This window comes from Pseudomonas sp. PDM02 (genome assembly GCF_014852285.1).
GTDB lineage: Bacteria > Pseudomonadota > Gammaproteobacteria > Pseudomonadales > Pseudomonadaceae > Aquipseudomonas > Aquipseudomonas migulae.
This window is the reverse complement of record NZ_JACVBL010000003.1, coordinates 343,113-400,783: the sequence shown is the minus strand read 5'-3', so window position 1 is coordinate 400,783 and position 57,671 is coordinate 343,113. Positions and strand designations below refer to the sequence as shown.

The following is a 57,671-nucleotide window of genomic DNA, read 5'->3' as shown; positions in this document are numbered from 1 at the left end:
CGGTGCTGGTTGTGGCCAACTTTACGCCGGTACCGCGCCAGGCCTATCGCATTGGCGTGCCGTTTGCGGGACGCTGGACAGAGGTGATCAACAGCGATGCGGCGACGTATGCCGGGTCGAATTACGGGAACAGCGGCGGGGCGTCTACCGAGGAAGAGGCGAGCCATGGGCAGGCGCTTTCGCTGGTGCTGAATTTGCCGCCGTTGGCGGTGTTGATGTTGCGGCCGGAGGGGTGATCAGGGAACGTTGATAGTGGGCAGGGTGAGGCCGCCGGAGGTGGTTTTGGCCTCACAACCTGTGGCTTCGATCAACTGATAAAGCGTGTCGTAGCAGTAGGTCTTGACCGGCTCGATACGCTGTTTGGCTAAGTAGCGGATCGGTTGGCCACACAGGTTGCGCGCCGCAGACTCCATGCTGGCATCGGCATAGGTAAAGCGCTCCAGCGCGGGTTCGGCCACTTCCAGACCGCATTCGCGCACGGCCACCGGGCGCAGCAGTTCATCGTGCTGCGTCAGCGAATGGCCGCCGCGGCCGTCCTATCAGGTGACCTTCTTCGTGTTCGAATTCCATTGATATCGTCTGAGGTGGTATGCGGGTTGCGCTCATCAGCCTCGTGAGTAGTGAAACGATTTTGTTGCCTTGTACTCTCCATGCCAGTTGGGGGATAAGGATCATGGGCGCCAGTTTGAATTGGATGATCACCCTCAATTCTCAACAGGTTTTGATGAGTTCGAAAGGTTGAGTCGTTCCCTCGAAGCGTCGCTACAGGGTTTTCAGTATATGCATTTGGAACTGTCGATCTTTGAAAGCCTGGATATCCGATAGTGTGATTTATTGTATTCCTGCTTGAAGTGTCAGATCGCTGCGGACCTGGATGCGTGCCTTGAGCGCTACTCGGCCTGCTAGCTCTCGAAGAGTGGGAGGCGCTCGATCTATTGTTTTCCCAGAAGTTGTATACAGGTGCCTCCCAGGGTTTGTAATCTCCATCGGTAGTAGGCTTAAAGGTTAATGAAGACCTAAAAAGCTTATCTGCCATTTTAAAAGCATCAGGGCCAATCCTGTCTTTTTCGGTCTTTATTTCTGCGAGCAGTTTCAGGATTCGAGTCTTGAATTTTGTATAGTGTTTGGATTTTACTATTGAGTCTGTTTTCTTTATTTTCTCAAGAATTTTTTGAATCTGCTCATTGTTCTTAATAGAATCCAATACAAACTCTGACTCCTTGAAAAGTTCATTTTTGAACGCGGCTAGATCGTTGTCGTTAAATTTTTCCCCCTTATTTCCTAATACATCAATGTAAGCAATCGGGTTGTTGCTGAGCATTCGATAGAAATTGAGACCATCAATTGCCCACGCCGGGTCCGGGTTGATCCACCGTTGCAACCACGGCGCGTAATAGCGCAATCCATAGTAATAGAGCCCTGTCGCATCCCGTTCCTTGCCGGAATAACGCACGGTTTTGTACTTGGCCTCGGTCGCGTTTCGACCTGCCCAACACGCCGTGCCGCCATACGAGTAATACCATTCCTGGCTGATCAGGTTGGCATGCTGGTCCAGTTCCAATGCGCTGGATTTCAGTTGGTCGTTGAGGCTGTAACGCACCTGATCCTGAGTCATTTGATCGGGTGGTTCCGACACCCAGTGCAGCACCTGCACGCTGTTGCTGCCAGCGTTGGCGGTGATGACATGGAGGATTTCACCGGTGCCGCTGTGGCGGCGAATTTCCACGCCGGGCAGGTAATGTACTTCACGAAGTACAGTGCGCGCGCTGGTCCGGCTGGAATGCACTTTACGCACCCGTTGGCCGCCACCGTCGTAGAGGTAGCATTCGCAGTCGTCTTCTTTGTCCTCGCGCACGACCGGCCGCACTTCCCGCAACTGGTTACGCAAGTCCCAGGTCAGTGACTGGCCGACTAGAAGCTCTCGCAGATTGCCGTTGGCATCGAAGCCGTTGGCCAGTTCTTCCTCGGTCGGTGGCCGGTTATCGCGTTCGGGCAGGCAGCGGTTACTGTAACGTGCTCGGGTCAAGGTGCGGCCATGGGCTTGCGCTCCGACGTGTACCAGGTCCAGCAGGTTGCCGCCTGCGTCGTAATAAAAAGTTTGTGTGTAGTTGGCGATCTGGCTCGGGTCGGGCGGCAGGGCTTGAAAGTCGGGCAGGGCGGGGCCGCCGGATCCGGTTTTGGCCTCACAGCCCGTGGCTTCGATCAACTGATCAAGCGTGTCGTAGCGGTAGGTCTTGAGCGGCGCGATGCGCTGGTTGGCGAAGTAGCGGATTGGTTGCGCGGCATCCTCGATGCTCAGCACATTGCCCGCGGCGTCGTAGTGATATTTCAGGTCTTGCAGCGGTGTGCCATCGGCTTTGTGGGCGCTCAGTTCGGTCAGTCGGTCGTTGGCTTCGTCGTAACGGTGGCGAGTGATGACGCCGTTGCCGGCGGTTTCCGCTTCGATCTGGCCAGTGACGCTGTAGCGAATATCGTGGACCAGCAACTTCTCGACCTGTCCGTCGCCCGCCAGGGTCAGGCGGGTATCTTTCAGTTGGCCGGCGAGGGTGTAAGCAAAGGCTTGAACATTGCCGAAGGCGTCAATCTGGCTGAGCGGTTCGCCGCCGGGGGCAAAGGTGTAAGCCGTGGTCGCGCCGTCTCCCGGTTCGAGCAATGCATCCCGCCCGGCAACGTCGGCCGGCCAATCGGGCGCATCGGTGCCGGTCAAAAACTTCCGCGTGTGACTCAGCACATTGCCGGTGATATTCAGGTGACGAACATGCACGGTGCCGGCCGGGTCATCTTGACGGATCGGTTGGCCACACAGGTTGCGTGCCGCAGACTCCGCGCTGGCATCGGCATAGGTAAAGCGCTCCAGCGTGTGTTCGGCCACTTCCCGACCATATTCATGCACGGCCACCGGGCGCAGCAGTTCATCGTATTCAGTCAGCGAATGGCTGCCGCGGCCGTCCCAGTGTTCCAAAGGTTGCCCGGCGGCACCCTGCAAAAAAACGCGCCATCCGGCATCCACGCTGTCGGTCATCAATGCGCCACCTGACAGGCTCGCCACTTGGCTCAGGTTAAAAGGAGCCGATGCATCGGTGTGAGCCAGATCGAACAGATACGGATCACGACCGGCCGTCAATCGACCCACCGCATCGAAACCTTGTTGGGTCACCCGTGTGTCAACAGGATCGACCGCCTCTCGCCGATGAAACTGCACCGTTCTGAGCAACAGCCCACGCGCATCCGACACCACCATGGTCGGTGTGCCGGTATGCGCGTATGACGAAGCTCCGGTTGGCATCCCTGCTGGCCTTGATCAAAGTGAACTGCCCATCACAATGCACGACCATCATTCGCCTGCCTACTGTAAGAAGTAACAGGTGAATCAAGTATTTTCACCAACGCATCCGCACACCCAAACTGCCAATCAGCCCGTTCAAATCATTTTCATCCACGCTGCTGCTGTAATCCGCGCTGACATACAGGCTAACGGCGGGTGTCACTCTGGCCACCAGGCCCAAACCCACTTCGACCGTCGATGAATAGCGGCTGGTGCTGATCTTGTCGACTTGATCCAGGGTCACGGTATTGCCGGTGTACACCGTGTGCCACAAGTTGGTCCGCACATACGGTTCGACCCCGAGGCCGTTGATGTCGTAGCTACCTTTCAACCGAGCACCGACCCGGCCACTCCAGGATGTCAGGTCGCTGGAGGAAGCATTGCCGGAACCGGCGTACGGGGTGTCCAGGGTGATGCGCTGATTGATCAACTGCGCCTGGGGTTCGACCACCCAGTTGTCGCCCAGACCAATCGGAAAGCCGCCTTCCACCGAGAAGGTGACTGCGCTGCCTTCGGTGGCTTGTCGGGCTCCCTGTTCATTACGACTGAAGCCGTTGACCCGACCGCCACTGGCCGTCAAGTCGACGTGCCAGCCCTGTGGGCCGGTCAGGCTCCAGTAGGCGCCGAGGCTCTGGCCTTGCAGGTTGAGGGTGTCGGTGTTGGGGTCGGCAAGGGCGCGACTGGTCAGCAGGCCGTTGCTGTTGCCTTGAAACTGGCTCATCCCGCCGATCAGCCCGACCTGCTGGGTATGGCCGCTACCGCTTTGCAGGGTGAGGATCGCCGGGCCTTTGAATTCGTTGGCACCAGGAATGCTGAATCCCTGGGACAGATAATCGGTTTGTGCCTGACGCGACGCCTGTCCATAGAGCTGATCCCAGGCCGAGGGCGCAGCGTCTTCGATGGTCAGGTGTGAACTTCGCAGATCAAGGTTGGCGCTGAAGCGGCCGGGGTAGTTGGTAGCGAGCGAGGGCAAGGTGAGCACCGGGACCTCCTGGTCATACCAGGGGGTTGTTTCTTCCTCGGCAGGCGAGGCCTGCACTTCCATGGATGAACACAGCAAGAGTGAACTCGACACTGTGCAAAAAGTAACTTTGATCTCTTGTGGGGTGAATGAAGTTTTCATGGAGGTCTACCTTGCAGTCGCATGTGGTATCTCGCTCTGGCGTCTCTCCTACCCCTGATTGAGGGGCGACCGAATGGACTGGGGCAAGCCGCTGGCGGCCCGTTTTGACGGGTGTCTGGGGGTTGCTCCGGGTGATACTTCCGGGGGTAGTAACGTCAAGTCAAGAAGACCGATGGCGTCGCGTCAAGAAAATGAACGATAAGCGGTATGTCTAATTTAGCCGTTGCAACTGATTGTTTTTTGGCGCTTATCTAAGTTCTTGTTTGTACGAAAAATCATCGTGAAAGTATTGTTCCAGAGGCGTTTGAGCAGCCGACGGTCGGTAAGAAAGTCGATGTGAACGGCGAGATTCACGGGCGCATCCCTTAGAACATTACTGTCAATATCAATGATGCCTGACGGATCATGCCTGAAACACTAAAGACGCACTTCCACCGCCAACGGCAAATGATCCGACAGATGCGTCCACGGCTTGCTGCCCAATATCCGCGGCTCATGGCTGCTGGCATTGCGCAGATAGATCCGGTCCAGGCGCAGTAACGGAAACCGTGCGGGATAGGTTTTTGCCGGGCGACCATGGTGGCGCTCGAAGGCTTCGTGCAGGTAGTCGTGGCGGGCGAGGGCGGCGTTACCCTGTAGCTGCCAGTCGTTGAAGTCGCCGGCGATTATCACCGGTGCATCGTCGGGTAAAGACTCAAGCAGTTGGCAGAGTAACTGGAGCTGCAACTGACGATGACTTTCCAGCAGGCTCAGGTGTACGCAAATCGCGTGGACTTCGGCGTGGCCCGGTACGTCGAGCAGGCAATGCAACAGACCGCGGCGCTCGGGACCGGTGATCGAGACGTCGAGGTTGCGGTATTCGCGGATCGGGTATTTTGACAGCAGCGCGTTACCGTGGTGACCGTTGGGGTAGACCGCATTGCGGCCGTAGGCGAAATCGCTCCACATGCTGTCGGCCAGGAACTCGTATTGCGAGGTCTGCGGCCAGTTGTTGAGGCGGGAAGAATGGCGTTCGTGTTCACCGACGACTTCCTGCAGGAACACCAGATCGGCGGACGTACTGCGTACCGCTTCACGCAGTTCCGGGAGGATGAAGCGTCGGTTTAGCGCGGTGAAGCCCTTGTGGGTGTTGACCGTCAGCACTCTGAGTCGATTAATCGCCGGCGGCGTGTTCAATGGCGTCGATTCGACGGTCTGGCGCTTGGAATCACTGGTCACTTTGACTCCTCTGAATCAGGCTGGCTTATGTATGCGACTGATGCGGGGGCGGGCAGTTCAGTTTGAGCATTTGCAGGGGGCCGACTTGCCAGTGATGGCGTCTTCAAGATTAGCGCAAGGTTCGAGGGCCTCATCGCCAGCAAGCCGGCTCCTACAGGGGTGGGGTCAACTTCAAACCTGTGATCGACACAACCTTGTAGGAGCTGGCTTGCCGGCGATGGCGTCTTCAAGATTAGCGCAAGGTTCAAGTGCCTCATCGCCAGCAAGCCGGCTCCTACAGGGGCGGGGGCAAATTCAAACCTGCGATCGACACAACTTTGTAGGAACTGGCTTGCCGGCGATGGCGTCCGCAAGAATAGCGCAAGGTTCAAGGGCCTCATCGCCAGCAAGCTGGCTCCTACAGGGGCGGGGGCAAATTCAAACCTGTGATCGACACAACCTTGTAGGAGCCGGCTTGCTGGCGATGGGGCCCGCAATATTAGCGCAAGGTTCAAGGACCTCATCGCCGGCAAGCCGGCTCCTGCAGGGGGTGTTGGTTTAGACGAAGACGATTTCATAGGGCAACCGCATGCGTTCCAGCAGCACCCGGGGCAGCAGTGGGGCGATGCCGATGGCGGGTTCGCCGTCGAGCTGGCTGGCGTAGGCGTGGGTGGCGTGGCTTTTGCGCGCAACGGTCCAGGTGTCGAGGCGAACCTTGCGGGCGCGGTGCCACGGGATCAGTCCTCGATCACGCGAGGGCCAATGCCACGCCCAGACGGGTACTTCGTTGAACGCTGCACCGACCGAGGCGGCGGCTTTGGCACTGGCGCGGCCGACGACGTCGTGGTCGACATTGCCGTCCTCGCTCCAGGTGCTGAACACCACATCACCAGGCCGCAAGTACCGCGCGATGAATTGAGTCAACTGAAGTTCGCGCTCGGCCAGGGCGTTGTCGGTGAACCCTCCGCGAATCCACTTCAGGCTGTGCATCGGCAAACCGAGGCGGCGCAAGGCTTCGACGCTTTCCTGGGGACGAAACACGCTGAGGCGTTTCTCCGACCATTGCTGTGACCCCGGATGGCTGGCGCTGCCGTCGGTGATCGAGATCAATTGCAGGGGATGGCCCAGAGCGCTGAGTAATTGCAGCAGTCCGCCGCAGGTCACGACTTCATCGCCGGGATGCGGCGCGATCACCACGGCGCGGGCGCCGGGCGGGACCAGGGTCTGGGTGTTGATGACGGGAATGTTGTCGAGCTGAGGCGCGTTGTTCCAGATCTGTGCAGTAAGGCTGCTGTCGCTGATGGAAACGGATTTCATCGGGCTACGTCCTTGTTCTAATTAATAGCAATGTGCCGCTCTCCGAACCCTGGATTGCCGCGAGCAGAGTATTGCTCAAGTCACGCTATTCGTCGCGTCGATGTTCCCACTGGTGCATATTTTTCTCCGGGCTGTGCCAGGTCGCGCAATTTTCGCTGGAGTCGCTCCCGTATCCGGCCGCTGCATGGCCATGTAGAAACCCCCGTAGTTTCATTTCACTCTTCTTCCTCACGCTGCAATTCGAACAGCAGCAGCGAACGGCCGGTGACCGAATATTCGTGGCCGAACTCAAAGCGCTCCTGTCCGCGGATCGATGGCTGATTGGTGTCGACCATGCAGGTCCAGAACCTGCCATCCGGCACTTGCGGCAAGGTGAAGTTGACGATGTCGTGGTGCGCGTTGACCACCAGTAGCAAGGTGGCATCACCGCCCTTGCGGCGAATCCCGGTTTCCTGGGCTCGGCCATCGAGCAACATGCCGAGGCATTTTCCGTGGGATTCCTCCCATTGTTCGGTGCTCATCTCGCTGCCATCCGGCGCCAGCCAGGTGACGTCCTTGACACCGATGTCCTCGTTGTAATTGCCCACCAGAAAGCGACCGCGTCGCAGGATCGGGTAGGCCAGGCGCAACTTGATCAGGCGTTTGACGAACTTCAGCAACGCCTTGCCATCTTCGCTCAGGTCCCAATTGACCCAGCCGATTTCACTGTCCTGGCAATAGGCATTGTTGTTGCCGTCCTGGGTGCGGGCGAACTCGTCACCGGCCACCAGCATCGGCGTGCCCTGGGACAGCAGCAGGGTGGCGAAGAAGTTGCGCATCTGCCGCTGGCGGAGCGCGTTGATCTCCGGGTCGTCAGTCGGGCCTTCGACGCCGTGGTTCCAGGACAGGTTGTTGTTGCTGCCGTCCTGGTTGTTCTCGTCGTTGGCTTCGTTGTGTTTTTCGTTGTACGACACCAGGTCGTTGAGGGTGAAACCGTCGTGAGCGGTGACGAAGTTCACCGACGCGTAGGGCCGCCGACCACGCTGATTGAACATTTCACCGGAGGCAGTCATCCGACTGGCGAAGTCAGCGAGTTGGCCGTCGTCGCCTTTCCAGAACGCGCGCACGGTGTCGCGGAATTTGTCGTTCCATTCAACCCAGCCCGGTGGAAAGCGACCGACCTGATAGCCACCGGGACCAATGTCCCACGGCTCGGCAATCATTTTCACCTGGCGCAATACAGGGTCCTGGCGGCAGGCAACGAGAAAGCTGTGGCGTTCATCGAAACCGTCGTGGTAGCGCCCGAGAATGGTCGCCAGGTCGAAGCGAAAACCGTCCACGTGCATTTCCGACGCCCAGTAACGCAGGGAGTCGGTGACCATTTGCAGCACGCACGGGTGACTCAGGTCCAGGGTGTTGCCGGTGCCGGAATCGTTGATGTAGAAGCGCTTGTCGTCGGGCATCAAGCGGTAATACGAGGCGTTGTCGATGCCGCGCATCGACAGGGTGGGGCCCTGTTCGTTGCCCTCGGCGGTGTGGTTGTACACCACGTCGAGAATCACCTCCAGATTGGCTTCGTGCAGGTGCGCGACCATTTCCTTGAACTCGGCGATCTTGCCGCTGGCCAGGTAGCGCGGGTCCGGGGCGAAAAACGCGATGCTGTTGTAGCCCCAGTAATTGGTCATGCCTTTGTGCAACAAGTGCTGGTCATTCACGAACGCGTGAATCGGCAGCAATTCCACGGTCGATACGCCGAGCTTGCGGATGTGTTCCAGCATGTCATCGACCATCAACCCGGCGAAGGTGCCACGCACGCTCTCGGGGACAGACGGGTGACGCATGCTGAAGCCGCGCACGTGAGTTTCGTAAATGATCGTTTTGTCCCACGGCACGCTGACGCGGTGGTCGTGGCCCCAGGTGTGCGCCGGGTCGATCACCTTGCATTTCGGTACGAACGGAGCGCTGTCGCGTTCGTCAAAACTGAGGTCGGCGTCGGGGTGGCCGATGGTGTAGCCGAACAGCGCTTCGGACCACTTCAACTTGCCGACCAGTTGTTTGGCGTAGGGGTCGATCAACAGTTTGTTGTGATTGAAGCGATGCCCGTTGGCCGGGTCATACGGGCCATAAACACGGTAGCCGTAGATCAGCCCCGGATGAGCGTCGGGGAGGTAGCCGTGGTAGATCTCGTCGGTGTATTCCGGCAGTTCGATGCGCTCCAGTTCAACTTCGCCGGCGTCATCGAAGATGCACAGTTCAACCCTGGTCGCGTTGGCGGAGAACAAGGCGAAGTTGACCCCCAGACCATCCCAGGTGGCGCCTAGCGGGAAGGGCAGGCCTTCCCGGATTCGCGAAGCCTCGGCCTGAGGTTCTGGCGCGGCTTTTTTTGGACTGGTCATAGGTGCTCCTGCAATTGGGGGAATCCCCTGTAGGAGCGAGGCTGGCCCGCGAAGACGGCGTGTCAGGCGATTCGAATGTTGAATGACACACCGCCTTCGCGGGCAAGCCTCGCTCCTACAGGTTTATCGGGGGCGAACGTGCCCACGGTGGCGAGAGGTCGCTCGCCACAAGGTCAGTCAGGACAATGCCGGGAAGCGTCAGACCGCAGGCGGTTTACGCGCTGCGCGAGGTTTCTTCTCGGTGGATTTTTCCCCGGGCGGGATCACCTTGGCCGCAGCGGCCGGTTTCGCCTTGGCTTTGGTTTTCGGCTCGCCAGCCTTGCCGTTGGCGGTTTTGCTGACGGCAGGCTTGGTGCCTGCCGCTTTGCTGCCGGCCGCCTTGGGCGATTTGCTGGGGGCCAGGGCTTCGGCTTCTGCCAGTTTTCGAGCCATCTCCCAGTGCCGGGCTTCATGGCCCTCGGGTTTTCCTTCCGATTCCCAGATCTGATAGGCAAATTCGCGGATGCGTTTATCGTCGGTACTCATCGCTATGCTCCTGAACTGAACTCAAAGTTTTGGATAAAGAGATTGACCGGGAAATCCCCCAGCGCGGCGCCAATTATCAGCTCCTTGTGTTCTGTGACTGCGACGCTGGAAAAAAGTCCCTTCAGATTTTCGGCAGGGGTGGTAAACGGTAATTTGACTCGCGTATCGCCCCACTGCGGCGCGCCGACATGGGGTGTGGCACTGTTTTTCAGCAGGCCTGCACAGCGTATCGGGACGATCACGATGGCCTGCTTCTGGTTGTACGAGCGCGCAAATGCCAGCACCCGGTGTGCCTCGCAGCCGACCACTTCCAGCGCTTGATACGTCCCGCGTTGAAACAGCTCGGCCTGTTGGGCGCGCAGGCCTAATGTGCGCGCGATCAGGGTTTGTTTGATGCGTCCGTCACGCCAGTTGGCCAGCAGTTCCGGCAGTTCCGGCAGTTCTGGCGAACGTTGCATGGTGTGTTGGCGACTCGCGTAATCCACCGGGCGACGGTTGTCCGGATCGACCAGCGAGAAGTCCCAGTACTCGTTGCCTTGGTAAAGGTCCGCAATGCCCGGCACAGTCATGCGCAGCAAGGTTTGCGCCAATCCGTTGAGTGCGCCGGGGGCGGCGATGGACGTCACGGCTTTGCTCAGGGCTGCGCGCAGCAGCTCGGCTTCGGGGCTTAGCAGCAGACGTTCGATGAATGCCTGGGTCGCACGTTCATACGCATCGTTCGGCGCGCTCCAGCTGCTTTGCAGCTTGGCTTCACGCAAGGCTTTCTGCTGCCACTGCCAGAGACGTTTGACGTAATCCTCAAGCGCGGGCCGATCGTCGTCGCGCAGTTCCAGCGGCCAACTGCCGAGAATCGCCTGATACAGAATCAATTCATCGCCCGCCGACGGTATCTCATCGTCGACGCGCACCGGCCGGGCCAGTGTTTGCCAGAGCGGCACTTGCTCGGCGAACCACGCGCTGCGCTCGCTCAACACCGCCAGCCTGGCGCGGGTGTCTTCGCCGCGTTTGTGGTCGTGGGTCGCGGTGGTCAGCAGGTTGTCGGGGAATTCTTCGAGACGATTGAGGCACGCGGCATGGAAGTCAGCCACCGGTGCACTGAATTGTTCCGTGTTGAACCCCACGTCATTGCGCGACAGCAAAACCGCCGAGCGATAAAACGCGGTGTCCTCGACGGCCTTCGCCGCTGCCGGTGAAGTCAGTTGCTGAAAACGCACGCAGGCATGCTTGAGCATCTTGCGCGGGCGGCCCACCGGGCGTTTTCGCCAGGGTTCGCCGCCCAGCCATCGGGCCAGGCAATCGAGCACCGGCCAATCGGCTTCGCTGAGGTTTTGCCGCGCGCCGTCCATGGCTTGCTGAAAAAAACCATCGTCCTCAGCGGAACGCCCACAAGGGCTGATGTAGGTGCGATACACCGGGAAGTGCACGATCAGTTCCTGCAACGCCCGACGAATCGCGCCGAGGGTCAGGTCGCGGGTCATCACATCATCCCGGGCCACTTGCAGCAGCGCCTGGGCGACACTTTCGAAGTCGCCGGCAAGCGAACCGTTGAGAATTTGCTGGCGGGCCAGGTGTGCTTCCTGACGGAAATCGGCGGGCCGTTCGCTGTAGCGGTTCCACAATTCGCCGAGGGTTTTCTCACCAGCGGGATCATGTTGCAGCAAGGACACCTGGTTCATGAATTCATAACCGGTGGTGCCATCCACCGACCAGTCACGGTGCAGGGTTTCACCTTCACCGAGAATCTTCTCGACGTAGATCGGCAGGTGTCGGCCCGGCGTCAGGCTGTCGACCCGGCGTCGCAGTTTGCGGCAATAACCGCGTGGATCGGCGAGGCCATCGATGTGGTCGATGCGCAGGCCGTCGATCAGGCCCTCGGCGACCAGTTCGAAGATTTTTGCGTGAGTGGCTTCGAACACCGCCGGGCGCTCCACACGAAGACCGCCCAGTTCGTTGACATCGAAAAAGCGCCGCCAGTTGATGTCATCCGCCGCCGTGCGCCAACTGGCGAGGCGATAGCTTTGACGTTCCAGCAACTGGTGCAGGCGCTGGAAACCGTCCGGCGTGAGCGAATCGTAGGCTTGCAGGTTCTGCTCGATGACTTGAAGCAGGGCCGGGTCGCTGGCCAGTTCGCGCAGCTCGTCTTTCAACGGTTTGGCCAGGCGGTGGGCGTCGGTCTGGTAACTCAAGGTGCTGAAGCGGTCGGCCAGTGACTTGAATCGCTCGGTATCGTCTTTGAGCAATTCGCCGTAGTTCATCGGGCAAATCGGGAAGTGATGATCGTAGTGTTCGACGTAAAAAGCACCGTGCTGCGCATCGAAGCACAAGGGCAGGGTGCCGTCCTGCAACGCCACGCCATAGTCGCTGCCGAGGAATGGCAGCAAGAGCTGACCCTCCATCAACGGATCGGGCGAATGCCATTGGATGTCGAAAAATTCGCCGTACGGGCTCAACCGGCCCCATTCCAGCAAGTCCAGCCACCAGGGATTATCGCCGCCACCCACGGCCATGTGGTTGGAGACGATGTCGAGGATCAGCCCCATGTTCTGCTCACGCAACGCGCTGACCAAACGGCGCAACGCCGCTTCGCCGCCCAGTTCCGGGTTGACCGTGGTGGGGTCCACCACGTCATAGCCGTGCATGGAACCTGCGCGTGCGCTCAGCAGCGGCGAGGCGTAGACATGACTGATGCCGAGGTACGAGAAATAGGGCACCAGCGGCACCGCATCGTCCAGCGTGAAGCCTTTATGAAACTGCAAACGCAGGGTCGCGCGTGGTTGATTCATCGGTCACGCTCGGCCGCCTGAAGCCGCGCGCAGGCAAGCAATTCCAGGCGTCGGGCAGCGTCCAGGTCATCGAGCAAGGCTTCGCTGGCACCGGGCAAGCGGCGCGACCAATTCGGATGGGTGTCGATGGTGCCGGGCAGGTTGGCCTGCTGTTCGATGCCCAGGGCATCCTCCAGCGGCAGCAACACCAGCGGCGCGCGGGTATGGCCGAGGAAGCGAATGGCTGCGTCGAGTATCTGATCGGTCTCATGGGACTCTTCGCGGAAGTTCTGCGGGTCCTGGCTCAACGCCCGGCGCAGGCCTTCACGCTCGCGTTCGCGGTGACGGCGCCACTCGATTTCACCCGTGGCGTCGACCAGGCCCAATCGGGCATTCCAGTCGATATCGTGGCCATGCCACCAGCCGTTGAGCGTCGGTAAATCGTGGGTGCTGGTGGTGGCCAGTGCGTTGTCCGGCCAGTCGAGGATCGGCTTGAAGTGTGTGTTGTCCTGCTCGAACAGCAACACGCGCATGCCGAGAATCGAACGGGCGATGAGTTTTTCCCGCAGGCCGTCTTCCACTGTCCCGAGATCTTCGCCGAGAACGATGGCTTGATGCCGATGGGATTCCAGGGTCAGCAGGCGCAGCAGATCGTCCACCGGGTAATAAAGATAAGCGCCATCGGCGGGTGATGCGCCGTTGGGGATCACCCACAGCCGTTGCAATCCCATGACGTGATCGATGCGCAGGCCGCCGGCATGGGCGAAGTTGGCCCGGAGCATTTCGATGAACGCACGAAATCCGTGACGCACCAGGCCTTCGGGCGAGAACGCGGAAATACCCCAGCCCTGCCCGGTGCGATTGAGAATGTCCGGCGGTGCACCCACCGTCAGCGAGGCGAGCAATTCGTCCTGGCGACTCCAGGCCTGGCTGCCGCCGCCGTCGGCACCGACCGCGAGGTCAGCGATCAGGCCAATGCTCATGCCGCTACTGCGCGCAGCGGTTTGTGCGCGCTCCAGGCAACGGGTAATCAACCACTGGCAGAAGGCGAAGAAGCCGATGCGCCCGGCATTCTCTTCGGCAAATTCAGCCAGCGCAGCACTGCGCGGGTCGCGCCATTGCTCGGGCCACTCGCGCCAGTCGAGGTTTTCACCTTTGGCGGCACGGGCCTCCTGAATGGCTTCGAAACGACAGTGGTTCTCCAGCGCTTCGCCGGCCGCGTGGCGGAAACTGCTGAAATCGGCGTGCAACGGGTGTTCGCCCTGGACAAAACCTTCGTACAACGCCTGCAACAGACGGTGCTTGGCGTCGGCCGCCACTGGCCAGTCAACCAGCGGCTGTTGTTCCAGATGCTTGAGCTCGGCGGCGAGCCCGGTGGCGTCAATCGCCGTGCGCATCGCTCGGTCGCCAAGGACCGCGCCGGGCGCCGCGTACAGGCTGTTGAGGAACAGGCGGCTGGACGGCGAATAAGGGCTATAGCGTTGGGTGTCGCTGCTGAACATCGCGTGCAACGGACTGATCGCCAGCGCTTCGGCGCCACGCTCACCGGCGACGCGGGCCAGATCTTCCAGCGCCTGGGTGTCGCCAAAACCGCCATCGCCGGGACGGCGCAGCGAGTACAGCTGCACGCTCAGCCCCCAGGCGCGAGGGATCGGGCTGTCGACCGCATCGCCGACGCTGTAGCAGCGTGCCGGCGCCACGGCCAGCGTAAAGGATTGGCCGTCGATCGTGACGTGCTGATAACCGACAGGGATCAGGCCGGGCAACATCGCTTGGGCATCCAGTTTCAGGTTGAGCCGCGACCCGTCCTCAAGGTGGATCTCGCAGGGTGTCTGCGGCTCGAAATAATGCGCGAGGCTGAGGCCCACGCCAACGTCCGCGGTCAGCAGCGGCGGCAGATGCCGGGTTTGTTGCACTTGCTGCAATTCTTGCAGGCTGGCATCGATCTCCTGGGCGCTGCCGGCCGGATGGCCGAGCCCGGTCAGGACATTGCGTAACACCGATGGCGCGACTTTTTGTGGGCGGCCGTTGGCATCGATCCAGTCGACGGCCAGGCCAGCGCGGCTGGCCAGTATTTCCAATTGCGCATCGCTCATGGGCGCTCTCCATCCGGGGGTAGCAAAGGGGCTGCGGTCGTGAGGCTGACTAACGCGCAATACGGGGCAAGGGTGCCCTGATTCAGCAGGTCGGCGGACTTCGGCGGGTATTCGAACAACAACGAAGTGCCGGCCTGTGGGGAGTGGACCACCGGCTTGTCGCTGAGGTTCAGGTCAATGCGCAGCAGGCTGCCATCGCCCAGTTGCCAGCGCGCGCTCACCGCGCCTGGCGCCAGTGCCTCGGCACCCAACGGGTGTGCACCGGGCAGGCGCGCGATGATCTGCTCGTGGCGGATTATCAGCAGTTGGCGATACAGCGCGTAAATGGCCGATTGCCCGCTCGCCGTCAGATTCGGCCGTGAGTCTTCGAAGGTCTGCTGCGCGTTCGGGTCGGGAATCTGTTCACGCCTGGCCGGATCGGAAAATGCATCGAACGCGCAAAATTCGTTACGCCGACCTTCGCGAACAAGTTCCGCCAGTTCGCCGTGATGGCTGGTGAAAAACAGGAACGGTTGCTCGACGGCAAACTCGTCGCCCATGAACATCAGCGGGATCATCGGCGATAACAGCAACAACGCCGTCGCGGCTTTCAAGGCGTCGGGGTGGGCGAGTTGGTGCAGCCGTTCACCGAATGCGCGATTGCCGATCTGGTCATGGTTCTGCAAGAACAGCACGAACGCCGTGGGCGGCAAATGACCGCTGGGCTCGCCGCGGGCTTCGCCGTGGCGGTTGGTGTGGCCCTGGAACACGAAGCCCTGGCTCAGGCAGCGCGCCAACTGTTCGGTAGGGTTGTCGGCATAGTCGGCGTAATAGGCCTCGGTTTCACCGGTCAGCAGCACGTGCAAGGCGTTGTGGCCGTCGTCGTTCCACTGCGCGTCGTAACCTTCCTGCAGCAGGCTGGCCTGGTTGTGTTCGTTTTCGACCGTCAGCCACACGTGGCGCGCCGGGTCGATTTGCTGCCGGATGCGTTGCGCCAGTTCCTGTAGAAAGTCCGGGCTCTTGATCGCGTGCACCGCGTCGAAGCGCAAACCGTCAAAGCGGTATTCCAGCAACCACATCAACGCATTGTCGATAAAGAAGTCGCGCACCTCGCGTCGCCGGAAGTCGATGGCCGCGCCCCAAGGCGTGTGCTTGTCTTCATTGAAGAAGGCCTTGGCGTAGCGATGCAGGTAATTGCCGTCCGGGCCGAAGTGGTTGTAGACCACATCGAGCATCACAGCCAGACCATGGCCGTGGGCGCTGTCGATCAGGTGCTTGAGTTGCTCGGGCGTGCCATAGGAGGCCTGGGGCGCGTAGGGCAGAACCCCGTCGTAGCCCCAATTGCGATCACCGGGGAACTGCGCCAGCGGCATCAGTTCGATGGCGGTAACGCCCAGTCCGGCAAGCCGCGCCAGGTGCTGCTCGACCTCGACAAAACCGCCAAGCGCACCGACGTGCAACTCGTAGATCACCGCCTCGTTCCAGGGCCGCCCCAGCCAGTCGCGGTGTCGCCACGTGTAGGCGAGGGGATCGACCACCACGCTGTGCCGGTGAATGTCACCGGCCTGAGCGCGGGAGGCCGGGTCGGGCACCTCGAGTTCGCCATCAATGTTGTAGCGGTAACGCGTGCCCGCAGGACAGCGCGTCTTGATCACGAACCAGCCATCGGCCTGAGGCAGCAACGGCAAGGACTGTCCATCTTCCAGTTCGACACTGACAAAAAACGCATCCGGCGCCCACAAGGCAAAACGCGTGTGCTCTGCGTCCAGCATGATTGCGCCGTGGGGCCAGGTCTCAAGGGTCCGTAACGGCATCGTTGAAAACCTCTTACTGTTTGTTCGATTTCCCCAGCGCTTTAGCCACCAGCTGTTCGTAGAGTTCGGCGTAGGGTTCGACGGCTTTGCACCAGTTGAACGGTGCGGCCATGGCCCGGCAACGCATGGCATTGAGCAAGCCAGGAAAGGCGAACACCTTGAAGGCACGGCTCAGGGCTTCCTGATAGCTCTCGACCGTGGATTCGTCGAACAGGAAACCGGTCACGCCATTTTCGATGGTGTCGGCCAGGCCGCCGGTGTTGCGTGCCACCGGCAACGAACCAAAACGCTGGGCGTACATCTGGCTCAAGCCGCACGGTTCATAACGCGAGGGCATCAGCAGGAAATCGCTGCCGGCGAACATGCGGCGGGCGTCGGTTTCGTTGAAGCCGATGCGCACGCCGATCTGCCCTGGAAAGCGCAGGGCCAGTTCACGCATTGCCTGTTCTTCTTCCGGTTCGCCGCGCCCGATGATCGCGATCTGGCCACCGGATTTGACGATGTATTCGGACACGGCTTCCGTCAGGTCCAGGCCTTTCTGATAGACCAGACGCGAGACCACGGCGAACAGCGGACCTTCGGAGTCGTCCAGCCCGAACAGCTCGCGCACGTGCGCCGCGTTGACCGCTTTGCCTTCCCAGTCACCGATGCTGAACGGACGGAACAGGTGGCTGTCAGTGGCGGCGTCCCAGCTCTCATCGATGCCATTGGGAATCCCGCTGAGCAGGCCTTGCTGGGTCTTGGCGGCGAGAAAACCGTCGAGGCCGCAGCCGAAGGCCGGCGTGGTGATTTCCTGGGCGTAGGTGGCGCTGACGGTGGTGATGTGGCTCGAATAAGCCATGCCGGCCTTGAGGAACGACATCTTGCCGTAAAACTCCATGCCTTCCTGTTGCAGGGCATGCGCGGGAATGCCCAGCTCGGGGCACGACCCCAGGCTGGTCACGCCTTGATAAGCGAGGTTGTGAATGGTGAACAGCGTCGGCGTGCGTTGACCGCGCCAGTGCATATAGGCGGGGGCCAGGCCGGCGGGCCAGTCATGGGCGTGCACCAGGTCCGGGCACCAGTGGATTTGTGCGAGGTTGGCGGCGATGTCGGCAGCCGCCAGGCCCAGGCGGGCGAAACGAATATGGTTGTCCGGCCAGTCGCGACCGTTATTGGCGCCGTAAGGTGAACCTTCGCGCTCGTAGAGTTCAGGGCAGATCAACACGTAAATGACCAGTCCGTCAGGCATGTCCATGCGCCCGATCTTGCAGGCAGGCAGCGCGGCATGACCACCAAGTTCACCAATAATATGGATCGGGTTTTCGCTGTGCAGCACTTGCGGGTAACCGGGGATCAGCACACGCACATCGTGCAATTTCGCCATGGCCCGGGGCAGCGCCGCGGAAACGTCACCCAGACCGCCGGTCTTCACCAGGTCGGCGATTTCCGAGGTCACAAACAACACTTTCTTTCTGTTGGGATTCTGACTGACCACCGGCGTCAACGTCTTGGTACCCGTGACGTTGATCGATTGGGCATTTGGGGCGCTCACGGCGCTCGTTTCGCCGACCTGCTGATGAGCACGTTCTCCCTGGATATCTAATGCCGTACTGATCATATGAATCTCCCGTGTTGTTGATCTAGTTCTAGGTCTGGCAAACGGTGTTTCGTGGCCAAATCCTGTGGCCGGGCGCAAACGCGCTACGCATCGGTGAGCAAACGCTGCCCATGCGTTAAAGCAGAATGGCTGGAGTGGCCGTTGCAAGGATTGCACCAGTCGCAACGCACCTACCTTTCAGAGGACCGGCCACAAATGGCAAAAGTTTCGATTTTTTTGACACTTTGTGACCGACCGGTTTTGCCCCGCGAAAAGGAGTCTAGGCCAGAACTTAGAGCGGTGAAGGCCATATGGCAAAATTGTTCGACAATCGGTTCAAAGCGGTACGGACGTACCGGATAGGCAGCCAAACGCCCCGACGAAGGGCATGTTTTTTCGCGATTCAGCCCCAAAAAGTAACCTGGCAGTCACATGAATGTGCGAGGGCGATTACGGCTGCGCACTGTTGTGGTGCGCTCGCAGGTCCCGCTTTTGGCCGAACCGCTGCCTTACTGCGGCGCGGGTTGCCTTGTTATAGTTCGGGCCTCATTTTTTGCCCGGTAAAGGATCACTGCCATGTCTCAGTACACTGCGTTCACCGTCGAACTGGCCGATAAAATTGCCCATGTGCAGATCAATCGTCCGGAAAAGATCAACTCGATGAACGCCGCGTTCTGGAGCGAGATCATCGAGATCTTCCAGTGGATCGATGACACCGACGAAGTCCGGGTGGTGGTGCTCAGCGGCGCCGGCAAACATTTTTCCTCCGGTATCGACCTGATGATGCTGGCCGGCGTGGCCAATGAGCTGGGCAAGGACGTCGGCCGCAATGCGCGCCTGCTGCGCCGCAAGATCCTCGCGCTGCAAGCGTCCTTCAATGCCGTCGACAACTGCCGCAAGCCGGTGCTGGCAGCGATTCAGGGTTATTGCCTGGGTGGCGCGATCGACCTGATTGCCGCCTGCGACATGCGTTATGCCGCCGAAGACGCGCAATTCTCGATCAAGGAAATCGACATCGGCATGGCCGCCGACGTTGGCACCTTGCAACGCTTGCCGCGGATCATCGGTGACGGCATGCTGCGTGAACTGGCTTACACTGGTCGCTCGTTTGGCGCCGAGGAAGCGCGCAGCATCGGCCTGGTCAATCGCGTCTACAGCGACGCCGCCAGCCTGCTCGACGGTGTCATGGGCATTGCCCGGGACATCGCCGGCAAGTCGCCGATTGCGATCACCGGCACCAAAGAGATGATCAGCTACATGCGCGACCATCGCATTGACGACGGCCTTGAATACGTCGCTACCTGGAACGCCGCCATGCTGCAATCCACTGACTTGCGCGTGGCCATGGCCGCCCATATGAGCAAACAGAAACCCGAATTTCTGGATTGATTGAAAAATGACTTCACGCTGGACCACTGCAGTACTGGACACCGATCAACCGGGCGGCTGGGCCGTTGCGCGCAGCCCCGAAGGCTTCCTGCTCGACGACAATGGCGCGCTGTTCCCGCGTGAATGGCTCAAGCGCCAGGACCTGCCGGTTCTGGCCGAACACGGCATCGGTCATCTGGATGGCGAACCGGTCTACCTGCTGGAGCTGCGCAGTCACAGCGAAGTGCCGGGCTGCAACTGGAAAGGCTTGCGGGCGTTCATGCTCGATGGCGATCACGCGGTTTACAAAGTGCTGGGTTATGCCGCGCAGATCGGTACCTGGGCCCGTGAACACCGTTTTTGCGGCAACTGCGGGCAGGCGACCTTGCAGGTGCCGCGTGAGCGGGCGATGTATTGCGAGCCGTGCAATTTGCGCTATTACCCGCGGATTTCGCCGAGCATGATCGTGCTGATCACCCGTGGCGATGAAGTCTTGCTGGCGCGCTCGCCACGGTTTGTCACCGGGGTCTACAGCACGCTGGCGGGATTTGCCGAGCCGGGCGAGTCCGCTGAAGACTGCCTGATTCGCGAGGTGCGTGAAGAGGTGCAGATCGAGGTCAAGAACATCCAGTACATGGGCAGCCAGTGCTGGCCGTTCCCGCACTCGATGATGCTCGGCTTCCACGCCGAGTACGCCGGCGGCGAGATTGTCTGCCAGGAGGACGAGATCGAGGACGCCCAGTGGTTCAACGTGCACGAGCTGCCGCCGTTGCCGGCGTCACGCTCGATTGCCCGTTACCTGATCGACGTCTATGTGGCGCGGCGCTTAGGCCACGCTGAACCAGTGCTGCCAGGCTAGGCGCACGGTCAGACCCAGCACCACGGTGATGAACACCGGGCGAATGAACTTGGCTCCGCCGCTGATGGCGGAGCGCGCACCGAAGAACGCACCGACCATCACCGACAGGCCCATGCTCAGGCCGATGATCCAGTCCACTTGCCCGGAAAAGATGAACACCGACAGCGCCGCAATGTTGCTGACGAAGTTCATGCTGCGCGCCACGCCGCTGGCCTTCACCAGATCGATGGGGTACATCAGCAGGCTGCTCACGGTCCAGAACGCGCCGGTGCCGGGGCCGGCCACGCCGTCGTAGAAGCCGAGGCTGAAGCCTTGGGTCGATTGCCACTTTTTCTTGATCGGTGCGTTGCTGTCCAGCGGCGCTTTCGGCGTGCCACCGAACAACAGGTAGAGGCCGCAGGTGAACACGATCACCGGCAGCATTTTGTTCAGCCATTCGGCGGGCAGGTAATGCGCTACCACGGCACCGGTCAGCGCGCCGACCAAGGTGCCGACGATGGCGTGCACCCACTGCCGGGGATGGAACAGTTTGCGCCGATAGAAGGTGAAACTGGCGGTGGCCGAGCCGAAGGTCGAACTGAGTTTGTTGGTGCCCAGCACCAGGTGCGGCGGCAGGCCGGCGGTCAACAGCGCCGGCGTGGTCAACAGACCACCGCCGCCGGCAATGGCGTCGATGAAACCGGCAATGAAGGCGACGACGGCCAGGATGGCGAGGGTGGTGAGGTCAACGCTGAGTTCGAAAGGCATGGAAATGGGCTTATTCGGCGGGGTGCAGCAAAGGGCTGCGGGGAAGGGCCGATATCTTACCTATATCCAACTTCTGCGGCGACTGGTCTGGCCTCTTCGCGGGCAAGCCTCGCTCCTACGGTTAAGTGTATTCCCCTGTAGGAGCGAGGCTTGCCCGCGAAGACTGACTTGCAGGCGCTACATCACTTGGCGGCCGGCCCATTGCCGATCTGCCACACAAACGGCGGTTCAGTCCCGTTAATCTCCCAATCCCCGACAATCCGCGCCTTGTAAATCACCGGATTATGCGAAGACACGGTCCGCGCATTACGCCAATGCCGGTCCAGCGACTTGCCCTGACGCACACCCGAAGCCCCCAGCGCATTGAACAGCTCGGTGGTCGCCCGCTGAATCAGCTCCGACACCACCACCTGCGCTTTCGCCGATTCGAGTTCCGCCGCAACATTCGCCGCCCGCTCCAGCGCGTCATCCCCCGAAAACCGCGCCAGATACGCCCGCTGCGCCGGTTGTGCGGCCTTCAATGCGCTCGCTTCGGCGGCGTACACCAGCGCAGCCACTTCACCGACGACTTGTTGAACTTGCGAGTCCTCACTGACGCGCTGGGCATTGCCATGGCTGTAAATACGTTTGCGCTCACGTACCTGATACGCCACGTCGCGCAACGCGGCGCGACCGATTCCGGCCAGCGTGGCCAACAACACGAGCTGATAGAACGCCGTCTGGTATTTGAAACGGGTGGCGAAGTCGATGACGTTTTCGGCGTCCACCTCGGCGTCGATAAACCGCGACGTGCCGCTGCCCGTGGTGCGCTGACCGAAACCGTCCCAGTCATCGCTTTGCACGATCCCCGGTTGTCGGGTGCGAACCGCTGCGATGACATCGCCGCCGGTATCACTGCGCTGGGCGTAGACGTCGATCCAGTCGGAAAACAGGCTGCCGGTGCTGTAGAACTTTTCACCGTTGAGCCGCCAGCCGTTGCCGTTGGGCGAGACTTTAGTGATCACGTCGCCAATCGCCACATTGCCGATTTCAGTCCAGGCGCAGCCGACAATGTCGCCGTCGACAAAGCGTTTGAACCACAGATCCCGTGCCGGCCCTGGCGTGGCGTTCAAGCGGTCCTCGGCAAACGCGAAATGCCCGCGCAGTGCCTGGGGCACGTTGGAATCGGCTTCGGCCAGTTCGATCAGCAACTCAAACAGCTGCGGCAGGGAGGCGCCGCCACCCCCATATTCCACCGGCACGCGCACCGCGCCGAAACCGGCTTCCTTCAGCCACTGGATGGGCTCGTAAGGCAGGCTGCGCGACTGTTCACGCTCAACGGCACCGGCGGCGATGCGCTGGAAAATCGGGCGGAATCTCACGGCCAGCGCTTCATAGTCAGTGCCAATGGACAGCGGATTGATTACCTGGTGTTCGGTCATGGGACAGCTCCTTGGATCGGCAGTGGTTGCCAAGGGGGATTGCATGGTCCATGCCGGAGAGGGGCGGCCAGGATTTACTGAAGCGTAGGGATTCAGATTCTGCTTGAACTGTTGCTGGGCCAACAGCGCCGCAGCAAATTGCCCTGACACACCCAGAACCCTGTGGGAGCGAGCCTGCTCGCGATGACGGTTGCACATACAACCCTTTTGTTGGCTGACACACCGCCATCGCCGGCAAGCCGGTCTCGCTCCCACAGGGGGCTTCGGTCGGTACAGGAAAGCACTGGCACGGTTGCTGCTCTCACCCCAGGACTTCCTAACGTCCCGAGGACACGTCAATGAGTCAGCAAGCCGTCAAATTTGCCTACTGGGTGCCGAACGTCAGCGGCGGGCTGGTGGTCAGCAAGATCGAACAACGCACCCACTGGGGCATCGACTACAACCGCAAACTGGCGCAACTGGCCGAAGCGGCGGGGTTCGAATACGCCCTGACGCAGATTCGCTTCACCGCCGGTTACGGTGCCGAGTACCAGCATGAATCGGTCGCCTTCAGCCACGCGCTGCTCGCCGCCACCACCACATTGAAAGTCATCGCGGCGATCCTGCCCGGCCCCTGGCAACCCGCGCTGGCGGCCAAGCAACTGGCGACCATCGATCAACTGACCAACGGCCGCATCGCGGTGAACATCGTCAGCGGTTGGTTCAAGGGTGAATTCCAGGCGATCGGGGAACACTGGCTGGAGCACGACGAGCGCTATCGCCGCTCCGAAGAATTCATTCGCTCGCTCAAAGGCATCTGGAGCCAGGACAACTTCACCTTTCGCGGCGACTTCTACCGTTTCGACAATTACAGCCTCAAACCGAAACCGCTGGGCCAGCCGGAAATCTTCCAGGGCGGCAGCTCCCGTGCAGCACGGGACATGGCGGCGCGAGTTTCGGACTGGTACTTCACCAACGGCAACACGCCGGAAGGCATCAAGGCGCAAGTCGACGATATCCGCAGCAAGGCCGCCGCGAACAATCACACGGTGAAGGTCGGGGTCAACGCGTTCGTCATCGCCCGCGACACCGAAGAAGAGGCACGCGCAGTGCTGGCGCAGATCATCGATCAGGCTGATCCGGAAGCGGTGAATGCCTTTGGCGATGCGGCGAAACAGGCGGGCAGGGCATCACCGGAAGGCGAGGGCAATTGGGCCAAATCGACGTTCGAGGATCTGGTGCAGTACAACGACGGCTTCAAGACCAACCTGATCGGCACGCCGCGGCAAATTGCCGAGCGGATTGTGGCGTTGAAAGCCGTGGGCGTGGATTTGGTGCTGGCGGGGTTTCTGCACTTTCAGGAAGAGGTGGAGTATTTCGGCAAGCGGGTGCTGCCGTTGGTGCGGGAACTGGAGGCCGAGGCCAGCGTGAAACAAGCCGAAGTCGCCTGACCACCACAAACCCCTGTAGGAGCCGGCTTGCTGGCGATAGCGATTTCACAATCAACATCATCGTTGAATGTTATGACGCCATCGCCAGCAAGCCAGCTCCTACAAGGGCGATGTGTGTTTACAGACCTAGGTCAGACAGCCCCGGATGATCATCCGGGCGACGCCCCAGCGGCCAGTGGAACTTGCGGTCGCTTTCCTTGATCGGCATGTCGTTGATGCAGGCGAACCGGTTGGCCATCAGGCCGTTCTCGTCGAACTCCCAGTTTTCGTTGCCGTAGGAACGGAACCAGTTGCCCGAGTCGTCGTGCCATTCATAGGCGTAGCGCACGGCGATGCGGTTGCCGGTGAACGCCCAGAGTTCCTTGATCAGTCGATAGTCCAGTTCCTTGGCCCATTTGCGTGTCAGGAAACCTTTGGCTTCTTCACGGTTGTAGGCGAATTCGGCGCGGTTGCGCCATTTGGTGTCCAGTGTGTAGGCCAGGGACACGCGCTCAGCATCACGGGAGTTCCAGCCATCTTCGGCCAGGCGAACTTTTTCGATGGCCGATTCACGGGTAAACGGCGGCAATGGCGGACGAACTTCGGCGTTAGACATTTAAAGTCTCCCAATAAGATTAAAGTTCAAGCAAGTTGTCGGGCTTGTTTAAAGTGTTACAGGTCCAATAACTTTCGCGCCATGCATTGCGCATTATCGGCGGCACTGTGATCACCCATGACAAGCGCCACGGTAATGGCGCCATCGATCAGGATCAGCAGCTGTTTGGCCAGCGTCTCCGGGTCGGTTGCGCCATGTTCGGTGCAGAGCTCGCGCACATAGTCGAGCAGCTTCTGTTTGTGTTCTTTGGCGACCAGCCGGACCGGGTCTTGCGGGTCGCCGGTTTCACCGCTGGTGTTGATGAAAGCGCAGCCACGGAAGCCTTCGGAGGCAAACCAGGCCTTGAGCACGGTAAACAGGTTGAGCAGCCGGTCGGCCGGGGTTTCGGCCTGGTCGACGGCACTTCTGTACCAGAGCATCCAGCGCACGTCGCGGCGTTGCAGGGCGGCGACGGTCAACTCCTCCTTGTTGGCGAAGTAGCGGTAGATGCTTTTTCTGGAGACGCCGGCGGTTTTCACCAGAAGATCCATGCCCGTGGCAGCGATGCCACTTTTGTAGATCAACTTTTCGGTGACATCCAGAATGATGTCGCGTGTGTCGTTGCTAGTGATTTCGTTCATGGGGCATACAGTAGAACGATCGTTCTCCTTGGTCAAATATTATTTTGTGTTGACCATTAAATCGCCTTCGCGGGCAAGCCTCGCTCCTACAAGGGAGCACGATTGACTGTAGGAGCGAGGCTTGCCCGCGAAGAGGTCATTACAGACCGTAACAAGACCTAACCCCCTCCATGGTGTAAGCTCTCAACCTCTCCGGATTCGACCCATTGCGAGCCCTATGCCGTCGCTTTTCAAACGCTCTCTGCTGCCCAAACTGCGCAGTTTTCCGCTGACCGCCGATGCCGTCACCATCCTCTCTGGCGCTGCCGAATTCCGTCGTTGCCTGTTGGAAAAAATTGCCCAGGCGACCCGGCGCATCTATATCGTCGCGCTGTACCTGCAACAGGATGAAGCCGGCCAGGAAATTCTCGATGCCTTGCACGCCGCCAAACTGGCGCGTCCGGACCTGGACGTGGTGGTGGTCGTCGATTGGCTGCGCGCCCAGCGTGGCTTGATCGGTGCCGGCAAACAGCCGGGCAATTCGGCGTGGTATCAGGAAACCACCCGAACCCATGCCAGCGTGGTCCCGGTGTACGGTGTGCCAGTGCAGACCCGCGAGCTGTTCGGCGTGCTGCATTTGAAAGGCTTCGTGATCGATGATTGCGTGATCTACAGCGGTGCGAGCCTGAACAACGTTTATCTGCACAAATTCGACAAATACCGCTACGACCGTTATCACCTGCTGCACAACGGTGCCCTGGCCGATTCGATGCAGCACCTGGTTCAGCACGGCCTGGTCGCCTCGAAAGCGGTGCATCGCCTCGATTTGCCGAACCTGCCGACCACCCGCAGCCTGCGCCACGACATCGGCGACCTGCGCAGCCGCCTGAAACATGCGGCGTACGACACCACGACGGGCAGTACGGTTAAAGACGGTTTGTCGGTCAGCCCATTGCTTGGGGTCGGCAAGAACAACCCGTTGAGCCGGGTAATCTGCGAGTTGATCGCCAGTGCCCAGCATCAACTGACGATCTGCACGCCGTACTTCAACCTGCCGTTGGCGGTGACCCGGGAGATCAACCGGGCATTGGCTCGGGGTGTGAAGATCGACATCGTGGTCGGCGACAAAACCGCCAACGACTTCTACATCCCGCCTAGCGAGCCGTTCAAGGTGATCTCGGCGTTGCCGTACCTCTACGAGATCAGCCTGCGGCGTTTCGCCAAGCGTCATCATCGCAGCGTCGACAGCGGTCAGTTGAACCTGCACCTGTGGAAGGACGGCGATAACACCTATCACCTTAAAGGCATGTGGGTCGATCAGCGTTACACCTTGCTGACCGGCAACAACCTCAATCCGCGCGCATTCCGTCTCGACCTGGAAAACGCGCTGCTGATTGATGACCCCAAAAGTGAATTGCTGCAGCCGCGTCGCAGTGAACTGGCGGAGATCTTCCAGCACACCACCCGCATCGAGCGTTATCAGGACCTGCAAACCCTGCCGGATTACCCGGCGGGCGTGGCCAAGTTCCTCAAGCGTGTCAGTCGCGTGCGCATTGAACGCTTGCTCTATCGCATCCTATAAAGCCTGACGCTGCCGGGGCCCTGGCCACAGGGCCACCAGCAGCAACAGCGCAGCCGCCACCAGATACGGCAAACGCGGTTCGATGCCGTAGATCAGCGTGGCGGTCAACGGCCCGATCACCACGCCGAACCCCTGGGCTGCGCCGATGGAGCCTGCGGTCGCGCCTTGCTCCGAGGCCTCGACCGCATTGGCGGCAAGCGCGGCGAAGGACGGGAAAATCAGGCCCATGCCGCTCGCCGAGACAAAGAACCCCAGCCATAACCCCCACGCCGAATCGACCATGATGCTGCCGGAAAACCCCAGCGCAGCGACCATCGCGCCGACCCGGATCAGCCGTAGCGGCGGCCATTCCAGTCGACGCACAACCAGCTGCGAACAGATCAACGCGAAGCCGACCATGGTCAGGGCGATACCGGCCGTTTGTGCGGCGTCGGCCGGGCTCATGCCCAGTCGATCGATGGCGAAGAAGCCGACGGTGATCTGCGCGACAGAAACGCACAGCATCGCCACGAACGCGACCGCCATGGGCCGGCGCAACCGTGGATCGTTGAGGTGCACCTTGCGCGGTGCCTGGCGCAAGTGCAGTTCCTGGGCCTTGAGCTTGTAACGCAGCACGAGGAATGCCATCAGCGGTAGAAACGCCATGGCGTAGAAGGGCAGGCTCAGGCTGTATCGGGACAGCAACGCCGCTATCGCCGGGCCGATCACCAGCCCGCAGGCGTTGGCAGCGCCCAATGCGGCCATGGCTTTGGCGCGGTGTTGCGGCTCGACGTTGTCGGCAATCAGTGCATTGCAGCCGACCGGGATCGCCGCATAGAACACGCCGATCAGCCCGCGTCCGAGCATCAGCCCGATAAACGCCAGCGCCGCTGAAGGCAGGAATCGCAAAGACGTGTCGATGAACAGGCACAAGGCCCAATAGGCGAGGGTGAATCCCGCAGTGCCGAGCAACAGAATGCGTCGTCGTCCGAAGCGGTCGCTGGCCTGGCCCCATGGACGCGCCAGCACCATCCAGATCACCCCGGACACCGTCACCGCTGCCCCGGCCTGCCAGGTGGCCAGGCCCAAGACCCGGGCGATGGGCCCGATCAAAGAAACGAACGCCATCATTGCCATGGTGCAGGCCATGTTGGCGACCATGAGCGGGCGCAGGTCGAAGGTTGAAGCGGACATGGGTGAGTCTTCCGTGAGCTTTTATTATTGGCGGGGGATGGTAGCAGGAGGGGGATGTGTAGGGGCTGAAAATGCCTTCGCGGGCAAGTCGAATCGTCGCACCGCTCGCTCCTACAGGGGATCGCATACCTCTGTAGGAGCGAGGCTTGCCCGCGAAGGGGTCCGCTCAGACGCTACAAAAAAATCAATTCAACCCAAGTTTCCCACGCAACGTCGACAAATCCTCAGCCAACGTATTCACCGGCCCGACCAGCGCCTTACGGTCGCTGTCCTTCACTTTGTCATAGGTCTCAAAACCGCCATCCCTGGTTTTATACTTCGCCAGCGTCTTGTTCACTGTGGCAAAGTTTTTGTCGACCTTGGCAATGAACGCCGCGTCCTGCTTCTCGATCTGTGGACGGAACAGGTCGACGATTTTCTTCGCGCCGTCGATGTTGCCCTGGAAGTCATACAGGTCGGTGTGGCTGTAACGATCCTCTTCGCCGGAGATCTTGGTGGCGGCGACTTCTTCCAGCAGTGCCGCCGCGCCGCCCACCACTTTTTCAGGCGGGAAGGTCAGGCCGGCCACGCGGGTTTGCAGGTCCTTAACGTCTTTGTTCAAGCCATCCGCCAGTTCGCCCAGGCCCTTGGTGCTCTTCTCGGAGAACAGCGAGTATTCGATGCGGTGGAAACCGGTGAAGTCTTCGGCTTTCACGCCTTTTTCGTGGTCGTCGACACGGGAGTCGATGGAGGCGTCGAGGTCACTGAACAGCTCGGCAATCGGCTCGATCGATTCGTAGTAAACCCGGGTCGGCGCGTAGAGTTTTTGCGCGGTGGCGAGGTCACCTTTCTTCACCGCATCGGTGAATTTCTGAGTGTGGCTGGCCAGTTCGTCCAGTTGCTCGGTGACGTAGATCTTGTAATCCGAAATTGGCCCCACCAGTTCCAGCGGCGCCGTCGCCGCGAAAGCCGAAAACGGGGTGTTGAGCAAACCAAGGGTCAGCAATAACGCGAGTGGCGACTTTTTCATGGGACGGTTCCGTGTTGGGGGTTGGTTAGGCGGTGGCTTTTGTTTGTGTGGCGTTGAGCAGCGAGCGACCGATGAAATCCTGGTCGCCCGTCACACCCGGCAGGGTGAAGAAGTACCCGCCGCCGACCGGCTTGAGGTACTCCTCGAGTGGCTCGCCATTGAGTCGGGTTTGCACGGTGATGAAGCCTTTTTCCAGGTCGGCCTGGTAGCAGATGAACAGCAAGCCCATGTCCAGCTGACCGTTCTTGTTCACGCCGTTGGAGTAGTTGAACGGCCGGCGCAGGATCAGGTTGGCCTGACTCGCGGCGGTGCGCGGGTTGGCCAGGCGGATGTGCGCGTCGAGCTTGGTCAGCTTGCCTTCCGGGTCCTTGGCGTAGTCCGGCACCTCGGTTTCGTGGGCACCGCCCATGGGCGCGCCGGTGCTTTTGACCCGGCCGAGAATGCTTTCCTGTTCCTGCAACGGCGTGCGGTCCCAGCGCTCGACGAAGTTGCGGATGATCCGCACCGCTTGATAGCTGCCGTTGACGGCCCACGCCGGTTCGTCGCTGCCGGGCTGGACCCAGACGATGCGATCCATGGCCTTGGCGTCGTTGGAATCGGGGTTGGCCGAGCCGTCGCGAAAGCCCAGAAAGTTACGCGCGCTCTGCGCCGGCACACCGGGTTTCGCCGGTGCCTGGGGCGGCACGCTGCCTTCCTGTTTCCAGCGCACCAGCAGCAAGTCCGGCAGGTTTTTCACGATGTCGCGCAGGGCGTGGATGTTGGTGTCGGTGGTGTTGGCGCAGAACTGCAAACTCAGGTCGCCGTGGCAGCAATCGGCTTCCAGCGCATCGTTGGGGAAACCGACCATGCGGCTCAGCCGTTTCGGTTTGGCGTGGGCCAGGCCGAAGCGTTCGTCGAACAACGATTCACCCACCGAGACGGTGATGGTCAGGTTGTCCGGCGTAACCACCGGGCCAAGAATCCCTGAATCCACCGGCGGCAGTTTCGGATCGACCTGCGCCACCGGGCCGCCCTTCATCAGGAACGCGATGCGCTCATTGAGCGTGCGGAACAGCCGTTCGAGGTCTTCGCGGTCACTGGCCAACACATCAAACGACACCAACATGCCCGACGCCGGGCGCGGGGTGACGATGCCGCTTTGGTGCTGGCCGTGGAAGTCGTGGTGGTCTTCGGTCCGGTCGCTGCTCGGTGCTTCGGTGACTTGCGCGGGGCTGGCGGCCATGGCCGGGCAGCTCAATGCAGAACCGGCCAACGCCACACCGGCGGCCCCCATGCCCATCAATACCCGGCGACGCTGGAGGTTGAATTGCTCTGAATCGTTCATCTGAATGTCGTCTTCTGCTACAGGCCGGAAAGGCCAAGGGCGGGATCGATTCCATCGAGTGCATCGGCCAGTGCCTTGGCCTTGTCGGCGATCTGTTTGCGTTGCGCGGCGCCGACCGTGTCATAGCTCGCATAGCCGTCCTTGACCTTGAAACCGTTGAGTTCGGCATCAAGGCTGACGATTGCGCTGTCGAGGGTTGGCAGCAGTTCGGCGGCGGACTTGGTCAGCAGCGGACGCAACAGGTCGACGACTTTGCGGGCAGCTTCGAGGTTGCCGGCGAAACCGTACAAGTCGGTGTGGCTGTAGCGTTCTTCTTCACCGCTGCTGGCGCGCACGTCACCGAGGTTATTGAGGTTGCGCACCACGATGCTGACCAGTTGTTCCGGGGGCAGCGATTGCGCGAGCAGTTGTTGCTTGAGCGTGGTGACGTCGGTCAGCAGCTGTTGGGCTACCGGTGTCAGGCCGTCGAGGTTGCGTTGCTGGAACAGCGCATATTCCAGGCGATGGAAACCCACGAAGCCGGGATCCTGCTCACGCTTTTCGAAGTAATCGGCACGGGCGTTGATGGTGTTGTCCAGTTCCGCCAGGCGTTGTGTGGCCGGGGCAATGCGTTGATAGGCACTGCGCGCCGGGACGTACAACGCTTGCGCCTGGCTCAGGTCACCGGCTTCGATGGCTTGTTCGAGCGCGGTGACGGCCTTGATCAACGCGGTGCTCTGGCTGCTCAGGTAAACGCGGAACTCCGACAACGGCCCGACGAAAGCCACCATCGACGGCTTGGCTTTGGCCGCGGCATCGGACGCCGCGGTCGGTGTCACGTGCAACGTGCCACGCGGGTTGCTCAGCAGGCCGCAGGTGATCGCGTAATCGCCGGGCAACAGGTTGGCGTTGATTACCTGACTCAGGCCGGGCGCGATGTTTTCCCGTTCTTCGACCACCAGCACGCCGTCAAGGATCTCCCATTCAACGGCACGATCCGAGCGGTTGACGATGCGGAAACTGGCGCGACCGGCCGGCACCGTCAACGCGTTCGGTTCGCAGCTGTGGGGGTGAATGGTCACCAGCACTTCGTCATGGTTGGCCTGGCGTTTGGCCGCGGCCATTTTCGAGGCGTAGTAGAACAGGCCGCCGGCGGCGATCATCACGATCACCGAACCGGCCACCGCCCAGCGCAAGGCGCGGGGAGGGGAGGCCTGGGGAGGGGCTTGATTTGACATGGATGCCCTTACTGACTGGAAAAAATGCATTGGCGCACGCCTACCCTGTGGGAGCGAGACCGGCTTGCCGGCGATGGTCGTTAACGATGACGCTGGAGGCCTGATGCACCGCGGCGCTCTTATCGCGAGCAAGCTTGCTCCTACAAAGAAGCGGAAGAAGGTTGTTTAGCGGGTGCGGGCGCCGGGAGAAAAAACATCACCAACGCCACCAGCAGGTAAATCAGATAAGCGCCGAGGGTGCTGACGGTGGGTGCGTCCTGGTAGCCGAACATCCCGGCCAGCACCGAGCCCAGCGGGCCGTCCATTGGCAGCGTGGTGCTGAAGTCGAACAACACGGTTTGCAGGTGATTCCACACCCCGGCCTCATGCAGCGCCTGCACCGAGTTGGCGAGAATGCCGGCGGCTACCACGAGGATGAACAGCCCGGTCCAGCGAAAGAACGCGCCGAGGTTCAGGCGCATGCTGCCGGTGTAAATGAGGAAGCCAACGATGATCGCCAGGATCAGGCCGAGCAGGGCGCCAATCGGGGCCGCCGGACCTTCGCTTTGCTGGAACACCGCGAGCAGGAAAAACACCGTTTCCAGGCCTTCCCGAGCGACGGCGAAAAACACCATGGCGATCAGCGCCGTGACCTGATGTTTAGAGCCAGTCAGCGCCTGATCGAGGGAGACGTGCAGCGAATGCTTGATCGAACGCGCCACCTTGCGCATCCAGAACACCATGGAACTGAGGATGCCGACCGCCACCAGGCCGACCACACCTTCAAACAGTTCCTGTTGTTTCTGCGGGAACTCAGCGCTGACCAGTTCCAGGCCGCCGCCCACCAGCAGGGCCAGTGCGGCGGCGAGAAACACACCGATCCACACGGCCGGCATCCACTGGCCACGACCGGTTTGCTTGAGGTAGCTGGCGATGATGCCGACGATCAATGCGGCCTCGATGCCTTCGCGCAGCATGATCAGAAAAGGAACAAGCATTCAGCACCGTCGTGGAATTAGATAGGGTGCTAATTTGTAACATAATGACACTCATTCCCAAATGCCAATAGTTGACATTTACCTGAACCTAACCTGAACAACCCTCAACATCACCCAAGTACCCCCTGTAGGAGCGAGGCTTGCCCGCGAAGAACGATTACACGGTTTCACGGCAAGACCGAGTCGACTGCTTCGCGGGCAAGCCTCGCTCCTACAAGGACGCGGCCTGAGCTACTATGCCCTCCACTCAAACAACAGGGCACACCCCGCGCAATGTCGGAAAAAGACACCATTTCCATTCAACTGGTGCGTGAAGCGCTGTTGCAAAGTTGCGCCCCTGGCGCTGCCACCGACGAGGTGTTGAACAAGGTCGGCATCGATCCGGCGCTGCTGGAGTCCGCCGTTGCCCGTGTCCCGGCCACGGCCTATGCGCGTTTGTGGCGGTTGCTGGCCCGGCGTGGCGACGATGAGTTTTTTGGCATGGACCCGCGCAAGCTCAAATCCGGCAGCCTGGAGTTCCTGTGCCGCTGCTCGATGGTCCAGCCGAGCCTGGCCGCCGGCCTGACTTCGGGGCTGGGGTTTCTGTCGTTGATGCTCGAACACCTGCCCGCGCAGCTGGTTCGTCAGCAAAGTCTCGCGGAAATCGTCTTGCTGGAAGACGACCAGGACCCTCGCCGCGCGTTCACCTATTTCACCTACTGGATGATCGTTCACGGTGTTGCGTGTTGGCTGGCCGGGCGGCGGATTCCTATTCTGGCCATCGAGTTGCGCTGCCCGGAACCGGATTTCTGTGATGACTATCAGGTGATGTTTTCCGAGAACCTGCGTTTCGACCGGCCGCGTACCCGAATGATTTTTTCGGCCGATTGCCTGGACCTGCCGATCAAGCGCAGCGCGGAAGAACTCAAGCGCTTCCTGGCCCATGCGCCGGCCAATATTCTGGTCAAGTACCGCGACCCGGAGAGTCTGGCGAGTCGGATCAAGCACGATTTGCGGCAATTGCCCGCCGAGAATTGGCCGGAAACCGAACCTCTGGCACAGCAACTGTGCATGTCGGCCTCGACCTTGCGGCGGCGGCTGGCGGAGGAGGGGCAGACCTATCAAGGCCTCAAGGACGGCGTGCGCAAGGAACTGGCCATTGTCTGGCTGGCGGAGCCAAGTATCAGCTTCGCCGAAATCGCCACGCGGCTGGGGTTTGCCGATGCGAGCTCGTTCTACAAGGCGTTTCGCAAGTGGTCGGGGTCGAATCCGGGGCATTATCGGAGTTTGATTCTGACCGAGGCGAGCTGATCCGGGTTTTGTGATGATTGGGCGGGCCTCTTCGCGGGCAAGCCTCGCTCCTACAGGATTAACACTGAACCTGTAGGAGCGAGGCTTGCCCGCGAAGGCGTCAAACCAGGCGCCACATCTGTTGGATCTTGGCCAAACCAGTCAGACAACTTGATAGCTTTGACCATTGCCCCACCCCCCGCGCAGAGCGAGTATTTCCCTGTTGGTTACGCTTCCCCCAACCTAATAAAAATACCGAGGGATTCTGGCAATGCGCGATTACTTGTCTGCCACGTCACAGTTCAATTATCAGCACACCGTCGACGCCGCACTCGCGGGTAACCTGACGGCCCTCAATGCCTGTGTCGAGTGTTGCGACCGGCATGCGTTACCAGGTCGCATCGCGCTGTTCTGGGAAGGCCGGGACGGCACCAGTGCGACGTACACCTTCAGCGACTTGCAGGACAAGGCTGCACGTTTCGCCAATTTCCTGCTGGCGCAGGGCGTAAAGAAAGGCGACAAGGTCGCCGGCCTGCTGCCGCGCAATATCGAATTATTGATCACCGTGTTCGCCACCTGGCGCATCGGCGCGGTGTATCAGCCGCTGTTCACCGCGTTCGGCCCAAAGGCCATCGAACATCGCTTGAGCAGCTCCGGTGCCAAAGTGGTGGTGACCGACGCGGTCAATCGCTCGAAACTCGCTGAAGTCGCCGACTGCCCGACCATCGTCACCGTCGGTGGTGCAAAAGGCCAGGGCATCGTCCGTGGCGATTTCAGTTTCTGGGCCGAACTGGCCAATTATTCCGCTGACTGCGAACCGGTGCTGCTGACCGGCGAAGACCCGTTCCTGCTGATGTTCACCTCCGGCACCACCGGCCCGTCGAAAGCGCTGTCGGTGCCGCTCAAGGCAATCGTCGCGTTCGAGAGCTACACCCGCGACGCCGTGGACCTGCGCCCTGAAGACGCGTTCTGGAACGTTGCCGATCCGGGTTGGGCCTACGGCATCTATTTCGGCGTCACCGGGCCGATGGCGATGGGGCATCCGATCACCTTTTACGATGGCCCGTTCACCCTCGAAAGCACCTGCCGGGTGATCAACAAATACGGGATCACCAACCTCACTGGCTCACCGACTGCGTATCGTCTGTTGATCGCCGGTGGCGACGAGTTCGCTAAGTCGATCAAAGGCAAGCTGCGCATCGTCAGCAGCGCCGGCGAGCCGTTGAACCCGGAAGTGATCCGCTGGTTCGCCGACAACCTCGGCGTAGTCATTCACGACCATTACGGCCAGACCGAATTGGGCATGGTCCTGTGCAACCACCACGGCCTCGATCATCCGATCCACATGGGCGCCGCCGGTTTTGCTTCGCCGGGCCACCGCATCGTGGTGCTGGATGAGGAGTACAAGGAACTGGGTGTCGGCCAACCCGGCATCCTCGCCATCGACCGCACTCAGTCGCCAATGTGCTGGTTCAACGGCTACGAAGGCGCACCGACCAAAGCCTTCGTCGGCAACTATTACCTGAGCGGCGACACCGTCGAGTGGAACCCGGACGGCAGCATCAGCTTCGTCGGCCGCAGTGACGACGTGATCACCACTTCCGGCTATCGCGTCGGCCCGTTCGATGTGGAAAGCGCATTGATCGAACACCCGGCCGTCGTCGAAGCCGCCGTGGTGGGCAAACCCGATCCGGAGCGCACCGAACTGGTCAAAGCCTTCGTCGTGCTCAGCGCGCAATACCGCGCCGCGCCGGAGTTGGCCGAAGAACTGCGCCAACATGTGCGCAAACGTCTGGCCGCGCACTCTTACCCGCGTGAAATCGAATTTGTCAGCGAGTTGCCGAAAACCCCAAGCGGCAAATTGCAGCGCTTTATCTTGCGCAACCAGGAAATCGCCAAGGCTCAAGAGGCCGCAGCGAAGAACGTTTCAGCTTGAATCCAAGGAAACAATGATGCAGATCGAAAACAAGGTTTTTCTCGTCACCGGCGGGGCCTCCGGGCTCGGTGCGGCCACGGCTGAAATGCTGGTCGCTGCCGGCGCCAAAGTGATGCTGGTGGACATGAACGCCGAGGCCGTCGCGGCCCAGGCTGAACGTCTCGGCGCGCAAAGCGTGGTCGCGGACATCAGCAACGAAGCGGCGGCCGAGGCAGCGGTGCAGGCCACGGTCAAAGCCTTCGGTGGCCTGAACGGTCTGGTCAACTGCGCCGGCATCGTGCGTGGCGAGAAGATCCTCGGCAAAAACGGTCCGCATGCACTGGCCAGTTTCAGCCAGGTGATCAACGTCAACCTGATCGGCAGCTTCAACATGCTGCGTCTGGCGTCGGCGGCCATCGCCGAAACCGAGCCGGATGCCGATGGCGAGCGCGGTGTGATCATCAACACCGCATCCGCCGCGGCCTATGACGGCCAGATCGGCCAGGCGGCTTATGCGGCATCGAAAGGCGCGATTGTGAGCCTGACCTTGCCGGCGGCTCGTGAACTGGCGCGCTTCGGTATCCGTGTGATGACCATCGCCCCAGGGATTTTCGAGACGCCGATGATGGCCAGCATGACCCCGGAAGTCCGCGATTCCCTTGCCGCTGGCGTGCCGTTTCCACCACGTTTGGGCAAACCGGCCGAGTACGCGCAGCTGGTCAGGCATATCATTGATAACAGCATGCTCAATGGCGAGGTGATCCGTCTCGACGGTGCCTTGCGCATGGCCGCCAAGTAAGGAGGATTTGTCATGACCCTTTCCCACGATCCAATCGTTATCGTCAGCGCCGTCCGTACCCCAATGGGCGGTTTCCAGGGCGAACTGAAAAGCCTGACTGCACCGCAATTGGGTGCCGCCGCGATTCGCGCCGCCGTCGAACGCGCCGGTGTTGCGCCGGACGCGGTTGAAGAAGTGCTGTTTGGCTGCGTGCTGCCCGCCGGCCTCGGCCAGGCCCCGGCGCGCCAGGCTGCACTGGGCGCCGGGCTGGATAAATCGACCCGCTGCACCACCCTGAACAAGATGTGCGGTTCCGGTATGGAAGCGGCCATTCTGGCTCATGACATGCTGCTCGCCGGCAGCGCCGATGTGGTGGTGGCGGGTGGCATGGAAAGCATGTCCAACGCGCCATACCTGCTGGACCGCGCCCGCAGCGGTTATCGCATGGGCCATGGCCGTGTGCTCGATTCCATGTTCCTCGACGGCCTGGAAGACGCCTACGACAAGGGTCGCCTGATGGGCACTTTCGCCGAAGATTGCGCTGAAACCAACGGCTTCAGCCGCGAAGCTCAGGATGCGTTTGCCATCGCTTCGACCACCCGCGCGCAGCAGGCGATCAAGGACGGCAGCTTCAAGGACGAGATCGTGCCGCTGACCGTGACCGTCGGCAAAGAGCAAGTCGTCATCAGCAACGACGAACAGCCGCCGAAAGCCAAACTGGACAAGATTGCCTCGCTGAAACCGGCCTTCCGCGAAGGCGGCACGGTGACGGCGGCGAACTCCAGTTCGATTTCTGACGGTGCGGCGGCGTTGGTGCTGATGCGCCGTTCCGAAGCGGACAAGCGCGGCCTGAAACCGCTGGCGGTGATCCATGGCCACGCGGCATTCGCCGACACGCCGGGCCTATTCCCGGTGGCACCGATCGGCGCGATCAAGCGGCTGATGAAGAAAACCGGCTGGTCGCTGAATGACGTGGACCTGGTGGAAGTCAACGAAGCCTTTGCCGTGGTCGGCATGGCAGCGATGACCCATCTGGAAATCCCCCACGCGAAACTCAACGTGCACGGCGGCGCTTGCGCCTTGGGCCACCCGATCGGTGCGTCCGGCGCGCGGATCCTCGTGACCCTGCTCTCGGCCCTGCGCCAGAAAGGCCTGAAACGCGGCGTTGCGGCGATCTGCATCGGCGGCGGCGAAGCCACGGCGATGGCCGTGGAATGCCTGTACTAGGCCAACCTCACCCCTGTGGGAGCCAGCCTGCTGGCGATGCGGTATGTCATAAAAGCAGACAGTGACTGACACGACGCCATCGCCAGCAGGCTGGCTCCCACAGAGTTCTGTGTCGTACCCCGGATTTTAAGGATTTGCCATGATTCCCAATGACGAACAACTGCAGATCAGCGAAGCGGCCCGGCAGTTTGCCCAGGAACGGCTGAAACCGTTCGCCGCCGAATGGGACCGTGAGCACCGTTTTCCCAAGGAAGCCATCGGCGAAATGGCTGAACTGGGCTTCTTCGGCATGCTGGTGCCCGAACAGTGGGGCGGGTGCGACACCGGTTACCTGGCCTACGCCATGGCCCTGGAAGAAATCGCCGCCGGCGACGGCGCCTGCTCGACCATCATGAGCGTGCACAACTCGGTCGGCTGCGTGCCGATCCTGAACTACGGCAACGACGACCAGAAAGAACGCTTTCTCAAACCGTTGGCCAGCGGTGCAATGCTTGGCGCTTTCGCCCTGACCGAACCGCAGGCCGGCTCCGATGCCAGCGGCCTGAAAACCCGTGCGCGTCTGGAAGGCGATCATTACGTCCTGAACGGTTGCAAACAGTTCATCACCTCCGGGCAGAACGCCGGCGTGGTGATCGTGTTTGCGGTAACGGACCCGAGCGCCGGCAAACGCGGGATCACCGCATTGATCGTGCCCACCGATTCACCGGGCTACAAAGTCGCCCGCGTCGAAGACAAACTCGGCCAGCATGCGTCCGACACCTGCCAGATTCTGTTCGAAGACGTGAAAGTGCCGGTGGCCAACCGCTTGGGCGAAGAGGGCGAAGGCTATCGAATTGCCCTGGCCAACCTCGAAGGCGGCCGCGTCGGCATCGCTTCGCAATCGGTGGGCATGGCCCGAGCCGCGTTTGAAGCGGCGCGGGATTACGCCCGTGAGCGCGAGAGTTTCGGCAAACCGATCATCGAGCATCAGGCCGTCGCGTTCCGCCTCGCGGACATGGCGACCCAGATCGCCGTCGCCCGGCAAATGGTGCATTACGCCGCCGCGCTGCGTGACAGCGGCAAACCGGCGTTGGTCGAGGCGTCCATGGCCAAACTGTTCGCCTCGGAAATGGCCGAAAAGGTCTGCTCTGCTGCATTGCAAACCCTCGGCGGTTACGGTTACCTGAACGACTTCCCGCTGGAGCGGATCTACCGCGACGTGCGGGTATGCCAGATCTACGAAGGCACCAGCGATATTCAGCGCATGGTCATTTCGCGCAGTCTTTAAGAAGGAGTCCATTGTGAGTTACGAAACGATTTTGCTGGAAATCCATGGCCGTGTCGGCCTGATCACCCTGAACCGTCCGCAGGCGCTGAACGCGTTGAACGCGCAGATCGTCAGCGAACTGAACCATGCCCTCGATGGCCTGGAAGCCGATTCGAACATCGGTTGCATCGTGCTGACCGGCTCGAAAAAAGCCTTCGCCGCCGGTGCCGACATCAAGGAAATGGCTGAGCTGACCTACCCGCAGATCTACCTCGACGATCTGTTCAGCGACAGCGATCGCGTGGCCAACCGCCGCAAGCCGATCATCGCTGCTGTGAACGGTTTTGCCCTGGGCGGTGGTTGTGAACTGGCGTTGATGTGCGACTTCATCCTGGCCGGCGATAACGCCCGGTTCGGCCAACCGGAAATCAACCTCGGCGTGTTGCCGGGCATGGGCGGCACCCAGCGCCTGACTCGCGCCGTCGGTAAGGCCAAGGCGATGGAAATGTGCCTGAGCGGGCGTTTGATCGATGCGGTTGAAGCGGAGCGTTGCGGGATCGTGGCGCGGATCGTTCCAGCGGATGAATTGCTGGAAGAAGCGCTGAAAGTCGCCGCGTTGATCGCCAAGAAGTCGCTGCCGATTGCGATGATGGTCAAGGAAAGCGTCAACCGCGCCTTCGAAGTGAGCCTGTCGGAAGGCGTGCGCTTTGAGCGTCGGGTGTTCCATGCGGCGTTTGCGACGCAGGATCAGAAGGAAGGGATGGCGGCGTTTATTGCCAAGCGTGAGGCGGAGTTCGTCGGTAAGTGATGTAGCGTTCTCACGGACGTCTTCGCGGGCAAGCCTCGCTCCTACGGGTTATGTGTTGTTCATGCGAACACCGATAACCTGTAGGAGCGAGGCTTGCCCGCGAAGCTTTTTAAGGTTCACACCAGATAATTCTTCAACTCTCGGGCAATCACCATCCGCTGAATCTCGCTCGACCCTTCATAAATCTGCGTGATCCGCGCATCCCGGTAGTAACGCTCCACCGGGTAATCCTCCAGATACCCGTACCCGCCATGGATCTGCATCGCCGACGAGCAGACCTTCTCAGCCATTTCCGAGGCAAACAGCTTGGCCTGCGAAGCCTCCGACAGACATGGCTTGCCGGCACTGCGCAACCGCGCGGCATGCAGGATCATCAACCGTGCAGCGTTGAGTTGCATGTGCATGTCGGCCAGCATATTGGCGATGCTCTGGTGCTCGATGATCGGCTTGGCGAACTGCACGCGGTCACGGGAGTAGGCCAGCGCCGCTTCGAATGCGGCACGCGCGATACCCAAGGCCTGCGCGGCGATGCCGATGCGTCCGCCTTCGAGGTTGGAGAGGGCGATGGCCAGGCCTTTACCGCGCTCACCCAACAGATTGGCTTCGGGGATGGTGCAGTTGCTCAGGGTGACTGCGCAGGTATCGGACGCGCGAATGCCCATCTTGTGTTCGGTGCGATCAACGATGAAACCGGCGGTATCGGTCGGCACCAGAAACGCCGAGATACCACGCTTGCCCAGATCCGGATCGGTCACGGCAAACACGATCGCCAGTTTCGCCCGTTTACCGTTGCTGACGAATTGCTTGGCGCCGTTGATCACCCACTGGCCGTCGCGCAGTTCGGCGCGGGTGCGCAGGTTATGCGCCTCGGAACCGGCTTGCGGCTCGGTCAGGCAGAAACAGCCGATGGCCTTGCCGCTGGCCAGATCCGGCAACCAGGTCTGTTTCTGTTCGTCGGTGCCGTAGTTCATGACCGGCCCGCAACCCACGGAATTGTGGATGCTCATCAGTGCGCCCGTGGCGCCGTCGCCGGCGGAAATCTCTTCCACCGCCAGGGCGTAGGCGACGTAATCGACATAAGTGCCGCCCCATTCCTCGGGCACCACCATGCCCAGCAGACCCAGTTCGCCCATCTTCGCCACCAGACCGTCGTCGATCCAGCCGGCCTTTTCCCAGGCTTGCGCGTGGGGCGCGATTTCGCCGCGGGCAAAGTCCCGGGCCATGTCGCGGATCATGACTTGCTCTTCGCTCAATTCGATATCGTGCATGGCTCAGCTCCCGCTCCGGTCAAACCCTGTGAAAAAACTCGCGACATGTGCGGCGTCCAGCGCCTGCAAGGTCGGCGGGTTCCAGCGCGGGGTCTTGTCTTTGTCGATCAGCAAGGCGCGCACGCCTTCGATCAGGTCGCCGCGCTCGAACCACTGACGGTCCAGGTGCAGCTCCAGGGCAAAACAGTCTTCCAGACTCAGGTGCCGACCGCGCCGCAGCATTTCCAGGGTCACGCCCATGGCCAGCGGTGAACGGCTTTGCAGCAGGTCGGCGGTGGTGGTCGCCCATTCATGGCTGTCGGCAACCGTGACGTCGCGCAGTTGTTCAACAATACCCGGCACATCGGGCAGGGCGAAGAAGTGATCGATAGCCGGGCGCAGCGCTTCCAATGGCGCGTCCGGCAGTTGCTGCACGGCGAGTCGGGCCAGCAGGCCTTGCAGGTCCTTGAGCGGCGTGTCGTGCCATTCCAGATGATCGAGTTTTTCGTCCAGCGTGGCCAGTTTGCTGCTGTCCAGATACCAGTCGGCCAGGCCGCAATAGAGCGCATCCGCCGCACGGATCTGCACGCCGCTGACGCCCAGGTAGATCCCCAGTTCACCGGGGATGCGCGGCAGGAAGTAGCTGCCACCGACGTCCGGGAAATAACCGATCGCCACTTCCGGCATCGCCAGGCGGCTTTTCTCGGTGACCACACGTAAATCGGCGCCTTGCACCAGGCCCATGCCGCCACCCAGGACGAAGCCGTCCATCAGGGCGAGAACCGGTTTGCGGTAATGGTGAATCGCGAGGTCGAGGGCGTATTCCTCGACGAAGAAGTCTTCGTGCAGGGTGTCGCCGTTTTTGAAGCTGTCATACAGCGAGCGGATGTCGCCGCCGGCACAAAAGGCTTTTTCGCCGGCACCGCGCAAGACCACCGCGTGAATGTTCGAATCCTGCGCCCAGGCGTCAAGCTGACGCTGCAGATTGCGCACCATGTCGAGGGTAATGGCGTTGAGGCCGGCGGGGCGGTTGAGGGTCAGGTGACCGATATGGTTGCGAACCTCGGCCAGCACGTCGTTTTGCGTGGCATCCATGGACGAAGTCCACTTCGATGAAACCTGAGCAGTCATCACTAACTCCCTGCTTTTATTGTTCTTTATAGAGAAGCTCGCGCGCGAGCGATGCTGGATCGTAACAGTGCAAATTTGCCTAGTACAACCCGGATATGTGCAGGTCTCGTGTGCATTTTTGTAATAGCGCTGAAGGATTTCCCTCTCAAGACCACCGCGGGCCGCGCTCACGACCGAATCGGCTGTGAAAACAGCCTTATCAGCGCAATCGGGGCGTCTGGAGCGGCCCTTACGACACCTGCAACAGGTTATCTGTTGGCATTCTGGCCGTGGTTTTGAAGCCGTCTGTGCCGAGGGTTTCAGGCTGGAGGCCGCAACGTGCGGCCCCTCGAACAAAACAATAAGAACGCTGTTGCGGCTCGCGCCGCACCGACTCTCTGTTCCTGCCCAAAAAGGCGGTCCGGTTCGCCAGGCCGCGATAACTCCAAACAAATCGGGACTCAAGAAGATGAATATCAAATGGCTGACTTTGCCGACACTCGCGCTGCTGTGCTGCACCACCGGCGCCCATGCCAAGGAATGGAAAGAGCTGCGATTCGGCGTCAACCCAAGCTACCCGCCTTTTGAGTCAACCACCGCCGATGGCGGCGTGCAGGGCTTTGGCGTGGACCTGGGCAACGCGATCTGTGCCGAGCTGAAACTGACCTGCGTGTGGGTCAGCAATGATTTCGACGGGCTGATTCCAGCCCTCAAGGCCGGCAAGTTCGACGCCATCGAATCGTCGATGACCGTGACCGAGCCGCGCAAAAAGCAGATCGACTTCACCGACCGTCTGTACGCCGGGCCGACCGCCATCGTCACCCGCAAGGACTCCGGGCTGCTGCCCACCGCCGAGTCGCTGCGGGGCAAGACCATCGGTTACATGCAGGGCACGATTCAGGAAACCTACGCCAAGGCCAAACTGGGGCCGGGCGGCGTGAAACTGCGCGCTTATCAGAATCAGGATCAGGTGTACGCCGACCTGGTTTATGGCCGTCTCGATGCGTCGATCCAGGACAAGCTGCAAGCGCAGATGAGCTTCCTCACATCGCCACAAGGGGCTGACTTCCAGAACAGCGAAGGCATCAGCGACCCGTTGGTGCCGTCGGAAATCGCCATCGGCGTGCGCAAGGACAACGAAGAACTCAAAGGCATGCTCAATGCCGCCATCAAGGCCCTGCACGACAAGGGCATCTACGCACAGATCCAGCAGAAGCATTTCGGCGATCTGGACCTCTACAACAACTGATCCTCGCGCCCCAAGACACTGTGCCGTGAACCGGCGCAGTGTTCCTTCGTGGGCGCCTCAAGACAGGTGACTGGCGTGAATTCCTTCCTGAATCTGATCGGGCTCGATGTTTCGGCCCTGCAAGGCTATGGCCCATTGTTGCTGCACGGCACCTGGGTCACGCTGAAACTGTCGGCGCTCTCGCTGCTGGTGAGCATGGCGCTGGGGTTGCTCGGCGCGGCGGCAAAGCTGTCGCCGCTGAAGCTGTTGAACCTGCCGGCAACCTTCTACACCACCTTGATTCGCGGTGTGCCGGACCTGGTGCTGATGCTGCTGATTTTCTACAGCCTGCAAGGCTGGCTGAGCAGCCTGACCGAAGCGATGGGCTGGCCGTACATGGAAATCGACCCGTTCGTGGCCGGGATTATCACCCTCGGGTTTATCTATGGCGCGTATTTCACCGAGACCTTTCGCGGAGCGATCCTCAGCGTGCCGCGTGGACAGCAGGAAGCCGCGGCGTGTTTCGGTTTGAACCGCTGGCAGCGGTTTCGCTTCGTGGTGTTTCCGCAAATGATGCGTTTCGCCTTGCCGAGCCTGGGCAACAACTGGCTGGTGTTGCTCAAGGCCACGGCGCTGGTGTCGATCATCGGCTTGTCGGACCTGGTCAAGGTCGCGCAAGAGGCCGGTAAAAGCACCTTCAACATGCTCGATTTCCTGCTGATGGCGGGGGCGCTTTATCTGCTGATCACCAGCGCGTCGAACTACGCCTTGCGAGTGTTGGAGCGGCGTTACAACCAGGGCGTACGGGGGATGGTGCGATGATCGAGTTGATTGCCGAATACTGGAAACCCTTTCTGTTCAGCGACGGCGAGACCCTCACAGGCCTGGCGATGACCCTGTGGTTGCTGGTGGCGAGCATCGCGATGGGCTTTGTCCTGTCGTTGCCGTTGGCGATCCTGCGCACCTCGCGCTGGGGCTTGCTGCGCTGGCCGGTTCAGCTGTTTACCTACGTGTTTCGCGGTACGCCGCTGTATATCCAGCTGCTGATTTGCTACAGCGGGATCTACGGCATCGCGGTGGTGCGCTCGCAGCCGCTGCTCGAAGCGTTCTTTCGCGACGCGATGAATTGCACGCTGCTTGCGTTCACCCTCAACACTTGCGCCTATACCGTGGAAATTTTCGCCGGGGCGATCCGCAGCATTCCCTACGGTGAGATCGAGGCCGCCCACGCTTATGGTTTGAGCGGCTGGCGTCTGTACCTGCGACTGATCCTGCCCTCGGCGCTGCGCCGGGCGCTGCCGTATTACAGCAACGAAGTGATTCTGATGCTGCACGCGACTTCGGTGGCCTTCACCGCAACCATTCCGGACATTCTCAAAGTCGCCCGCGACGCCAACGCCGCGACCTTCATGACCTTTCAGGCGTTCGGCATTGCCGGCCTGCTGTACCTCGCGTTGTCGTTTGGCCTGGTTGGCGCATTTCGTCTCGCGGAAAAGCGCTGGCTGAGCTTTCTCGGGCCGACTCATTAATCCAATTATCCAGAGCAGCGCCGAATCGGGTGCTGCTGCAGGGGTGTCTGCATGTACAAACTCACGGTTGAAAATCTGTATAAACGTTTTGGTGACAATGAAGTGCTCAAGGGCGTCTCGTTGAATGCGCGGGCAGGGGACGTGGTGAGCATGATCGGCGCCAGCGGTTCAGGCAAAAGCACCATGCTGCGCTGCATCAATTTTCTGGAGCGGGCGGACGAGGGCGCCATCGAACTCGACGGCGAACGGGTCATCACTCGCCCGGGCGCGGGTGGCATGCGCGTCGCCCATCCGGCACAGTTGCAGCGCTTGCGCACGCGCCTGGCGATGGTGTTCCAGCATTTCAATTTGTGGAGTCACCTGACCGTCCTGGAAAACATCGTGCTGGCGCCGTGCCGGGTGCTGGGCATCAGCCGCAAGGCGGCTGAGGAAAGTGCACGGGTTTATCTGGACAAGGTCGGCTTGCCGCAGCGAGTCGCCGATCAATACCCGGCGTTTCTCTCCGGCGGCCAGCAACAACGGGTGGCGATTGCCCGGGCGCTGGCGGTGGAGCCGGAAATTCTGCTGTTCGACGAGCCGACCTCGGCCCTTGATCCGGAGTTGGTCGGCGAAGTGCTCAAGGTGATTCAGGCACTGGCGGAAGAAGGCCGGACCATGTTGATGGTGACCCACGAAATGGGCTTTGCCCGGCAGGTGTCGAGCCAGGTGTTGTTCTTGCATCAGGGGCGGGTCGAGGAGCAGGGTGATGCGACGATCCTCGACCGGCCAAACAGTGAACGTTTGCAGCAATTCCTATCGGGTCGTTTGAAGTGAGGCAAGACGTACATGGCGGACATCCGCGATCTGTCGATCGTGCTTGATCGTATCGATCAGGCAATCATTGAAGTGCTGCGCCATGAAGGGCGCATCACTTACCAAAAGCTTTCGGAGCGCGTGCACCTGACCCCCAGGCCATGCCTGGAACGGGTGCGCAAGCTTGAACAGCTGGGGGTCATTCGCGGTTACGGGGCGATCCTCGATGAGAAAAAACTGACACCGGGGCTGTCTTTGCTAGTGTTGGTTGCGCTGTCGAACCAGAGCGGGCGGGCGGCGCAAAAAGCCTTCGAAGCCAAGGTCCGTGCTTGCCCGCAGGTGCTGGAATGTCGCTTGATCAGCGGCGCGTTCGACTACAGCCTGCGCATGCGTTGCCGCGACATGGAACATTATCGGGTGCTGACTGAAGTCTGGTTCGACGACCCGGAGCTGCACATCGACAAACTGGTCAGCCACCCGGAACTGGCGATGGTCAAGACCACGATGGAGTAATAAACACTGCTGTCCCCTGTGGGAGCGAGACCGGCTTGCCGGCGATAGCGGTGTGTCATCCGACATTGATGTCGACTGGTACGCCGCAATCGCGAGCAGGCTCGCTCCCACATTTGGTTTTTGGTGTTTGCCGAATCGGCTGGACGAGCCGAAATCTTCAGCCGTTTCCATCACCTTAAAAACCCTTATCAACCGGGTTTTCCCGCTCCCGAAACAGACAATGAGCCTCTCTCAACCCTCATTGAATCTGTGCCCATGCAAACCACCAATACCGTTTTGATGATTCGCCCGACACGTTTCTCTTTCAATCAGGACACGGCGGCGAACAACCGTTTTCAGCGCCCGGCAGCCGTGTCCGAAGACGTTCAGCTCAAGGCCCTGCAAGAGTTCGATGGCTACGTTGCCGCACTGCGCGGGCAAGGCGTCGAAGTCCTTGTGCACAACGACCTTGAAGCCCCGCACACACCAGACTCGATTTTTCCCAACAACTGGTGGAGCAGCCATCCCGACGGCACGTTGGTGCTGTACCCGATGCAAGGCCACAATCGGCGCCTAGAGCGGGATAAAGGTGTGCTCGACTGGCTGCGCGACGAGTACCGGGTTGAGCAGTTGCTGGACCTTTCCAGCCTTGAACAACAGGAAATCTTCCTTGAAGGCACCGGCAGTATGGTGCTGGATCGTCAGCAGCGGATTTGCTACGCCGGCTACTCCACCCGCACCCACGCCCGGGCGCTGGATCAGGTGGTCAACCATCTGGGTTACGAGCTATGCGCGTTTACGGCGGAAGACCGTCAGGGCGTCGCGATTTACCACACTAACGTGATGATGAGCGTCGGTACGCGTCTGGCCATTGCCTGCCTGGCATCGGTCACGAACCCTAGCGAACGCCTGGCCCTGCGCTCGCGGCTGGAAGACAGCGGCAAGCAAGTCATCGCGCTGAACTGGAGCCAGTTGGAATCCTTTGCCGGCAACATGCTGGAAGTTCAAAGCAGTGCGGGCGACCCCGTGCTGGTGATGTCACGTACGGCCTGGCAAGCGTTGGACACCAGTCAGCGTCGGTTGATCGAGGCCCACACCACGCCGCTGCCGGTGAACATCGACACCATCGAACGCATTGGCGGCGGCAGCGCTCGCTGCATGTTGGCCGAAGTATTCCTGCCCAAACACCTGACTGCCAAGGAGCAAGTGCGATGATCGTCCGTCCCGCCACACCGGCTGACCTGCCGGCACTCCTGGCCCTGGCTCATAGCGCCGGGACCGGTTTGACCACCTTGCCTGCCGATGCGCCGCGTTTGCGCCAGCGTCTGGAATGGGCCGCGAAAACCTTTGCCGGCGACGCCGAGCGTGCCGATGCCGACTACTTGTTTGTGCTGGAAAACGACCAGCAAGAAGCGATCGGTATTTGTGCGCTGGCCGGTGCCGTCGGCCTGCGCGAGCCCTGGTACAACTATCGAATGGGCTTGTTTGTCGCGGCGTCGAAAAACCTCGGGATCAATCAACAACTGCCGACGCTGTTCCTGGGTAACGACATGACCGGGCAATCGGAGTTGTGCTCATTGTTCCTGCACGCCGATCATCGCAGCGGGCTGAACGGGCGCTTGTTGTCGAAGGCGCGGTTCCTGTTTCTCGCAGAGTTCCGTCAGCACTTCGGCGACAAGGTCATTGCAGAGATGCGCGGCTACTCGGACGAAGCAGGCATTTCACCGTTCTGGGAAGGGCTGGGGCGGCACTTTTTCAAGATGGACTTTGCCGATGCCGATTATCTTACCGGCCTGGGCAACAAGACCTTCATCGCGGAACTGATGCCCAAGTTTCCGCTGCCGACCTGCCTGTTGCCGGAAGCAGCGCGTTCGGTGATTGGCCGCGTCCATCCCAACACCGAGCCGGCGCTGGGCATGCTGCAGGCGGAAGGATTCGAACACCGCGACTACATCGACATTTTCGACGGCGGGCCGCTGATTGAATGCGCCACCGCCGACATCCGCGCGGTGCGTGACAGTCAGGTGCTGCAATTGAGCCTTGGCACCCCCGGAGAACAGGCGGCGACTTACCTGATTCACAACCGCCAGTTTGCCGAGTGCCGAATAACCGCAGCACCGGCGCGGGTGGCGGCGGGTACGTTGATTGTCGATGCCCAGACCGCAAAAACGCTGGGGTTGAGTGCCGGTGCATCGGTGCGGGCAGTGAGTCTGGCAGTACCGGCCAAGCAATTATCTGCGGCTTGACTCGAACCTTCAGGAGCGAGACTGCTCGCTCCTGAAGGGTTCTGTAGGGTGTCAGGTTCTGCGGCTAAGGACTTCAGTGATACTGCGCCGTTTGGCATGCAACTCACTGGCTTGAATCAACTGCTCAAGGTCTTCGGGTGTGACGTCAAAGAAAGCTTCCATGTCCGCCAGCGCCCGTTTCAGATCCTGGGCAGTGATCGCCTGGCTGTCGATGGGCGGGTGATCGGCTGGCACCATCGGCACCGGTTCACTGGCGCGTCTTGGGTAACGAATGCGCGTCAGGTTGTTGTACGCGAGCGCGCTGAGCAACATCGTCGAGGCGCCGAGCATTACCGGGCCGAGGGCTTTCCAGTCCAGCGCGATGGTCGCCGGGTCTGCCAATACCAGCAGCAACGCCAAGGCACCGGCCGGCGGATGCAGGCAACGCAGCCAGCACATCAGAATCAGTGACATGCCTGCGGCCAGGCAAGCACTGCCAAGGGTTCGTCCGAGCACGTGGGCGACCAACAATGCGACCACCCCAGCGCTCAAGTAGCCGCCGAGAATCGACCAGGGTTGCGCCAACGCGCCGGAGGACACCGCGAACAACAGCACTGCCGAGGCGCCCAGCGGACCGATCAGGTGCTGCGCCACTTCGATGCCGAAAGCCTGTGAGCACAGCCAGACGCTGAACATCGTACCGAGGGCCATGCCGATGGCGGCACGGCTCCATTCAGAAGGTCGAGTATTGATGGCGGCGGGGAACCAGCGAGCAAACATGAGGTGAACGGTCCGTTGCAAAAGTCGAGGCAAAAAAAAGGCTTAGCTGGGATACCCAGAAAGCCCTTGAAGTCGTTCCAACTATTGGGGGAGGAACGAGGCACAGTGTGCCGCTCATTCCAGACGGAGACAAATTCATATTAATGCAGTTTCAGTGCATTAATTTTGCTGTAAAGCCACCCGGCGTCCGCTCATGAAACACAGGAAACCGCCCATGGCGGTCAGCGCGCTCAGGGCATAAAACATCGTCGGCGCCGGGGTGTGCATCAACAGGAAACCGCAAATCACCGGGCTCAGGGCACCGCCCAGGGCCGCCAGGTTTTGTGCGCCGTAGTAACTGCCGCGCAGCTCTTCCGGGGCCAGGGTGTCGACGAACAGGAATTCGGCGGGGTAAATGATCATTTCGCCGAGGGTGAAGATGAACATCGCGATGCACCACGACACCAGGCTATCCGCCAGGCTAAAGCCGATCAGGCCGAGGATGAACAGGCTGGTGCCGCCGGCAATCCAGTAGCGCAGTTGTTCACGCTTGAGGAAACGGCCGATCTGGTATTGCAGCAAGATCACGCTGATGGCGTTGCAGGCGAGCAGGGCGGCCATGGTTTCCAGGGCGCGTTTGGAGTCCTGGGTCACCAGCAGGTATTGCGACAGGTACAGGGTGAAGCGCCCATGGACCACGGTGCTGAGCAGGCAGCCGCAAGTGAACATAATCAGCGTGCGGTCGTTTTTCAGGGTGATCAGGGTTTTCAGAAAGCTTTGCGGCTGGCCGATCACGGGTGTCTGGCTCGAATCTTTCGGGATCCCGCTCATCAGGAAGATGCTGAAAAACGCAATGCCGCCGGCAATCAGGAACGGCGCAATCGGGTAGACACCGGCGATGACCACGCCGAGCATCGGCCCCGTGGCGTAACCGATGTTGGTCAGGGTGTAGCGCAGGGAAAAGGCCTTGGCGCGCTGACCCATGGGCAGGTTTTCGCTGAGGATCGCCTTCGAGCCAATCAGGAACAGCGCCGAAGCGGTTTCGGTGATCACCAGGGTCAGGGTGGTCAAGTAGAGGTTTTCGGCGAAGGTCAGCAGCACGAAACCAATGGCGCTGGAGAGCATGGCGAGGATCAGCAGCCGGCGTTTTTCGAGGCGGTCGATGATGTAGCCGCCGTAGAGCGCGAGCAGGGTGGCGATGAACACCGCGATGCCCAGCAGCAAGCCAACGTCCTGTTGGTTGAGGCCCAGTTTGTTGCTCAGGAACAACGTGAGCAACGGGCTGGTGATGGCGCGGCTGACGACGATGGTCAGCGATACGATCATCAACCGGCGGATAACAAGCGAGTAAGTGGCCACGGTGGGGCAAATGTCCTTATTCAGATTTCAGGGTGTTCGACGATGTACCGTGTCGCGCCATTCGCGGGCAAGCCTCGCTCCTACACGGTTGCGCTGCCCCTGTAGGAGCGAGGCTTGCCCGCGAAGAGGCCCGCACAGGCAACGCAAAATTCAACTCAACCACCGATCCAGCGCAGCAACCGATTCCAATGCTTCCAACCGCCACAACTGCCCGACCAATTCCGCTGCCTGCAACCTCGGCATCACCCGCACCGCCAGACTGAAAAACTTCCGTTCCAACGCGTCATCACTCAACGGATTACCCGGCGCACCCAGTGGCGGGTCGACGCACAGGCTCGCCTGCCGACCATCCACCGTCCGCACGCTCACCACGGGCTCGCCATCCTCTGACAGTTGCGGGTCCACTACAAGACGAATGCGCGACATCCACAGCGCAATCTGCGGAACACGCCGTTGCTCGTCGTCGTACGCCTCCAGCCGGCAATGCCCATGAACCAGGCGTGCGGCGAGGGCGTACGGCAAGCTCATCTGCGCCGCTGCGAGGCTGCTCACTTCCTGAGCGCCGCACATGTCCTGCAGAAACCCGCACAGCGAAACCTCAAGGTCTTCAACCTGATCGACATCCACCTGCAGTTGATCCAGCAACAACCCCAACGCGTCGATGGCCGAATGCGTGCCACGGCACGAGGCGTACGGCTTGATCGAACAGCGGGCGAGCTTCCACACGACGCCCAGGTCGGCATCCAGTGCTTCTGGTTGTGAAGACGCCCCGGCCAGGGTTTTCAGGAAACCGCCCCAGACATCATCGAACAGCTTCGACGGCCCGGTGATGCCTTGCTGCGCAAACCGTGCCGCCAACAATCCACCTTCGGCGGCGCGCCCGCTGTGCAGTTTTTTACTCTGCGAACCGTCGTGGATGAAGGCCCACAAGCCGCCGCTGAAACTGCCGGCAATGCCCAGTGCCGAGAGCATTTGTCCGGCGTTCAAATCCAGGATGCGTGCACTTGCCGCCGCCGCGCCAAACACGCCGCAGGTGGCGGTGGAATGCCAGCCGGCGCCGTTGTGCGCCGAATAACCGCCACAGGCTTCGAGCACGCGGCGGCCGACTTCGTAACCGATGACCACCGCCGTGATGAACTCGCGACCACTGACAGGCCGCGTGGACATCGAAACAGCGGCCATCACCGCCGGCAGCACCACCGCGCCGGAATGGTCACAGCCACCGGTGTCGTCCAATTCCAGCGCATGCGCGGCGACGCCATTGAGCATCGCAGCCTGAGCGGAGCCGACCCGCAGGTCCGCGCCCCAGACCAGCGTGCCGCCGGTTTCACCCGAGAACACCAGGCGCGCCTGTTTCGCCACATCGCTGTCAGCCCCGGCCAGCGTCGCGCCAAAGGTGTCGAGAATGTGCCGTTTGGCTTGTGCAACCAGTACCGGGGGCAAGTCTTCAAATCGTGTGTCGACGCAAAACTGCGCCAGTCGTTGCAAACGCTCGGTCATAGGAGGTAGTCCCGATAATGCCGTTCGTACACCGACGCCGGGTGATCCTCGGTCACAGGCGCCGCGGAATCGGCCCACCACTGAGCGACTTCGGCTCCGGTGGCGATCCACACGTCGTTGTGTTGCTGAATGCCCTGCAGCAATTCGCGCAACACGCCGATCCGTCCCGGCGTGGCAATGATTTCCGGGTGCAAACGCAGCACGTAACACAGCCCGAAGCGGTGAAACCCTGCAAAGTCCATTTGCAGGTTGCCCAGGGTGTGGCTGTAAGAGGCGATCCGTGATTGCGCCGGCGGCACCGCCGGGCTCAGGTTGAACGCGAAGTAGGGTTCGTCTTCCAGTTCGTAGTGCAAGGGCAGTTCAATCACCTGCGGCGCCGTGGGATGTGCGAACGGCAAATCATCGCCACGCCACGAGGATGACCAACGAATGCCTTGATCCCTCAGCGCCTCGATGAACCCCGGCGCGCCATTGCCGGCGGGGATGCGAAACCCCGTCGGGCGCTGGCCGGTCAATGCTTGCAGAGCCTCGCAGCCGGCGGCAATTTCGGCGCTCTGCTGCACCAGATCGAGGGTGTCGTAGTTTTGATGGCGATACCCGGCGCAGGCAATTTCATGCCCACCGGCCTGGATCGCCTGAAGGTGTTCGGGGTTTTCTTCGGCGACGATGCCGGGGACAAACCAGCTGCTGCGAACCCCCAGTTCCTTGAACAAACCCAGCAGACGCTCGACGCCGCGCTGGCTGCCGTAACGCCATACAGACAGTGTCTTGTCGCGCCCGGCAACTTCCGGCGCCTGGGTGAGAATCCCGTGAATGTCGTTGTAATCGACGGTCAGCACCACCGCGCAGCGATAGCCGTCGGGCCAGACGATGGAATCAACCATGGTGATGCTCCTTCAGCCACCACTGGGCGACGTCGCGGCAAGTGGCAAACCACACGTCGTCGCGCTGACGCATGTGTTCGAACAGTTTTTCCAGCAACAGGATGCGTCCCGGTTTGCCGGTGATCTTGGGGTGGAACAGGGTGGTCAGGCACAACCCCTCATTCATGGCGCCGTCGTACTCGCGGCACCAGTTGTCCAGAGTCAGCTCGTAGCTGGCCGTGCGGTCCAGTCCCGAAGGAAAGTCCGGCGCGCGGGTGTAGGCGAGGGAGGCGTAGTCGTCCATTTCCCAGCGACCGGGGATTTCCACCAGTGGCGTGTCGAACCCCGGCACGTTCACCAGGTACGGCCGGTCGTCGCCGCGCATGCTGCTGGAGTAGGTCACGCCGGCTTCCACCAGCATCGCCGGGGTCTCGGCGCGCCAGTCGCCGGACGGCGTGCGGAAACCTTCGGCGCGGATGTTCAGGTGTTTCCAGAACACCTCGCGGGATTTCTTCATCACGTCCTTTTGCTGGTCCAGCGTCAGGGCGTAAAAGGATTCGTGTTTGTAGCCGTGATACGCCACTTCATGCCCGCGCTCGACAATCGCCTGGCACTGTTTCGGCCAGTTCTCCACGACCCAGGCCGGAACGAAAAACGTGGTCGGGATGCGGAATTCGTCGAGCAGGTCGAGAATCCGTGGCAGCGCCCGGTAAGGGCCGTAACCACCAAAACCGAAGTACTCGGGCTTGTGCCAGATCGAGCCGTTGAGCATCGCATCGCCGGTGGGGCCGTCGAGGTCGAAGGCCAGGGCAAGGCAGGCCTTGTGCTGGTCGGGCCAGGTGGGTTGGGGTGAGGAGGACATCAGTAGCGCTCCGCTCATCTATAGGTAAACACAACCCCTGTAGGAGCGAAGCTTGCTCGCGAATGCGGTGTGTCAGTCAGTAGAGATGTTGAATGACATACCGCATTCGCGAGCAAGCTTCGCTCCTACAGGGCAAGCATTACTTGCCGGCGTTGATGGTTGCCGTCTTGATTGCGCCCAGCTCCAGGTCCCATTTTTTCAGGATGGTCTGATAGCTGCCGTCATCGATCATGCTCTGCAACGCAACCTTCACCGCTTCGCTCAGCTCAGGCTTTTTGTTGCTCAGGCCCATGCCGGAGAACTGCACGGAAATCGGCTGGCCGACCGTTTTGTACATGTCCTTTTCCTGAGTCTTCAGGTACGACAAGGTCTCGCTGCCTTGCATCGCGGCATCGATACGGCTCTGACGCAGTTGCGCACGGGCATCCGCCGAGCCTTCGGTGCCGATCACCACGATGGCCGGTTTGCCGGCGGCTTCGCAGTTGGCCTTGCTGTATTCAGCGATTTCCGCCGGGAACGTGGTCCGGCGGCTGGTGCCGACTTTCTTGCCGCACAGGTCGGTGATTTCGTTGAAGTCCTTGTTCTTCTGCAGGGTGTAGAACTGCGGACCGCTGGTGAAGTAGTCGACGAAGGTCACGCTGGCCTGACGCTCTTTGGTGTCGGTCATGCCCGACAGCACCATGTCGACGCGGTCGGTGGTCAGGGCGTTGATCATTTGCTCGAAGCCGGTTTCCTGCCATTTGATCTTCACGCCCAGACGTTCGGCCAGGGCGTTGCCCAGATCAACGTCCACACCGGTGAGGGTATTGGTGGCCGGGTCCTTGAAATCCATCGGCGGGTAGTTCGGCATGATCGCGACGACGATCTCGCCTTTTTCCTTGATGCTGGCCGGCAATTCGGCGGCGAAGCTGACGCTGGATGCCATCAGGCCTGCGAGTACTGCTGGGATTACGATGTTCTTCATGGTCGTTCTCTTATGTGTGTTGTTACGCCAGCCGGCGCTTAGGTTCGAACGGCAGAAATGAAGCTTTGGGTGCGCGGGTTTTGCGGACTTATTAGTATTTCTTCGGGGCTTCCTGCCTCCACGATCTGCCCGCCGTCCATGAACACCATGCGGTTGGATACTTCGCGAGCGAAGCCCAGTTCATGGGTGACGACGATCATGGTCATGCCGGATTGCGCGAGATCGCGCATCACCGACAGCACCTCACCGACCAGTTCCGGGTCGAGTGCCGAAGTGGGTTCATCGAACAGCATCAGCTTGGGCCGCATGGCCAATGCGCGAGCAATGGCGACACGTTGTTGCTGACCACCCGAAAGCTCGATCGGGTAGCTGTTGCGCTTGTCGGCCAGGCCGACGCGGGCGAGCAGTTCCAAGGCTTCTTCGTGCGCCTCCTTGGGCGAACGCTTGAGCACCTGGCACGGCCCTTCGATGATGTTTTGCAGCACAGTCATGTGCGGAAACAGGTTGAAACGCTGGAACACCATGCCGGTGGCCAGGCGTTGACGGGCGATCTGCGACTCGTTGAGTTCGTGCAGTTTGTTGCCGACGATGCGGTAACCCACCAGCTCGCCATCGACCCACAGGCCGCCCTTGTCGATCTTTTCCAGCTGGTTGACGCAACGCAGCAAGGTGCTTTTGCCGGAGCCGGACGGGCCGATGATGCACAGCACTTCGCCTTGCTCGACTTCGATGTTGATGTCCTTGAGGGCGTGGAAATGGTCGTAATACTTGTTCAGGCTCACGGCCTTGACGATGCTTCTCATGTTCGACTCCTCAAGAACGCTTGCCGGCGCCGCGAGCGAAACGACGCTCCAGACGGCTTTGACCAAAGGACAGCACGGTGACCGTGGCCAGGTACCAGATACCCGCGACGATCAGCAGCTCCATCACCCGGGCGTTGGCGTAGTAGATGTTCTGAGCGTTGTAGAGCAGCTCCGAGTACTGGATGACGCTCGCCAGCGAGGTCATTTTCACCATACCGATAAACTCGTTGCCGACCGGTGGAATGATGATCCGCATGGCCTGCGGCAGGATGATCCGGCGCAGCGCTTGCAGGCGTGGCATGCCGATCGACTTGGCGGCTTCGTACTGCCCGGTGTCCACCGACAGCAGACCGGCGCGCACCACTTCAGCGGTGTAGGCGCCCTGGTTGATGCTCAAGCCGAGGAGGGCGGCCACGAACGGCGTCATCAGGCTCACGGTGTCCATTTCGAACACGCCAGGGATGCCGATGGTGGGGAAGATCAGCGCCAGGTTGAACCACAACAGCAGTTGAAGGATCAGCGGCGTGCCGCGGAACAGCCAGGTGTAGGTCACTGCCACGTAGCGCAGGATCGGGTTGGCCGACATGCGCATGATCGCCGTGATCACCCCGAACACAATGCCCAGCCCCATCGCCAGCACGGCCATGACGATGGTATTGAGCAAGCCCCACATGATCGCCTGGGACGTGAGGAACTGGCCGATGTACGACCACTCGATCTTGCCTTCGGCGAAGGCCCGCACCAGGCCGATGATCGCGATGACGATGACCGTGGCGAAAAAGATCCGCCCGTAGTAACGCCGTGGCACGTGATCGTACTGGGTGATATCGAACTGGTTTTCCGCCAGTTTGCGCTCCGCCTGGAGTCGTTCTGCCTGAGTCTGGCTCATGTTGTTTCTCCGAACACTGGTATTACAGGTCAAACACAATTCCCTGTAGGAGCGAAGCTTGCTCGCGAAAGCGGTGTGTCATTCACCACTGATGCTGACTGACATGGCCTCTTCGCGGGCAAGTCGGATCGCCGCACCGCTCGCTCCTACAAGGGATCTGCGTTGTCTATCAGAGGCGGAAGCCCTGATAGTTCTCGGTCCATTCGTGTTGCGCGGCGAGGGCGGTCTTCAACCGGCCGATCTGCTCGCGCACCTGCTGCGGCGCCGTACCACCCCAACCGCTACGGGCGGCGATGGCGGCTTCCAGCGTCAGGCTGTCGCGTACTTCCGGGGTCAGGCGCGAATCGATCTCGGCCAACAGCGCTGGCGAGGCTTCCCACAACTCGATGTCGTGTTTCTCACAGGCCTGAACCAGCGCGCCGGTGATTTCATGGGCTTCCTTGAACGGCACGCCGCGCACTGCCAGCCAGTCGGCCACTTCGGTCGCGAGGGTGAACCCGAGCGGTGCCTGACGGCGCAGCTCTTCAACGTTGACCTTCATGGTCGCGACCATCCCGGCCATGGCGGGCAGCACCAGCAGCAAGGTGTCGACGCTGTCGAGCACGCCGTTCTTGTCTTCGCTCAAGTCGCGGTTATACGACAGCGGCAGGGATTTCAGGGTGGAGAGCAGGCCGGTGAGGTTGCCGATCAGGCGACCCGCCTTGCCCCGGGCCAGCTCGGCAATGTCCGGGTTTTTCTTCTGCGGCATGATCGAGCTGCCGGTGGCGTAGGCATCGTCCAGTGCAACCCAGCGAAATTGCCGCGAGGACCACAGGCAGAATTCTTCCGCCAGGCGCGAAATGTTGATCCCGAGCATGCTGGCGATAAACAGGAACTCGGCGACGTGATCGCGGCTGGCCACGGCGTCGATGGAGTTTTCGCAGACGCCGCTGTAACCCATTTCCTTGGCCGACTGTTGCGGCAGGCGCGCGATGGCGGAGCCGGCCATGGCGGCGGCGCCGAGTGGCGACAGCGAGGTGCGGATGTCCCAGTCCACCAGCCGTTGCACGTCACGTAGCATCGATTGGGCATGAGCGAGCAAGTGGTGAGCAAAGACGATCGGTTGCGCCTGTTGCAGGTGAGTGAAACCGGGGCAGATGCTTTCGATGTGCTGTTCGGCCTGATCGACCAGCGCTTGCTGCAAGGCCAGCACTTCGACGGCCAGGGTGCGGACGTGATCACGCAGGAACAGACGCAGGTCGTTGGCGGTCTGGTCGTTGCGCGAACGGCCGGCGCGCAGCTTGCCGCCCAATGGGCCGAGGCGCTCGGTCAGCAGGCGTTCGATGAAGGTGTGGACGTCTTCGTCATCCAGCGTTGGCGCGATGCTGCCGGCTTTGAAGTCAGCGCCGATACCTTCCAGCGCGGCCAGCATGG

Annotated in this window: 49 protein-coding genes (2 of these 49 cut by a window edge); 18 read left to right on the top strand and 31 right to left on the bottom strand. The window is 60.8% G+C overall.

What is annotated here, in order from left to right; all coding sequences use genetic code 11:
- Positions 1-236: the 3' end of a 1,4-alpha-glucan branching protein GlgB gene (gene glgB / locus IB245_RS08140; RefSeq protein ID WP_192227260.1), read on the top strand. 1,996 nt of this gene lie to the left of the window's left edge; only the last 236 of its 2,232 coding nucleotides appear in the window; its start codon lies off the left edge, out of view; its stop codon occupies positions 234-236.
- Here glgB and IB245_RS08135 read toward each other — a convergent pair whose 3' ends face one another.
- From IB245_RS08135 to glgA, 11 genes are all read right to left on the bottom strand, one after another.
- Positions 237-485 carry a hypothetical protein gene (locus IB245_RS08135; RefSeq protein ID WP_192227299.1) on the bottom strand — a complete coding sequence of 83 codons (249 nt, stop codon included), beginning with the start codon at positions 483-485 and terminating at the stop codon, positions 237-239.
- Between the two features lie 26 nt (positions 486-511).
- A complete protein-coding gene (locus IB245_RS08130) occupies positions 512-3,241 on the bottom strand; it encodes an RHS repeat domain-containing protein (protein WP_192227259.1) in 2,730 nt (909 codons plus the stop codon).
- A gap of 139 nt (positions 3,242-3,380) precedes the next feature.
- Positions 3,381-4,448, bottom strand: coding sequence for an autotransporter outer membrane beta-barrel domain-containing protein (locus IB245_RS08125; protein WP_192227258.1), 1,068 nt, complete (start codon positions 4,446-4,448; stop codon positions 3,381-3,383).
- Positions 4,449-4,865: 417 nt separating this feature from the next.
- On the bottom strand, positions 4,866-5,666 hold the full coding sequence (locus tag IB245_RS08120; protein ID WP_008041048.1) for an endonuclease/exonuclease/phosphatase family protein: 801 nt from the start codon (positions 5,664-5,666) through the stop codon (positions 4,866-4,868).
- Positions 5,667-6,203: 537 nt separating this feature from the next.
- Positions 6,204-6,962, bottom strand: coding sequence for a PIG-L deacetylase family protein (locus IB245_RS08115; RefSeq protein ID WP_192227257.1), 759 nt, complete (start codon positions 6,960-6,962; stop codon positions 6,204-6,206).
- Between the two features lie 215 nt (positions 6,963-7,177).
- A complete protein-coding gene (gene glgX, locus IB245_RS08110) occupies positions 7,178-9,337 on the bottom strand; it encodes a glycogen debranching protein GlgX (RefSeq protein ID WP_192227256.1) in 2,160 nt (719 codons plus the stop codon).
- Between the two features lie 198 nt (positions 9,338-9,535).
- The gene (locus tag IB245_RS08105) at positions 9,536-9,862 is read right to left on the bottom strand and encodes a DUF2934 domain-containing protein (protein ID WP_008038331.1); all 327 of its coding nucleotides are present in this window, start codon (positions 9,860-9,862) and stop codon (positions 9,536-9,538) included.
- A gap of 2 nt (positions 9,863-9,864) precedes the next feature.
- Complete coding sequence (locus tag IB245_RS08100; RefSeq protein WP_192227255.1) at positions 9,865-12,645, bottom strand: malto-oligosyltrehalose synthase; 2,781 nt, start codon at positions 12,643-12,645, stop codon at positions 9,865-9,867.
- Positions 12,642-14,720: a 4-alpha-glucanotransferase gene (gene malQ, locus IB245_RS08095; protein WP_192227254.1), complete on the bottom strand. Its 2,079-nt coding sequence runs from the start codon at positions 14,718-14,720 to the stop codon at positions 12,642-12,644. The genes IB245_RS08100 and malQ overlap by 4 nt, the downstream gene beginning before the upstream one ends.
- On the bottom strand, positions 14,717-16,513 hold the full coding sequence (treZ, locus tag IB245_RS08090; protein WP_192227253.1) for a malto-oligosyltrehalose trehalohydrolase: 1,797 nt from the start codon (positions 16,511-16,513) through the stop codon (positions 14,717-14,719). Before treZ ends, malQ begins: the two co-directional genes overlap by 4 nt.
- Positions 16,514-16,526: 13 nt before the next feature.
- Positions 16,527-18,113, bottom strand: a complete 1,587-nt coding sequence (gene glgA / locus IB245_RS08085; protein WP_192227252.1) for a glycogen synthase GlgA — start codon at positions 18,111-18,113, stop codon at positions 16,527-16,529.
- A 555-nt stretch (positions 18,114-18,668) separates the two neighbouring features.
- Between glgA and IB245_RS08080 the strand changes: the two genes are divergently transcribed.
- Positions 18,669-19,481: a crotonase/enoyl-CoA hydratase family protein gene (locus IB245_RS08080; protein ID WP_008026262.1), complete on the top strand. Its 813-nt coding sequence runs from the start codon at positions 18,669-18,671 to the stop codon at positions 19,479-19,481.
- A gap of 7 nt (positions 19,482-19,488) precedes the next feature.
- Entirely contained in the window at positions 19,489-20,319 is an 831-nt protein-coding gene (gene nudC, locus IB245_RS08075) for an NAD(+) diphosphatase (protein WP_192227251.1), read from the top strand.
- Here nudC and IB245_RS08070 read toward each other — a convergent pair.
- Complete coding sequence (locus IB245_RS08070) at positions 20,287-21,066, bottom strand: TSUP family transporter (RefSeq protein WP_192227250.1); 780 nt, start codon at positions 21,064-21,066, stop codon at positions 20,287-20,289. The genes nudC and IB245_RS08070 overlap by 33 nt on opposite strands.
- 182 nt (positions 21,067-21,248) lie before the next feature.
- Positions 21,249-22,487, bottom strand: coding sequence for an acyl-CoA dehydrogenase family protein (locus IB245_RS08065; RefSeq protein WP_192227249.1), 1,239 nt, complete (start codon positions 22,485-22,487; stop codon positions 21,249-21,251).
- A gap of 338 nt (positions 22,488-22,825) precedes the next feature.
- Between IB245_RS08065 and sfnG the strand changes: the two genes are divergently transcribed.
- Positions 22,826-23,917 (top strand): dimethylsulfone monooxygenase SfnG, encoded by a 1,092-nt coding sequence (gene sfnG / locus IB245_RS08060; RefSeq protein ID WP_192227248.1) that lies wholly within the window; start codon positions 22,826-22,828, stop codon positions 23,915-23,917.
- 118 nt (positions 23,918-24,035) lie between these two features.
- Here sfnG and IB245_RS08055 read toward each other — a convergent pair whose 3' ends face one another.
- Both IB245_RS08055 and IB245_RS08050 read right to left on the bottom strand, forming a co-directional pair.
- Positions 24,036-24,512 (bottom strand): DUF1348 family protein, encoded by a 477-nt coding sequence (locus tag IB245_RS08055; protein WP_192227247.1) that lies wholly within the window; start codon positions 24,510-24,512, stop codon positions 24,036-24,038.
- A gap of 56 nt (positions 24,513-24,568) precedes the next feature.
- Positions 24,569-25,132 (bottom strand): TetR/AcrR family transcriptional regulator, encoded by a 564-nt coding sequence (locus IB245_RS08050; RefSeq protein WP_192227246.1) that lies wholly within the window; start codon positions 25,130-25,132, stop codon positions 24,569-24,571.
- Positions 25,133-25,349: 217 nt separating this feature from the next.
- Here IB245_RS08050 and pssA point away from each other — a divergent pair, with 217 nt between their 5' ends.
- Positions 25,350-26,693, top strand: a complete 1,344-nt coding sequence (gene pssA / locus IB245_RS08045; RefSeq protein ID WP_192227245.1) for a CDP-diacylglycerol--serine O-phosphatidyltransferase — start codon at positions 25,350-25,352, stop codon at positions 26,691-26,693.
- Here the strand turns inward: pssA and IB245_RS08040 are convergent.
- From IB245_RS08040 to efeU, 5 genes are all read right to left on the bottom strand, one after another.
- Positions 26,688-27,866 carry an MFS transporter gene (locus tag IB245_RS08040; RefSeq protein WP_192227244.1) on the bottom strand — a complete coding sequence of 393 codons (1,179 nt, stop codon included), beginning with the start codon at positions 27,864-27,866 and terminating at the stop codon, positions 26,688-26,690. The genes pssA and IB245_RS08040 overlap by 6 nt on opposite strands.
- Positions 27,867-28,050: 184 nt before the next feature.
- A complete protein-coding gene (gene efeO, locus IB245_RS08035) occupies positions 28,051-28,875 on the bottom strand; it encodes an iron uptake system protein EfeO (RefSeq protein ID WP_008038359.1) in 825 nt (274 codons plus the stop codon).
- Positions 28,876-28,900: 25 nt separating this feature from the next.
- Entirely contained in the window at positions 28,901-30,199 is a 1,299-nt protein-coding gene (gene efeB, locus IB245_RS08030; RefSeq protein ID WP_192227243.1) for an iron uptake transporter deferrochelatase/peroxidase subunit, read from the bottom strand.
- Positions 30,200-30,216: 17 nt separating this feature from the next.
- Positions 30,217-31,416, bottom strand: coding sequence for an iron uptake system protein EfeO (efeO, locus tag IB245_RS08025; protein WP_192227242.1), 1,200 nt, complete (start codon positions 31,414-31,416; stop codon positions 30,217-30,219).
- A gap of 140 nt (positions 31,417-31,556) precedes the next feature.
- On the bottom strand, positions 31,557-32,393 hold the full coding sequence (gene efeU / locus IB245_RS08020; RefSeq protein ID WP_192227241.1) for an iron uptake transporter permease EfeU: 837 nt from the start codon (positions 32,391-32,393) through the stop codon (positions 31,557-31,559).
- Positions 32,394-32,666: 273 nt separating this feature from the next.
- Between efeU and IB245_RS08015 the strand changes: the two genes are divergently transcribed.
- The 6 genes from IB245_RS08015 (at position 32,667) to IB245_RS07990 (ending at position 39,636) form a co-directional block, all read left to right on the top strand.
- On the top strand, positions 32,667-33,683 hold the full coding sequence (locus tag IB245_RS08015) for an AraC family transcriptional regulator (RefSeq protein WP_192227240.1): 1,017 nt from the start codon (positions 32,667-32,669) through the stop codon (positions 33,681-33,683).
- Positions 33,684-33,933: 250 nt separating this feature from the next.
- A complete protein-coding gene (locus IB245_RS08010) occupies positions 33,934-35,598 on the top strand; it encodes an AMP-binding protein (protein WP_008038364.1) in 1,665 nt (554 codons plus the stop codon).
- 16 nt (positions 35,599-35,614) lie between these two features.
- Positions 35,615-36,376: an SDR family NAD(P)-dependent oxidoreductase gene (locus IB245_RS08005; RefSeq protein ID WP_192227239.1), complete on the top strand. Its 762-nt coding sequence runs from the start codon at positions 35,615-35,617 to the stop codon at positions 36,374-36,376.
- 12 nt (positions 36,377-36,388) lie between these two features.
- The gene (locus IB245_RS08000; RefSeq protein ID WP_192227238.1) at positions 36,389-37,582 is read left to right on the top strand and encodes an acetyl-CoA C-acyltransferase; all 1,194 of its coding nucleotides are present in this window, start codon (positions 36,389-36,391) and stop codon (positions 37,580-37,582) included.
- Positions 37,583-37,721: 139 nt separating this feature from the next.
- A complete protein-coding gene (locus tag IB245_RS07995) occupies positions 37,722-38,849 on the top strand; it encodes an acyl-CoA dehydrogenase (RefSeq protein ID WP_008026517.1) in 1,128 nt (375 codons plus the stop codon).
- 13 nt (positions 38,850-38,862) lie between these two features.
- A complete protein-coding gene (locus IB245_RS07990) occupies positions 38,863-39,636 on the top strand; it encodes an enoyl-CoA hydratase (protein ID WP_192227237.1) in 774 nt (257 codons plus the stop codon).
- Between the two features lie 116 nt (positions 39,637-39,752).
- Here IB245_RS07990 and IB245_RS07985 read toward each other — a convergent pair whose 3' ends face one another.
- Both IB245_RS07985 and IB245_RS07980 read right to left on the bottom strand, forming a co-directional pair.
- On the bottom strand, positions 39,753-40,904 hold the full coding sequence (locus tag IB245_RS07985) for an acyl-CoA dehydrogenase family protein (RefSeq protein ID WP_008026512.1): 1,152 nt from the start codon (positions 40,902-40,904) through the stop codon (positions 39,753-39,755).
- A gap of 3 nt (positions 40,905-40,907) precedes the next feature.
- Positions 40,908-42,014 carry an enoyl-CoA hydratase/isomerase family protein gene (locus IB245_RS07980; RefSeq protein WP_192227236.1) on the bottom strand — a complete coding sequence of 369 codons (1,107 nt, stop codon included), beginning with the start codon at positions 42,012-42,014 and terminating at the stop codon, positions 40,908-40,910.
- Positions 42,015-42,462: 448 nt separating this feature from the next.
- Here IB245_RS07980 and IB245_RS07975 point away from each other — a divergent pair, with 448 nt between their 5' ends.
- The 7 genes from IB245_RS07975 to astA all read left to right on the top strand — a co-directional run bounded on the left by IB245_RS07975 (position 42,463) and on the right by astA (position 48,280).
- Positions 42,463-43,242 carry a transporter substrate-binding domain-containing protein gene (locus IB245_RS07975; RefSeq protein ID WP_008026508.1) on the top strand — a complete coding sequence of 260 codons (780 nt, stop codon included), beginning with the start codon at positions 42,463-42,465 and terminating at the stop codon, positions 43,240-43,242.
- 75 nt (positions 43,243-43,317) lie between these two features.
- Positions 43,318-44,043 (top strand): ABC transporter permease, encoded by a 726-nt coding sequence (locus tag IB245_RS07970; protein WP_192227235.1) that lies wholly within the window; start codon positions 43,318-43,320, stop codon positions 44,041-44,043.
- Positions 44,040-44,750, top strand: coding sequence for an ABC transporter permease (locus IB245_RS07965; RefSeq protein ID WP_008026504.1), 711 nt, complete (start codon positions 44,040-44,042; stop codon positions 44,748-44,750). The genes IB245_RS07970 and IB245_RS07965 overlap by 4 nt, the downstream gene beginning before the upstream one ends.
- 51 nt (positions 44,751-44,801) lie before the next feature.
- The gene (locus tag IB245_RS07960) at positions 44,802-45,563 is read left to right on the top strand and encodes an ABC transporter ATP-binding protein (RefSeq protein ID WP_192227234.1); all 762 of its coding nucleotides are present in this window, start codon (positions 44,802-44,804) and stop codon (positions 45,561-45,563) included.
- A 12-nt stretch (positions 45,564-45,575) separates the two neighbouring features.
- Positions 45,576-46,055, top strand: a complete 480-nt coding sequence (locus tag IB245_RS07955; RefSeq protein ID WP_008026500.1) for an Lrp/AsnC family transcriptional regulator — start codon at positions 45,576-45,578, stop codon at positions 46,053-46,055.
- 255 nt (positions 46,056-46,310) lie between these two features.
- Positions 46,311-47,249, top strand: a complete 939-nt coding sequence (gene ctlX, locus IB245_RS07950; protein WP_192227233.1) for a citrulline utilization hydrolase CtlX — start codon at positions 46,311-46,313, stop codon at positions 47,247-47,249.
- Positions 47,246-48,280, top strand: coding sequence for an arginine N-succinyltransferase (gene astA, locus IB245_RS07945; RefSeq protein WP_192227232.1), 1,035 nt, complete (start codon positions 47,246-47,248; stop codon positions 48,278-48,280). Before ctlX ends, astA begins: the two co-directional genes overlap by 4 nt.
- A gap of 51 nt (positions 48,281-48,331) precedes the next feature.
- Here astA and IB245_RS07940 read toward each other — a convergent pair whose 3' ends face one another.
- From IB245_RS07940 to argH, 9 genes are all read right to left on the bottom strand, one after another.
- Positions 48,332-49,039 carry an HPP family protein gene (locus IB245_RS07940; RefSeq protein ID WP_192227231.1) on the bottom strand — a complete coding sequence of 236 codons (708 nt, stop codon included), beginning with the start codon at positions 49,037-49,039 and terminating at the stop codon, positions 48,332-48,334.
- Positions 49,040-49,198: 159 nt separating this feature from the next.
- Complete coding sequence (locus IB245_RS07935) at positions 49,199-50,377, bottom strand: MFS transporter (RefSeq protein WP_192227230.1); 1,179 nt, start codon at positions 50,375-50,377, stop codon at positions 49,199-49,201.
- A gap of 150 nt (positions 50,378-50,527) precedes the next feature.
- Positions 50,528-51,877 carry an MmgE/PrpD family protein gene (locus IB245_RS07930; protein ID WP_192227229.1) on the bottom strand — a complete coding sequence of 450 codons (1,350 nt, stop codon included), beginning with the start codon at positions 51,875-51,877 and terminating at the stop codon, positions 50,528-50,530.
- Complete coding sequence (locus IB245_RS07925) at positions 51,874-52,761, bottom strand: polysaccharide deacetylase family protein (protein ID WP_192227228.1); 888 nt, start codon at positions 52,759-52,761, stop codon at positions 51,874-51,876. The genes IB245_RS07930 and IB245_RS07925 overlap by 4 nt, the downstream gene beginning before the upstream one ends.
- A complete protein-coding gene (locus IB245_RS07920) occupies positions 52,754-53,602 on the bottom strand; it encodes a polysaccharide deacetylase family protein (RefSeq protein ID WP_192227227.1) in 849 nt (282 codons plus the stop codon). Before IB245_RS07920 ends, IB245_RS07925 begins: the two co-directional genes overlap by 8 nt.
- A 139-nt stretch (positions 53,603-53,741) precedes the next feature.
- Positions 53,742-54,566, bottom strand: coding sequence for an ABC transporter substrate-binding protein (locus IB245_RS07915; RefSeq protein ID WP_008026483.1), 825 nt, complete (start codon positions 54,564-54,566; stop codon positions 53,742-53,744).
- 38 nt (positions 54,567-54,604) lie between these two features.
- Positions 54,605-55,369 carry an amino acid ABC transporter ATP-binding protein gene (locus IB245_RS07910; protein ID WP_008026481.1) on the bottom strand — a complete coding sequence of 255 codons (765 nt, stop codon included), beginning with the start codon at positions 55,367-55,369 and terminating at the stop codon, positions 54,605-54,607.
- Between the two features lie 10 nt (positions 55,370-55,379).
- Entirely contained in the window at positions 55,380-56,258 is an 879-nt protein-coding gene (locus tag IB245_RS07905) for an amino acid ABC transporter permease (protein WP_008026479.1), read from the bottom strand.
- Between the two features lie 169 nt (positions 56,259-56,427).
- Positions 56,428-57,671 carry the 3' portion of an argininosuccinate lyase gene (argH, locus tag IB245_RS07900; protein WP_192227226.1) on the bottom strand. The gene runs 184 nt beyond the window's last position, so 1,244 of the gene's 1,428 nt are visible here — the last part of the coding sequence; its start codon lies off the right edge, out of view; its stop codon occupies positions 56,428-56,430.

What these genes read in the sequence shown, in the direction of transcription:
- IB245_RS08130 (WP_192227259.1), bottom strand. Translation starts at nt 3,241, where the DNA reads ATGGTGGTGTCGGATGCGCGTGGGCTGTTGCTCAGAACGGTGCAGTTT.
- IB245_RS08125 (WP_192227258.1), bottom strand. Translation starts at nt 4,448, where the DNA reads ATGAAAACTTCATTCACCCCACAAGAGATCAAAGTTACTTTTTGCACA.
- IB245_RS08115 (WP_192227257.1), bottom strand. Translation starts at nt 6,962, where the DNA reads ATGAAATCCGTTTCCATCAGCGACAGCAGCCTTACTGCACAGATCTGG.
- glgX (WP_192227256.1), bottom strand. Translation starts at nt 9,337, where the DNA reads ATGACCAGTCCAAAAAAAGCCGCGCCAGAACCTCAGGCCGAGGCTTCG.
- IB245_RS08105 (WP_008038331.1), bottom strand. Translation starts at nt 9,862, where the DNA reads ATGAGTACCGACGATAAACGCATCCGCGAATTTGCCTATCAGATCTGG.
- IB245_RS08100 (WP_192227255.1), bottom strand. Translation starts at nt 12,645, where the DNA reads ATGAATCAACCACGCGCGACCCTGCGTTTGCAGTTTCATAAAGGCTTC.
- malQ (WP_192227254.1), bottom strand. Translation starts at nt 14,720, where the DNA reads ATGAGCGATGCGCAATTGGAAATACTGGCCAGCCGCGCTGGCCTGGCC.
- treZ (WP_192227253.1), bottom strand. Translation starts at nt 16,513, where the DNA reads ATGCCGTTACGGACCCTTGAGACCTGGCCCCACGGCGCAATCATGCTG.
- glgA (WP_192227252.1), bottom strand. Translation starts at nt 18,113, where the DNA reads ATGATCAGTACGGCATTAGATATCCAGGGAGAACGTGCTCATCAGCAG.
- IB245_RS08080 (WP_008026262.1), top strand. Translation starts at nt 18,669, where the DNA reads ATGTCTCAGTACACTGCGTTCACCGTCGAACTGGCCGATAAAATTGCC.
- nudC (WP_192227251.1), top strand. Translation starts at nt 19,489, where the DNA reads ATGACTTCACGCTGGACCACTGCAGTACTGGACACCGATCAACCGGGC.
- IB245_RS08070 (WP_192227250.1), bottom strand. Translation starts at nt 21,066, where the DNA reads ATGCCTTTCGAACTCAGCGTTGACCTCACCACCCTCGCCATCCTGGCC.
- IB245_RS08065 (WP_192227249.1), bottom strand. Translation starts at nt 22,487, where the DNA reads ATGACCGAACACCAGGTAATCAATCCGCTGTCCATTGGCACTGACTAT.
- sfnG (WP_192227248.1), top strand. Translation starts at nt 22,826, where the DNA reads ATGAGTCAGCAAGCCGTCAAATTTGCCTACTGGGTGCCGAACGTCAGC.
- IB245_RS08055 (WP_192227247.1), bottom strand. Translation starts at nt 24,512, where the DNA reads ATGTCTAACGCCGAAGTTCGTCCGCCATTGCCGCCGTTTACCCGTGAA.
- IB245_RS08050 (WP_192227246.1), bottom strand. Translation starts at nt 25,132, where the DNA reads ATGAACGAAATCACTAGCAACGACACACGCGACATCATTCTGGATGTC.
- pssA (WP_192227245.1), top strand. Translation starts at nt 25,350, where the DNA reads ATGCCGTCGCTTTTCAAACGCTCTCTGCTGCCCAAACTGCGCAGTTTT.
- IB245_RS08040 (WP_192227244.1), bottom strand. Translation starts at nt 27,866, where the DNA reads ATGTCCGCTTCAACCTTCGACCTGCGCCCGCTCATGGTCGCCAACATG.
- efeO (WP_008038359.1), bottom strand. Translation starts at nt 28,875, where the DNA reads ATGAAAAAGTCGCCACTCGCGTTATTGCTGACCCTTGGTTTGCTCAAC.
- efeB (WP_192227243.1), bottom strand. Translation starts at nt 30,199, where the DNA reads ATGAACGATTCAGAGCAATTCAACCTCCAGCGTCGCCGGGTATTGATG.
- efeO (WP_192227242.1), bottom strand. Translation starts at nt 31,416, where the DNA reads ATGTCAAATCAAGCCCCTCCCCAGGCCTCCCCTCCCCGCGCCTTGCGC.
- efeU (WP_192227241.1), bottom strand. Translation starts at nt 32,393, where the DNA reads ATGCTTGTTCCTTTTCTGATCATGCTGCGCGAAGGCATCGAGGCCGCA.
- IB245_RS08015 (WP_192227240.1), top strand. Translation starts at nt 32,667, where the DNA reads ATGTCGGAAAAAGACACCATTTCCATTCAACTGGTGCGTGAAGCGCTG.
- IB245_RS08010 (WP_008038364.1), top strand. Translation starts at nt 33,934, where the DNA reads ATGCGCGATTACTTGTCTGCCACGTCACAGTTCAATTATCAGCACACC.
- IB245_RS08005 (WP_192227239.1), top strand. Translation starts at nt 35,615, where the DNA reads ATGCAGATCGAAAACAAGGTTTTTCTCGTCACCGGCGGGGCCTCCGGG.
- IB245_RS08000 (WP_192227238.1), top strand. Translation starts at nt 36,389, where the DNA reads ATGACCCTTTCCCACGATCCAATCGTTATCGTCAGCGCCGTCCGTACC.
- IB245_RS07995 (WP_008026517.1), top strand. Translation starts at nt 37,722, where the DNA reads ATGATTCCCAATGACGAACAACTGCAGATCAGCGAAGCGGCCCGGCAG.
- IB245_RS07985 (WP_008026512.1), bottom strand. Translation starts at nt 40,904, where the DNA reads ATGCACGATATCGAATTGAGCGAAGAGCAAGTCATGATCCGCGACATG.
- IB245_RS07980 (WP_192227236.1), bottom strand. Translation starts at nt 42,014, where the DNA reads ATGACTGCTCAGGTTTCATCGAAGTGGACTTCGTCCATGGATGCCACG.
- IB245_RS07975 (WP_008026508.1), top strand. Translation starts at nt 42,463, where the DNA reads ATGAATATCAAATGGCTGACTTTGCCGACACTCGCGCTGCTGTGCTGC.
- IB245_RS07965 (WP_008026504.1), top strand. Translation starts at nt 44,040, where the DNA reads ATGATCGAGTTGATTGCCGAATACTGGAAACCCTTTCTGTTCAGCGAC.
- IB245_RS07960 (WP_192227234.1), top strand. Translation starts at nt 44,802, where the DNA reads ATGTACAAACTCACGGTTGAAAATCTGTATAAACGTTTTGGTGACAAT.
- IB245_RS07955 (WP_008026500.1), top strand. Translation starts at nt 45,576, where the DNA reads ATGGCGGACATCCGCGATCTGTCGATCGTGCTTGATCGTATCGATCAG.
- ctlX (WP_192227233.1), top strand. Translation starts at nt 46,311, where the DNA reads ATGCAAACCACCAATACCGTTTTGATGATTCGCCCGACACGTTTCTCT.
- astA (WP_192227232.1), top strand. Translation starts at nt 47,246, where the DNA reads ATGATCGTCCGTCCCGCCACACCGGCTGACCTGCCGGCACTCCTGGCC.
- IB245_RS07940 (WP_192227231.1), bottom strand. Translation starts at nt 49,039, where the DNA reads ATGTTTGCTCGCTGGTTCCCCGCCGCCATCAATACTCGACCTTCTGAA.
- IB245_RS07930 (WP_192227229.1), bottom strand. Translation starts at nt 51,877, where the DNA reads ATGACCGAGCGTTTGCAACGACTGGCGCAGTTTTGCGTCGACACACGA.
- IB245_RS07925 (WP_192227228.1), bottom strand. Translation starts at nt 52,761, where the DNA reads ATGGTTGATTCCATCGTCTGGCCCGACGGCTATCGCTGCGCGGTGGTG.
- IB245_RS07920 (WP_192227227.1), bottom strand. Translation starts at nt 53,602, where the DNA reads ATGTCCTCCTCACCCCAACCCACCTGGCCCGACCAGCACAAGGCCTGC.
- IB245_RS07915 (WP_008026483.1), bottom strand. Translation starts at nt 54,566, where the DNA reads ATGAAGAACATCGTAATCCCAGCAGTACTCGCAGGCCTGATGGCATCC.
- IB245_RS07910 (WP_008026481.1), bottom strand. Translation starts at nt 55,369, where the DNA reads ATGAGAAGCATCGTCAAGGCCGTGAGCCTGAACAAGTATTACGACCAT.
- IB245_RS07905 (WP_008026479.1), bottom strand. Translation starts at nt 56,258, where the DNA reads ATGAGCCAGACTCAGGCAGAACGACTCCAGGCGGAGCGCAAACTGGCG.